Source organism: Gemmatimonadota bacterium, assembly GCA_041390125.1.
GTDB lineage: Bacteria > Gemmatimonadota > Gemmatimonadetes > Longimicrobiales > Gaopeijiaceae > JAGQIF01.
The window spans coordinates 115,344-173,014 of the sequence record JAWKQN010000007.1; the positions used below are offsets into that span (position 1 = coordinate 115,344).

General features: G+C 72.1%; 47 protein-coding genes (2 of these 47 cut by a window edge). 27 read left to right on the forward strand and 20 right to left on the reverse strand.

The features are described 5' to 3' along the window. Positions 1-360: the 3' end of a hypothetical protein gene (locus R3E98_08495; protein MEZ4423433.1), read on the forward strand. Its footprint begins 591 nt before the window's first position; only the last 360 of its 951 coding nucleotides appear in the window; its start codon lies beyond the left edge, outside the window; its stop codon occupies positions 358-360. 21 nt (positions 361-381) lie between these two features. Here the strand turns inward: R3E98_08495 and R3E98_08500 are convergent, their stop codons facing one another. After that, the gene (locus R3E98_08500) at positions 382-651 is read right to left on the reverse strand and encodes a hypothetical protein (protein ID MEZ4423434.1); all 270 of its coding nucleotides are present in this window, start codon (positions 649-651) and stop codon (positions 382-384) included. Between the two features lie 234 nt (positions 652-885). Between R3E98_08500 and R3E98_08505 the strand changes: the two genes are divergently transcribed. From R3E98_08505 to R3E98_08520, 4 genes are all read left to right on the forward strand, one after another. Further along, positions 886-1,857: a quinone oxidoreductase gene (locus R3E98_08505; protein ID MEZ4423435.1), complete on the forward strand. Its 972-nt coding sequence runs from the start codon at positions 886-888 to the stop codon at positions 1,855-1,857. Between the two features lie 102 nt (positions 1,858-1,959). Beyond that, complete coding sequence (locus R3E98_08510; protein ID MEZ4423436.1) at positions 1,960-3,102, forward strand: prolyl oligopeptidase family serine peptidase; 1,143 nt, start codon at positions 1,960-1,962, stop codon at positions 3,100-3,102. Between the two features lie 55 nt (positions 3,103-3,157). Continuing rightward, a complete protein-coding gene (locus R3E98_08515) occupies positions 3,158-3,682 on the forward strand; it encodes a DinB family protein (GenBank protein ID MEZ4423437.1) in 525 nt (174 codons plus the stop codon). A gap of 28 nt (positions 3,683-3,710) precedes the next feature. Next, a complete protein-coding gene (locus tag R3E98_08520) occupies positions 3,711-3,935 on the forward strand; it encodes a CPXCG motif-containing cysteine-rich protein (protein MEZ4423438.1) in 225 nt (74 codons plus the stop codon). 44 nt (positions 3,936-3,979) lie between these two features. Here R3E98_08520 and R3E98_08525 read toward each other — a convergent pair whose 3' ends face one another. Next, complete coding sequence (locus tag R3E98_08525; protein MEZ4423439.1) at positions 3,980-4,513, reverse strand: hypothetical protein; 534 nt, start codon at positions 4,511-4,513, stop codon at positions 3,980-3,982. 83 nt (positions 4,514-4,596) lie between these two features. On the opposite strand from R3E98_08525, the gene R3E98_08530 reads away from it, so the two are divergent. From R3E98_08530 to aac(3)-IV, 3 genes are read left to right on the forward strand one after another with little or no spacing between them, the layout of a single operon-like run. Next, positions 4,597-6,063 (forward strand): Nramp family divalent metal transporter, encoded by a 1,467-nt coding sequence (locus tag R3E98_08530; protein ID MEZ4423440.1) that lies wholly within the window; start codon positions 4,597-4,599, stop codon positions 6,061-6,063. Positions 6,064-6,069: 6 nt separating this feature from the next. After that, positions 6,070-7,602 carry a DUF4403 family protein gene (locus R3E98_08535; GenBank protein MEZ4423441.1) on the forward strand — a complete coding sequence of 511 codons (1,533 nt, stop codon included), beginning with the start codon at positions 6,070-6,072 and terminating at the stop codon, positions 7,600-7,602. Then, positions 7,599-8,405: an AAC(3)-IV family aminoglycoside N-acetyltransferase gene (gene aac(3)-IV / locus R3E98_08540; GenBank protein ID MEZ4423442.1), complete on the forward strand. Its 807-nt coding sequence runs from the start codon at positions 7,599-7,601 to the stop codon at positions 8,403-8,405. Before R3E98_08535 ends, aac(3)-IV begins: the two co-directional genes overlap by 4 nt. 46 nt (positions 8,406-8,451) lie before the next feature. On the opposite strand, the gene R3E98_08545 is transcribed toward aac(3)-IV, so the two are convergent. Beyond that, on the reverse strand, positions 8,452-8,877 hold the full coding sequence (locus tag R3E98_08545) for a VOC family protein (protein ID MEZ4423443.1): 426 nt from the start codon (positions 8,875-8,877) through the stop codon (positions 8,452-8,454). A gap of 178 nt (positions 8,878-9,055) precedes the next feature. Here R3E98_08545 and R3E98_08550 point away from each other — a divergent pair, with 178 nt between their 5' ends. After that, the gene (locus R3E98_08550) at positions 9,056-9,634 is read left to right on the forward strand and encodes a hypothetical protein (protein ID MEZ4423444.1); all 579 of its coding nucleotides are present in this window, start codon (positions 9,056-9,058) and stop codon (positions 9,632-9,634) included. A 14-nt stretch (positions 9,635-9,648) separates the two neighbouring features. Then, on the forward strand, positions 9,649-11,067 hold the full coding sequence (locus tag R3E98_08555) for an amidohydrolase family protein (GenBank protein ID MEZ4423445.1): 1,419 nt from the start codon (positions 9,649-9,651) through the stop codon (positions 11,065-11,067). Between the two features lie 210 nt (positions 11,068-11,277). On the opposite strand, the gene R3E98_08560 is transcribed toward R3E98_08555, so the two are convergent. Further along, the gene (locus R3E98_08560) at positions 11,278-12,279 is read right to left on the reverse strand and encodes a M55 family metallopeptidase (GenBank protein MEZ4423446.1); all 1,002 of its coding nucleotides are present in this window, start codon (positions 12,277-12,279) and stop codon (positions 11,278-11,280) included. 175 nt (positions 12,280-12,454) lie between these two features. Beyond that, complete coding sequence (locus R3E98_08565; protein MEZ4423447.1) at positions 12,455-12,889, reverse strand: hypothetical protein; 435 nt, start codon at positions 12,887-12,889, stop codon at positions 12,455-12,457. Positions 12,890-13,173: 284 nt separating this feature from the next. Between R3E98_08565 and ppc the strand changes: the two genes are divergently transcribed. Then, positions 13,174-16,002: a phosphoenolpyruvate carboxylase gene (ppc, locus tag R3E98_08570; protein MEZ4423448.1), complete on the forward strand. Its 2,829-nt coding sequence runs from the start codon at positions 13,174-13,176 to the stop codon at positions 16,000-16,002. 37 nt (positions 16,003-16,039) lie between these two features. Here the strand turns inward: ppc and R3E98_08575 are convergent, their stop codons facing one another. The 4 genes from R3E98_08575 to R3E98_08590 are packed head-to-tail and all read right to left on the reverse strand — an operon-like array spanning position 16,040 to position 20,665. After that, on the reverse strand, positions 16,040-16,456 hold the full coding sequence (locus tag R3E98_08575; protein ID MEZ4423449.1) for a hypothetical protein: 417 nt from the start codon (positions 16,454-16,456) through the stop codon (positions 16,040-16,042). Further along, entirely contained in the window at positions 16,453-17,970 is a 1,518-nt protein-coding gene (locus R3E98_08580; GenBank protein ID MEZ4423450.1) for a tripartite tricarboxylate transporter permease, read from the reverse strand. The genes R3E98_08575 and R3E98_08580 overlap by 4 nt, the downstream gene beginning before the upstream one ends. A gap of 2 nt (positions 17,971-17,972) precedes the next feature. Then, complete coding sequence (locus tag R3E98_08585; protein MEZ4423451.1) at positions 17,973-19,070, reverse strand: tripartite tricarboxylate transporter substrate-binding protein; 1,098 nt, start codon at positions 19,068-19,070, stop codon at positions 17,973-17,975. Further along, complete coding sequence (locus R3E98_08590) at positions 19,067-20,665, reverse strand: hypothetical protein (protein ID MEZ4423452.1); 1,599 nt, start codon at positions 20,663-20,665, stop codon at positions 19,067-19,069. The genes R3E98_08585 and R3E98_08590 overlap by 4 nt, the downstream gene beginning before the upstream one ends. A gap of 239 nt (positions 20,666-20,904) precedes the next feature. Here R3E98_08590 and murJ point away from each other — a divergent pair, with 239 nt between their 5' ends. Beyond that, on the forward strand, positions 20,905-22,470 hold the full coding sequence (gene murJ / locus R3E98_08595; GenBank protein MEZ4423453.1) for a murein biosynthesis integral membrane protein MurJ: 1,566 nt from the start codon (positions 20,905-20,907) through the stop codon (positions 22,468-22,470). On the opposite strand, the gene R3E98_08600 is transcribed toward murJ, so the two are convergent. Next, positions 22,448-23,974 carry a hypothetical protein gene (locus R3E98_08600; protein MEZ4423454.1) on the reverse strand — a complete coding sequence of 509 codons (1,527 nt, stop codon included), beginning with the start codon at positions 23,972-23,974 and terminating at the stop codon, positions 22,448-22,450. The two genes, murJ and R3E98_08600, sit on opposite strands and share 23 nt — an antisense overlap. Before the next feature lie 192 nt (positions 23,975-24,166). Here R3E98_08600 and R3E98_08605 point away from each other — a divergent pair, with 192 nt between their 5' ends. Together R3E98_08605 and R3E98_08610 are read left to right on the forward strand one after the other, a co-directional pair. Further along, positions 24,167-24,820: a hypothetical protein gene (locus R3E98_08605; protein ID MEZ4423455.1), complete on the forward strand. Its 654-nt coding sequence runs from the start codon at positions 24,167-24,169 to the stop codon at positions 24,818-24,820. A gap of 115 nt (positions 24,821-24,935) precedes the next feature. Continuing rightward, the gene (locus R3E98_08610) at positions 24,936-26,447 is read left to right on the forward strand and encodes a serine hydrolase domain-containing protein (protein ID MEZ4423456.1); all 1,512 of its coding nucleotides are present in this window, start codon (positions 24,936-24,938) and stop codon (positions 26,445-26,447) included. Positions 26,448-26,456: 9 nt separating this feature from the next. Here R3E98_08610 and R3E98_08615 read toward each other — a convergent pair whose 3' ends face one another. From R3E98_08615 to R3E98_08625, 3 genes are all read right to left on the reverse strand, one after another. After that, positions 26,457-26,843 (reverse strand): DUF3037 domain-containing protein, encoded by a 387-nt coding sequence (locus R3E98_08615; protein ID MEZ4423457.1) that lies wholly within the window; start codon positions 26,841-26,843, stop codon positions 26,457-26,459. Continuing rightward, complete coding sequence (locus tag R3E98_08620; protein ID MEZ4423458.1) at positions 26,840-27,691, reverse strand: HipA family kinase; 852 nt, start codon at positions 27,689-27,691, stop codon at positions 26,840-26,842. The genes R3E98_08615 and R3E98_08620 overlap by 4 nt, the downstream gene beginning before the upstream one ends. A 104-nt stretch (positions 27,692-27,795) precedes the next feature. Continuing rightward, on the reverse strand, positions 27,796-29,316 hold the full coding sequence (locus R3E98_08625) for an NAD(P)/FAD-dependent oxidoreductase (protein MEZ4423459.1): 1,521 nt from the start codon (positions 29,314-29,316) through the stop codon (positions 27,796-27,798). 154 nt (positions 29,317-29,470) lie between these two features. On the opposite strand from R3E98_08625, the gene apaG reads away from it, so the two are divergent. After that, entirely contained in the window at positions 29,471-29,875 is a 405-nt protein-coding gene (gene apaG / locus R3E98_08630; GenBank protein MEZ4423460.1) for a Co2+/Mg2+ efflux protein ApaG, read from the forward strand. Between the two features lie 75 nt (positions 29,876-29,950). Here apaG and R3E98_08635 read toward each other — a convergent pair whose 3' ends face one another. Beyond that, positions 29,951-30,946 carry a hypothetical protein gene (locus R3E98_08635; GenBank protein MEZ4423461.1) on the reverse strand — a complete coding sequence of 332 codons (996 nt, stop codon included), beginning with the start codon at positions 30,944-30,946 and terminating at the stop codon, positions 29,951-29,953. 203 nt (positions 30,947-31,149) lie between these two features. Here R3E98_08635 and R3E98_08640 point away from each other — a divergent pair, with 203 nt between their 5' ends. Continuing rightward, positions 31,150-31,386: a DUF2007 domain-containing protein gene (locus R3E98_08640; protein MEZ4423462.1), complete on the forward strand. Its 237-nt coding sequence runs from the start codon at positions 31,150-31,152 to the stop codon at positions 31,384-31,386. Next, entirely contained in the window at positions 31,383-32,144 is a 762-nt protein-coding gene (locus R3E98_08645; protein ID MEZ4423463.1) for a tryptophan-rich sensory protein, read from the forward strand. Before R3E98_08640 ends, R3E98_08645 begins: the two co-directional genes overlap by 4 nt. Positions 32,145-32,148: 4 nt before the next feature. Here the strand turns inward: R3E98_08645 and R3E98_08650 are convergent, their stop codons facing one another. Further along, complete coding sequence (locus R3E98_08650; GenBank protein ID MEZ4423464.1) at positions 32,149-33,639, reverse strand: aminotransferase class V-fold PLP-dependent enzyme; 1,491 nt, start codon at positions 33,637-33,639, stop codon at positions 32,149-32,151. A gap of 22 nt (positions 33,640-33,661) precedes the next feature. Further along, entirely contained in the window at positions 33,662-34,486 is an 825-nt protein-coding gene (locus R3E98_08655) for a PIG-L family deacetylase (protein MEZ4423465.1), read from the reverse strand. A 204-nt stretch (positions 34,487-34,690) separates the two neighbouring features. Here R3E98_08655 and R3E98_08660 point away from each other — a divergent pair, with 204 nt between their 5' ends. From R3E98_08660 to R3E98_08670, 3 genes are all read left to right on the forward strand, one after another. Continuing rightward, positions 34,691-36,871: a penicillin acylase family protein gene (locus R3E98_08660; GenBank protein ID MEZ4423466.1), complete on the forward strand. Its 2,181-nt coding sequence runs from the start codon at positions 34,691-34,693 to the stop codon at positions 36,869-36,871. Positions 36,872-36,934: 63 nt separating this feature from the next. After that, positions 36,935-37,486, forward strand: a complete 552-nt coding sequence (locus tag R3E98_08665) for a CYTH domain-containing protein (protein ID MEZ4423467.1) — start codon at positions 36,935-36,937, stop codon at positions 37,484-37,486. Next, entirely contained in the window at positions 37,483-40,767 is a 3,285-nt protein-coding gene (locus tag R3E98_08670; GenBank protein MEZ4423468.1) for a PD-(D/E)XK nuclease family protein, read from the forward strand. Before R3E98_08665 ends, R3E98_08670 begins: the two co-directional genes overlap by 4 nt. A gap of 7 nt (positions 40,768-40,774) precedes the next feature. On the opposite strand, the gene R3E98_08675 is transcribed toward R3E98_08670, so the two are convergent. From R3E98_08675 to R3E98_08690, 4 genes are all read right to left on the reverse strand, one after another. Further along, positions 40,775-43,309, reverse strand: coding sequence for a carboxypeptidase-like regulatory domain-containing protein (locus tag R3E98_08675; GenBank protein ID MEZ4423469.1), 2,535 nt, complete (start codon positions 43,307-43,309; stop codon positions 40,775-40,777). Beyond that, complete coding sequence (locus R3E98_08680) at positions 43,306-44,133, reverse strand: hypothetical protein (protein MEZ4423470.1); 828 nt, start codon at positions 44,131-44,133, stop codon at positions 43,306-43,308. The genes R3E98_08675 and R3E98_08680 overlap by 4 nt, the downstream gene beginning before the upstream one ends. After that, positions 44,133-44,594, reverse strand: coding sequence for a hypothetical protein (locus tag R3E98_08685; GenBank protein ID MEZ4423471.1), 462 nt, complete (start codon positions 44,592-44,594; stop codon positions 44,133-44,135). The genes R3E98_08680 and R3E98_08685 overlap by 1 nt, the downstream gene beginning before the upstream one ends. 98 nt (positions 44,595-44,692) lie before the next feature. After that, complete coding sequence (locus tag R3E98_08690) at positions 44,693-45,205, reverse strand: hypothetical protein (protein ID MEZ4423472.1); 513 nt, start codon at positions 45,203-45,205, stop codon at positions 44,693-44,695. A gap of 293 nt (positions 45,206-45,498) precedes the next feature. On the opposite strand from R3E98_08690, the gene R3E98_08695 reads away from it, so the two are divergent. The 7 genes from R3E98_08695 to R3E98_08725 all read left to right on the forward strand — a co-directional run. Further along, positions 45,499-45,822 carry a hypothetical protein gene (locus R3E98_08695; protein ID MEZ4423473.1) on the forward strand — a complete coding sequence of 108 codons (324 nt, stop codon included), beginning with the start codon at positions 45,499-45,501 and terminating at the stop codon, positions 45,820-45,822. Positions 45,823-46,038: 216 nt separating this feature from the next. Next, positions 46,039-49,317, forward strand: a complete 3,279-nt coding sequence (locus R3E98_08700; protein MEZ4423474.1) for a UvrD-helicase domain-containing protein — start codon at positions 46,039-46,041, stop codon at positions 49,315-49,317. A 297-nt stretch (positions 49,318-49,614) separates the two neighbouring features. Beyond that, entirely contained in the window at positions 49,615-51,519 is a 1,905-nt protein-coding gene (locus tag R3E98_08705; GenBank protein ID MEZ4423475.1) for a 2-oxoacid:acceptor oxidoreductase subunit alpha, read from the forward strand. Beyond that, positions 51,516-52,463, forward strand: a complete 948-nt coding sequence (locus R3E98_08710; protein MEZ4423476.1) for a thiamine pyrophosphate-dependent enzyme — start codon at positions 51,516-51,518, stop codon at positions 52,461-52,463. Before R3E98_08705 ends, R3E98_08710 begins: the two co-directional genes overlap by 4 nt. Continuing rightward, positions 52,453-53,484 carry a hypothetical protein gene (locus R3E98_08715; GenBank protein MEZ4423477.1) on the forward strand — a complete coding sequence of 344 codons (1,032 nt, stop codon included), beginning with the start codon at positions 52,453-52,455 and terminating at the stop codon, positions 53,482-53,484. The genes R3E98_08710 and R3E98_08715 overlap by 11 nt, the downstream gene beginning before the upstream one ends. Position 53,485: 1 nt before the next feature. Then, positions 53,486-54,340 carry a (Fe-S)-binding protein gene (locus R3E98_08720; GenBank protein MEZ4423478.1) on the forward strand — a complete coding sequence of 285 codons (855 nt, stop codon included), beginning with the start codon at positions 53,486-53,488 and terminating at the stop codon, positions 54,338-54,340. After that, on the forward strand, positions 54,337-57,671 hold the 5' portion of the coding sequence (locus tag R3E98_08725) for a 2-oxoacid:acceptor oxidoreductase family protein (GenBank protein ID MEZ4423479.1). 1,774 nt of this gene lie beyond the right edge of the window; the window shows 3,335 of its 5,109 coding nt (coding positions 1-3,335); its start codon is at positions 54,337-54,339; the stop codon falls past the right edge of the window. The genes R3E98_08720 and R3E98_08725 overlap by 4 nt, the downstream gene beginning before the upstream one ends.

Sequence of the window (57,671 nt, forward strand, 5' to 3'; positions counted from 1 at the left end):
CTCAGCCTTTTCGCGCCCGGCACCGTGCAGGTGTACGCGCAGGCGGACGCGCAGGCGGATACGCTGGCCCTGGAGGTGGAGGCCAATCCGGTCCGACGGCTGCGCGTCACCGTGCCGGACGGGCCGATCCGCGCGGGCGCGGAGATCGCGCTCGTGGCCGAGGCCCGGGACGCGCGGGGACGCCCGCTCGAGGATGCGGCGGTGCTGTGGGAGGTCCGGTCGGTCGGAGGCGAAGGCGCCGGCTCCGCCCGGATCACCGACGACGGGCGCTTCACGGCCGCGCGCGCGGGTCGCTACCGCGTCACGGCCGTGAGCGGCACCGTCCGGGAATCCGTCGAGATCGACGTGACCGCCGGCTGAGCCGGTGGCCGGCGGGCGGCGCTACTCGGCGCGCAGCTCCTCCACCTCGCGCTCCTTGCGGGCCACCTCCTCGGAGATGGCGGCCACCGCGTCGCACTTGGTCTCGAAGCCCGGGATGGGCTCACTGCGCTGGTAGAGGGCGAAGACCTCCTCCCCCATCTCACGGAAGAGATCGCGACGCTGCCCGTTGAGCCGGGCGATGTCCGCCTTCAGGCGGGTCACCTGCGCGAGCTCCTGCGCCTCCTCCTTGGCCTTGGCGATCCCCTTCTTGACGTTGTCCATCAGGCTCATGGCGGCGCGCTCCTGCTCGGGTGGGCGATGCTTCAATCTAGCGGATCGGCGCCGGCCCGGGGGCCGGATCGCCGCCGCTCCGCACCCCGACGAGGGCCGGGCGCCCGGGGTTTCCGGCGCCCGGCTCCGGGTTACCTTCAGGCTCGACGCCCGCTGCCGCCGCTCCGCGCCCCGCGCGGACCGACGCCCGACCGCGGACGTGCCTCTCCCGCCCGTCCGCCCACCGAGGTCCGCATGAACGTCATCCGCATCCACGAGACCGGCGGTCCCGAGGTCATGAAGCTCGAGTCCGGGACCGTCACCGAGCCCGGGCCGGGCGAGATCCGCCTGCGCCACACCGCGATCGGCCTCAACTACATCGACACCTACCACCGGTCCGGGCTCTACCCCGTGCCGCTCCCGTCCGGCCTCGGCCTGGAGGCCGCCGGGGTGGTGGAGGCCGTCGGGGAGGGCGTGGAGCACCTGAAGACCGGAGAGCGGGTCGCCTACGGGAACGGCCCGCTCGGCGCCTACGCGGAGGTGCGCGTCATGCCCGCCAACCGGGTGACGCGCATCCCGGAGACCGTGGCCGACGACACCGCGGCGGCCATGATGCTCAAGGGCATGACCGTGCGCTACCTGCTCAAGGAGACCTACGCGGTCCAACCCGGCGACACCGTGCTCATCCACGCGGCCGCCGGGGGTGTCGGATCGATCGCCGGCCAGTGGGCGAAGGCGCTCGGAGCCACGGTGATCGGAACCGCGGGCTCGCCCGAGAAGTGCGAGCTGGCGCGCGCGCACGGCTACGATCACTGCATCGACTACTCGCGCGAGGACGTGGCGGCGCGCGTCCGTGAGCTGACCGACGGCACCGGCGTGCCGGTGGTCTACGACGGCGTCGGGCGCGCCACGCTGGAGGCGTCGCTGGACTCGCTCCGTCCGCGGGGACTGCTCGTGAGCTTCGGCAACGCATCCGGGCCCGTCACCGGCTTCAGCCTGGGGACGCTCGCCAGCAAGGGATCGCTGTACGTGACGAGACCGACCCTCGGGACGCACGTCGCCACCGATGAAGCGCTCCAGGCCAACGCGCGCGACGTCATCGACATCGTCGCCTCGGGCAAGGTGCGCATCGACGTGGCGCAGCGCTTTCCGCTGGGGGAGGCCGCGGAGGCCCACCGCGCGCTCGAGGCACGCCGCACGACCGGATCGACGGTGCTGGTCCCCTGAAGGTGGGCGTCCGCTTCGCAGCGGACCATTGACAGCGACGAGCGGGCGCCGGATCGTGCGCGCTCGCCCCCTCGTCCTGACACCCAACTCCAGGAACCGGTCATGCACACCCGCGTCTCCGCCGCGCGTGTCCCGGGTGCGTTCGCCCTGGCGCTCGCCCTGCTGCCCGTCGCGCAACCGCTCCACGCCCAACAGAACGGCCGGCGGACCGGCATGGATCCCTCCCGGGCGGAGGAGCTCTACGTCTCCAACCGCTGGGAGGACCATCCCTCCCGCGACTACCAGGCCGACATCGAGTCCAAGGCCCGGATCGACAGCATCTACGCGGCCGTGACCGAGGGCGTCGTCGACTACCGCAAGATCACCTACCGCAGCCGCATCGACGGGATGGAGATCCCGGCGTACGTCTTCCAGCCGCTGCGGAAGCGGGGTACCCACGGGCATGCCGCCATGATCTGGGTGCATGGAGGCGTGCACGGGAACTGGGGTGCCAGCATGTGGCCGTTCGTCCGAGAGGCGGTCGAGCGGGGGTACGTGATCATCGCGCCCGAATACCGGGGCAGCACGGGGTACGGCGAGGAGCACCACCGCGCCATCGACTACGGGGGCTACGAGGTGGACGACGTCATCTCCGCCTACGATTGGCTGACGTCGGAGCTGCACCACGTGGACCCGGAGCGCGTGGGCATGATGGGCTGGAGCCACGGCGGGTACATCACCATCATGTCGATCACGCGCGCCCAGCATCCCTTCCAGGCGGGCGCCGCGCTCGTGCCGGTCACCAACCTGATCTTCCGGCTCTCCTTCAAGGGGCCGGGCTATCAACGCAGCTTCGCCACGCAGGAGCGCATCCAGGGCCTGCCCTTCGAGCAGCGCGAGATCTACAAGGAGCGCTCTCCCTACTACCGGGTGGACGACCTGCAGACGCCGCTGCTCGTGCACGTGGCCACCAACGACCAGGACGTCAACTTCGAGGAGGCGTCCATGCTCGTGTACAAGCTGCGGGCAACCAAGCCGGACCTGACGGAGACCAAGATCTACGTGGATCCGGCGCCCTGGGGCCGCAGCATCGGGCACGCCTTCAGCCGACGGGTGGATCCCGAGACGCTGGAGCGGGTGGATTCTCCCGCGCAGCGCGATTCGTGGAACCGTACGTGGACGTTCCTGGAGGAGCACCTGCGGCCCTACGAGGATCCCAACAACCAGATGCCGGTCCGCACCGGGCCCGGCACCGACCGGAACTGAGCCCGACGGCACGCGAACCGATCGCCATGCACCGGCTGCTCGAGGAGGTCCGACCATGAGAACCCGCGCGCTCCTTCCCCTGGCCCTGCTGGCCGTGGCCGCGCCGGTGGGCGCACAGACGGAGGCGGCGATCCGCGACGAGATGCTCGGCCACTTCGAGCAGTCGTCCGCGAAGTTCGTGATGCTGGCCGAGGCGATGCCGGGCTCCCTCTACGAATGGGCGCCGGCGGAGGGCGTCATGGAGGTGGGGCACGTCTACATGCACGTGGCGCGCTACAACTTCATGTATCTCGAGGACAATCTCGGCATCCCGGCTCCGCAGGACGTGGACCTGGACGCCCTCGAGGGCATCCGGGACAAGGCCCGGGTGCAGGCGCTCCTGCAGCGCTCCATCGAGCACGTCCGGAGCGCGGTGGGAGCGCTGCCCGCGGCGGACGTCGGCCGCACCACGGAGCTGTACGGGCGCGACGTCCCCGGCTGGGCTGTTCTCGTGCAGCTCGTGGCCCACATGAACGAGCACCTCGGGCAGTCCATCGCCTATGCGCGGATGAACGGGGTGGTGCCGCCGTGGTCGGGTTGAGCCCGACCGCGGCGCTCGCGTCCCGGGCGTGAGCGCCCGGGATCCGGAGGACGAGCTCGAGGCCTTCCTCGATCTCGAGGCCGACGCCACCTGCCCGTACTGCGGCGAACCCGCCGAAGTGGACCTCGACCCCTCCGGCGGTGCCGTCCAGGTCTACGTGGAGGACTGTGCGGTCTGCTGCCGGCCCTGGCAGGTCCGGGTGTGGTTCGGCCCGGATGGTCGCGCGCAGGTGAGCCTGGACGCGATGCCCTGACCGCCCGGTCCCCGCAGCGGGACCGGGCGGCTCATCGACGGCCATCAACGCCCGGGCAGGTACTCCGCCGGGATCGGATTGCCCTCGCGCTCCTGATCGAAGAACCAGGACAGGATCCACCAGCGCTGGCCGTCCCAGGTGAGCTGGATGGAGTTGATGCCGCGCGCGAACGGCTGTCCGTCCGGGGTGGTGGACGAGGCGTACGTGCTCCACACATGCGCGACGTTGCCGAAGCGCTGGACCACACGGTGGATCTCGCGCTCGTAGAAGCCCTCCGCGCGCGGACCGCCCGTCGCGTCATGGTACTCATCCAGGGTCATGGTGCGGAGGCGCACACCGCCCTGGCCGTCCGGGCCCGGCATCCCCATCAAGGCCGAGGGGTGGTGCAGGGTGCGGTCACGCTCGCGGTCGGGTGCCTCCCCGGCCGGACCGGAGACCACGTCGTAGTAGGCCGCCAGGATGCCATCCAACGTGGCCACGTCCGCCGGACGGGCAGGGCGCGCCTGGGCGGAGAGACCCGCGGGCAGGACGGCCGCCAGAACGAGGAGCGGGAGAAGGACGCGGTGGGCGCGGGCCATGGGAGAGCTCCGTGGTTGAGGAATCGCGGCGGACGTGCGCATTCTACTGCGGCACCCAGGCGTCCTTCGAGGAGACCGCTGCCATGCCCCCGTCCCCGACGTCGACCGGCTTGCCTCCGCTCGGGACCGCCGAGCTGCCCGAGCCCCCGCGGCCGCGGGGGCTGCAGTGGGTGGGCGTCGTGGGGCCCGGCGTCATCGTGCTGGGTGCCTCCATCGGCAGTGGCGAGTTCCTGCTCGGCCCCGCCGCCTTCGTCCAGTACGGTCTGACCCTGCTGTGGGTGACGCTGGTTGCCGCCTTCCTGCAGACGGTCTTCAACACCGAGCTGATGCGCTATACCCTGGCCACGGGTGAGCCCGTGTTCGCGGGCTTCATGCGCACGCGCCCCGGGGCCGCCTTCTGGGCCTGGGTCTACGCGTTGCTCTATTTCCTGCAGGTCGGCTGGCCGGGGTGGGCCGGTGCGGCGGCCGGTGCCGTCTTCTTCCTGTTCGCGCGGGACCTGGCCGGTCCGGAGCACGCCAGCCTCGTCTACTGGATCGGCGTGGGCACCTTCGTGGCGTGCATCGCCATCCTCCTCGTCGGCAAGCGGGTGGAGCGTACGCTGGAGTGGCTGAACTGGATCCTGGTCACGGCCATCCTGGCGGGCGGTGTGATCCTCGCCGTGCTCTTCGTGCCGGGAGAGGTGTGGGGACGCGGCGTCAGCGGCTTCGTGGGCTTCGATCCGATCGAAGGGGGCTTCCGCTTCTTTCCGCCCGGCGCGGACTTCTTCCTCATCGGCGCCTTCGCGGCGTATTCCGGCGCGGGCGGCGTGATCAACCTCTCCCTTTCCAGCTGGGCCCGCGACAAGGGCTACGGGATGGGGCAGGTCACCGGCTACATCCCCTCTGCGGTGGGAGGCGAGAAGGTGGACCTGGCGCACGTCGGCTCCACCTTCGCCACCACGCCGGAGGCGATGGAGCGCTGGCGGGGGTGGTGGCGGATCGTGCGTGCCGACCAGTGGCTGGTGTATTTCCTGGGCGCGCTGTTGGGGATGTTCCTCCCGGCGCTGCTGTACGTGACGTTCCTGGAGGCGGGCACCGACATCCGCGGGCTCGCCGTTGCGGCCGAGCTGGCCGGAGCCATGGCACGCCAGGTGGGACCCCTCGCGGGAGGGGCCGTCGCGCTCATGGCCGTCTGGGTGCTGTTCAAGGCACAGCTCGACATCGTGGAGGGCATGGCGCGCGCCATCACCGACATCCTGTGGACCGGGAGCGCGCGCGCGCGCGCCTGGCGTGGCGGGGACGTCCGGGTCCTCTACTACACGGTGCTGGTCTGCGTCGCCGTCTGGGGGATCATCGCCCTGCGTCTGGCCCAGCCGATCGTGCTGCTGCAGCTCGGCGCCAACATGGCGGGCATCGTCTTCGTGGTGTCCTCCCTCCACCTGCTCCGGGTGAACACCACCGTGCTGCCGCCGGCGCTCCGGCCTCCGGTCTGGCGTCGCGTCGCGCTGATCGCCACCGCGGTGTTCTACGGCGCGTTCGTGCTGCTCTGGCTGCGGGGTCTGTTCGGCTGAGCCGGCATGGACACGGCGCCTCCCCCGTCTTCGCAGCCCCGCTCGGGCTGGCGCCGTGTCGGCAGCGGTCTGCTCGTCGCGCTCGGGGTGCTCGTCCTCGCGGTGCTGTCGCTCCTGATGCGCGGCGGGCCGGGCTTCGGGGTGGGGGGCTTCTTCGCGCCGCGCCTGGACGCACCCGAGCCCGCTCTGGCCGCCTTCGAGGAGCGCGTCCCGCCTCTGCCGCCGTCCGTCCTCACCGTCCCCATCGCCTACGACCTGGCGCCGGTGATCCAGAAGCTCGAGGAGGTGGTGCCGCGCACGCAGGGGTCGCTGGCCCGCCGGATCCCGGTCGAGGGCAACGACCGGGCGGACGTGGCCTACGAGATCCGGCGCCAGCCCTTCCGGGCCGAGCTGGACGGCGACATCGCGCGCATCAGCACCGTGATCGCCTACAAGGCGCGGGCCTGGTACGATCCACCCCTGCTGCCGGAGATCCGGGCGTCGTGCGGCGACGAAAGCGACGAGCCGGAGCCGCGCGCGCGGGTGGCGCTGTCCGCTCGCGTCAGCATCGGGCCGGATTGGGCGCTGATCGGCAAGGCACAGGTGGACCGTCTGGCCGCGCTCTCGGAGGAGCAGCGGGACCGCTGTCGGATCACCCCGCTCAACATCGACGTGACCGATCGCGTGATCCGGGCCGCGGAGGAGGCGCTCACCGACCACCTGCCCGACGTGGAGGCCGCCCTCGCGGGCATCGATCTGCGCTCGCGCTTCGCGCGCTGGTGGGGCATCCTCCAGGAGCCGATCGAGCTCGACGACGACGTCTGGCTGGTGATCGATCCCAGCGCCGTCCACCGCGGGAGCGCCGAGGGCGAGGGGCAGGTGCTGCGCGCGGTGGTGAGCCTCACGGCCCAGCCCCGCGTGGTCTGGGGAAGCCGGCCCCTCCTCGCCGCGCGTCCCTTGCCGCCGCTCGACAGTGCGGACGTCGAGGAGGGTCTGCAGATCCAGGCGCAGGGGATCATCGACTACGCGACCGCGAGCGCGCGTCTCAACCAGGAGCTGATCGGACAGGAGCTGGTGCTTCCCGGTGGGACGCTACGGATCCAGAACCTGGCCGTCCGCGGGATCGGCGGTGGGCGCATCGCGCTGGAGCTGGCGTTCCGGGGAAGCGCGCGCGGGCGCCTGTTCCTGACGGGCACACCGGAGTTCGACGCGGCCAACGGAACGATCGGGGTCCCGGATCTGAGCTTCGATATCGCCAGTCAGAACCTGTTGGTGCAGGGACTCACCTGGATGGCGCACCCGACCGTGCTGGAGACGATGCGCGAGCGGGCCCGTTGGGAGGTGAGCGACATCCTGGGACTGGCGGAGCAGCAGATCAATCGCGGGCTCAACCGCAACCTGAGCGACGAGGTTCGCTTGATCGGCAGCGTGGAGAGCATCGACGTGACCGGGCTCTATCCCCAACGTGACCGGCTGGTGGTGCGGGCCCGGGCACGCGCGCGCGCGCGGCTGGTGATCGTGGAGGAGGAGAAGGTGGCGGCGGAGCCCGCGGCTCGATGACAGGGAAGGAGCCGCGCACGATCCGCGAGGTCGCCGGACAGCTCCGGGCTCTGGGCGTGGAGCGCGGTGGCGTGCTGCTCGTGCACACCTCGTTCCGGGCCGTCCGGCCGATCGAGGGTGGCCCCGACGGTCTGATCGCGGCGCTGGACGAGGCGCTCGGCCCCGAAGGCACGCTGGTCATGCCGTCGTGGGGAAGTTCCGACGACGAGCCGTTCGATCCTGCGATCACCCCCGCCTCGTCGAGCCTGGGCGTGGTCGCGGAGCGGTTCCGGCGCCAGCCGGGCGTGCGCCGCAGCGCGCATCAGCACGCCTTCGCCGCGCGCGGGCCTCGCGCGGAGGCCATCCTGGCGGATCCGCTCCCGCTCCCACCCCACATCCCCGCCAGCCCGGTGGGACGGGTGCACGACGCGGGAGGGCAGGTGCTGCTGCTCGGAGTCGATCACGACGCCGACACCACGGTGCACCTGGCGGAGCTGATCGCCGGCGTTCCCTACCGGGTGCCGAAGTACCTGACGGCGCGGGTCGATGGGGTGCCGACCCGGATCGACTACGGCGAGAACGACCACTGCTGCGCGCGTTTCCGCCTCGTGGACGGATGGGTTCGGGAGGCGGGGGTGCAGCGGGAAGGGACGGTGGGGCACGCGCACGCGCGGCTGGTGTGTGCTCGGGACGTGGTCGATGCGGTGGTCCCGCGCCTGGTGGCCGACCCGCTACTGTTCCTGCACGGTCCGGAGGCCGGTTGCGACGAGTGCGACGACGCGCGGTCGAGCGTGGGCCCCGATCGGGACGCCTCTCCGGTGTGACCGCGACCGACCGGCGTTGCGGAGCCGGTGGGGGCAGGACCCGCGGTCAGGTCGAGATGGCGATCTTGAAGCCGTCCGGGTCCACCAGACGGAAGATGCGTGCACCCCAAGGCATGTCGGTCGGCTCCAAGGCCAGGGTGCCGCCGCGAGCGCGGATGCCGGACGCGAGCGCGTCGACGTCCTGTGCGGTCCGCAGGAGGAACGAGAAGCCCTCCCCCTTCACCCGATCCCAGCCCCGGGCGCCATCGTCCTGACCCAACAGGATGCGGACCGATCCGGCCCTCAGCGTGACGGCCCGCAGCGCGCCGTCGCGCTCGTGGCGCTCCTCGACGTGGAATCCGACCACGTCGCGGTACCAAGCCAGACTGGCGTCCAGGTCGGCGACCGTGAGGGAGACGGACATCTCGCGAGCCCGGAACGACTGGGGCTCGGCGCGCGTGGGGGATTCGCCGGCGGTGGCTTCGTCGCTCATGGGAGACGCCTCGGATGCGTGGGGCGCGGGTGCGGGCACGACAATCGATGCGCCCGGGTGTCGTCCCGCAACCCGCACCGTCCTCGAGGGCTTCCACCGGCCGTGGAGCGGGTTTGACCGTGGGGCCGCGCCGTGCCAAGCTACCGCAGGCATCCCGCTTCATCTGGCCGCGTCTCCCATGACCGACACCACGGTGTTCTCGAGGACCGTCGCCGACCGCGTGCTCCGGCGCGCCGCCGAGATCGAAGGGTCCGACGATACGCGCATCTCGATCGAGGAGCTGCGCTCCCTGGCACGTGAAGCGGGGTTCGGATCCCGCGCGATCGAGCGGGCGCTCGGAGAGGCCCGCGGCGAGTCGTTGGGCCAGGACGGCGCCACGGCCCAGCGCCCGCCGGTGCAACGCTGGGGACTTCTCTTCACGCGCATGGCCACCATCCGCGAGGTCCCGGTGGAGATCAGCTCCGAGCAGCTGATGCGGGTCGTGCGCCTCTTCCAGCCCTACCGGGAGGGTCCGGCGCAGGTTCGGCTGGAGGAGCACGAGATCACGTGGCGCGACGAGCGCGGGCTGCATTTTGCCGTGACCTCGGTCGGTGGCAGTACGGTGATCCGCGTCCACCTGGGGCGTCTTCTGTTGCGACGCGGCCGCTGGATGGGCTGGGTGAAGGCGGCCGCCGACCGACTCGAGCTGTTGACCCTGCTCGTCGCGCGCCCGGACGGCGGCGGTGAGCGCACACCTGCGCTCCCTTCGGGGCGCTGAAGGAGAGGGACCGGATGGCCTTCCATGGGCGCGTACGCGGGGCGGTGCTGGTCCCGTCCCTGATGCTCGCCGCCTGCGCCAGCGAGGCGGACGCCCCCGACCTGGCCATCGAGAACGTGACGGTGATCGACGCCGCGGGTGGTGCGCGCGCCGGGCAGACCGTCGTCGTGGACGACGGGCGTATCGTGCAGGTGGCGGATGCGGGCGCGCCGAGCGGTGCCACCGAGGTGGTGGATGGGACCGGCCGCTTCCTGATCCCGGGGCTGTGGGACTTCCACGTCCACCTGACATACGACGATCGCTTCACCGACGCGATGCCGGGCCTGTTCCTGCGTCACGGCATCACCAGCATCCGCGACACCGGCGGCATGTTGGATCGCGTCCTGCCGGTGGTGCAACGGCTGCGGGCGGAAGGCGCCATCGCACCGCGGGTCTTCTTCGCCGGTCCCCTGCTGGACGGCGAGCACGTCGTCTACGACGGGGACAACCGCCCCGCGCTCGGCATCGCCAATCCGGACGTCGAGACGGCGCGGGCGAACATCGCGCGCTTGGCGGAGGCCGGCGTGGACTTCGTGAAGATCTACGAGATGGTGACGCCGGAGGTGTTCGACGCGTTGGTGGAGGAGGCGGAGGCGCGCGGATTGCCACGGGATGCGCACGTGCCCCTCTCCCTCCTGGCCCGGGACGTGGGCCCGCGCGTGAACTCGCTCGAGCATCTGCGCAACATCGAGATGGACTGCGCCACGAACGCGGACGAGCTGCTGGCGGCGCGACGCAGCATCCTGGCCGAGCCACCGCCGGGCCCCGGTGCGGATCTGCGGAGCCGTCTGCATGGGCTCCACCGCCTTCCCGCGGTGGAGGCGTACGACGCAGAGCGTTGCTCCGAGACGCTCGACGCGCTGGCGTCCACCATCCAGGTACCGACCCTTCGTCTGAACGCCATGGGACTGCGTTCTCCCTTCGAGCGGGACGACTGGGCGGATGCGTTGGCGCATGCGCCCGCGGATGTCGCGGCCGACTGGGGTGCGGCGGCGGAACGCGCGCGCAGCGGACCCCCCGCGCGCGACACCACCTACGGCGCGTTCAGTCTGCGTCTGGTCGGGGAGATGAACGACCGCGGGGTCCCGATCGGGGCCGGGACGGACACCCCCATCGGCTTCGCGCTTCCCGGCTACAGCCTGCACAGCGAGCTGGAGATGCTGGTGCGGGCCGGCCTCACTCCGCTCGAGGCCCTGCGCGCAGCCACCGTGCGACCCGCGGAGTTCTTCGGGCTCGACGGTGAGCTGGGCACGGTGCAGGTGGGACGACTGGCGGACCTGGTCCTGCTCTCGGCCGATCCCCTGGCCGACATCGCCAACACCCGTTCGGTGGACGCGGTGGTGACCAAAGGCCGGCTCCTCCGACGGGCGGACCTGGACGGGCTGACGCCGTAGGGCGGGGGGAGTCGAGCGGGGCTGCGGCCGGCTGCGCGCCTTCCGAGGCCACCCGGCAGGTGTGCTCGTTCCCGCTGAAGCGTCTGCACGGGTCGTAACCGGGTGGGTCGTGTGTCAGCGGCGTTTCCGCTGAGACGTGTCCGTCCGGTCGTTGCCGCGGGTGCGGCGATTCTACCGTTCATCCCGGAGCGCTGCCCCGGGCAGGTGCGTCTACGCGCGCACGTAACGGTACATCAAGCGGATCAGGGCGTACGCGCGCTCCATCGTCGGGGCGTCCGCTTCCACCGTGTAGCCGTCCACGCGGCGCATGCCCGGCACCGCCATCAGGATGTCGGCCTGCTGCGTGGAATCGAAGCGGAGGCGGAGCGTCACGGGGGCGCGTGGCGTCAGGACGTGAGCGCTGCCCAGTCCGGCAAGCCCCGCCCGGGTGGCCTCGGCCAGTCGGGCGCGGACCACCTCAGGATGGAGCAGGCGGGCCACCGAAGCGCCGATGGCCGTCTTGGTCTGTACGGCATGGACCGTGGGCACCAGCCCGCTGAACTCCGACACGAACGCCGAGTCGCCCGCCGCCACGATCACCGGCACACCCAGCGCTCCCGCCGCGTACGCGTTGAGGCCTCCCTCTCCCACCTCGGTGCCGTTGATCCACAGTCCTTCGACCGCCCCCGTTCCGGTATGGGCCAGGAATCCGCCCGTTGTACCCGCCCGCGCGTGATACCCGAGGAAGATCGCCGCATCGAAGGTCTCGTCGAGCCCCTGCACCATGCCCAGCGGCTTGATGCTGCCCTGGATGTACTCGACCCGCGGATCGAGCTCGGTGTGGAGGAGGTTCTGCATGTCCCCGTGCGAGTCGTTGACCAGGATCTCCGCGGGTCCGGCAGCGAGGATCGCCTCCACGACCGCGTTCACCTCGGCGGTCATCAGCGCGCGACCCGTTGCGTAGTCCTTCCCCCCATTGGAGCTGGTCATCGCTCCCGTCCCGATCCCGCCGATGCCCTCCATGTCCACCGAGATGAAGATGCGGAGGGGAGCCTGCTGCCCGGTCGCGAGGGCGGGCAGGAGAAGCAGGAAGAGAACGAGGCCCAGCCCAGCGCCGGAGAGGGACCGGAAGGAGCGGGACCCGACCGGAACGGGTCTCGACGCGCGGCTCCAGGGCCGGGAGTGACGTGCCGTGGCAACGGAGGATGCAGGGGACAGCGGCGCGCGCGACATGTGGGCTCCAGTCGGGGTTCTCGGGACCGACGATGGCACGTCCCGTGGGCGACCGCCAGCCGGCCGAGCGGCGTCCATCCCCCCATGGTGCCTGCCCCGTCGCCGGGGCGCCATCGCCCCACGTGCGCCTGCAGCTCCGTCAGGATGGCGCGCAGACGTCAGCGGCCGCCGACCGTCACCGGCATTCCACGCGTTGGACGAGACTTCCGTCGTCCTCTGCGCGAGGGGGGCCCACGAGCCGGCAGGATCGCGCGGTGGAGAGGCGCTCGGGGAAGTAGCCGACCCGGAGACGTTCGGTACGGCCCGCCGGCAGGATGTACTCCCACCGACCGTTCTGGTTGTACTGGCTCTCGCGCACGAACCAGGGAACGCAGCGTTCACGTCGGGGCCGCCGGTCCGTGCCCGCTTGCTGCGGAGCGACCGCCTCTCCATCCGCGCGACATGTGATGCGAAACCCCAGGACGGGCTCACTCGACAGATTGGCGAGCTCCACGATGCAGTGCTCGCACGGCGGATCCGAGTCCGGAGAAGGCGCCCGGGACGCCCCGACCGCGTTGCCGCCACAGCCCCACGTCATCAGCCCCACCACCCCGATCACCGCACTTCGCACCTGCGCCACCTCCGCTGGGGACCGCTCGCAAGCTACCCATCCCATCGCTGCCGAGGCAAAGTGACCTCGGCGCGCACGGCGACGCGCAGGCGCCGGGCCCTCCGGTCGCACGCGGCGAACGGTGGTGACCGAATCGGCGTCTACGGGGTTTCCGGAACGGACGAGCCGGGAGTGCCGGCGGAGGCGCCGGGACACGGGACGAAGCCGGGAAAGCCCGAGCCAGGCGTGACCGCGACCGGCTGGACGCAAAGAAGAACGCATCCGAGCGCGGGAGCGAGCGGCTCATGGACGATACCGACCGGACGGGCAGCGCGAGGACGGTTCCACCGGGCGCGGACCGGACCACGCACGGCGGGTGGGACCTCGAGAGCGAGGGGACCGGCATCTCCCGCCCGCTCAGCGAGCACGTCAACCTGTTGGGCTCGCTGCTCGGTGAGGCGATCGCCCACCAGAATGGTCCGGAGACCCTCGCACGGGTGGAGGCCCTGCGCCAGGATTGCCGCCAGTCGGAGCGGACGGGCGATCCAGCCGGACGCATCCGCGCCGCCGAACGCATCCGGGCTCTGCCCACCGCGGACCTGGGCCCGCTGGTGCGTGCTTTCACCACGTTCTTCCACCTGGTCAACCAGGCGGAGAAGCAGGAGATCGTCCGCATCAACCGCGCTCGCGCTCGGGCGGGAGGTGCGGAGGCGGCCCGTCCTGAATCCATCGGCGCGGTCCTCTGCGATCTCCGCGAAGCGGGCGTCCCGCTCGAACGGGTGCGCATGTGGCTCGACCGACTCGACATCCAGCCGACGCTGACGGCGCACCCGACCGAAGCCCGGCCGGGTCCGGTCCTGGAGACGCAGCGGCGCATCGCGGAGCAGCTCCGCACCATGCGCGAGCGCGAGCCCACACCGGAGGAGGCGGAGCGCACCCGCGCCGAGCTCGCCAACGACGTGAGCCTGCTGCTGGCCAGCGACGATGTGCGCGACTCCCGCCCCCGGGTCGAGGACGAGGTGCGGCAGGGCCTGCACTTCCTCACCGGCACGATCTGGGACACCGTTCCGCGCATCCATGACGACGTGCGGCGCGCGGTGCGTCGCTACTACGGCACCGACATCGAGCCGCCGCCCTTCCTGCGCTACCGCTCCTGGATCGGCAGCGATCGCGACGGCAATCCCAACGTGACCGCGGCCGTGACCGCGTGGACGCTGCGCGAGCAGGAGCGCTGTGTGCTCGAGCGCTATCGAGCCGAGCTGCGGGCCCTGGCGGAGGAGCTCTCCCTGTCCGACCGCCTCGTGCGCGTACCGCCGGACCTCGCGGCGGCCCTCGTTCGCGATCGCGCGGCCGGACGCCCGGCGGAGGAGGTCTGGCGCGAGAGCGCCCATGCGCCGTATCGCCTGCGGGTCCTGGCCATGGAGGCGCGCCTGCACGCCCGCGCGGAGGACCAGGAGCCCTACGACAGCGCGGCCTTCCTCGCGGACCTGCGCCTCCTCGAACGCGCGTTGCGCGCGACCGGCTTCGAGTCGATCGCCGCGCGGGGTCGGCTGGCGCGGATCATCACCCTGGTGCGGACCTTCGGCTTCCATCTCGCGGCGCTGGACGTCCGGCAACACAGCCGCGTGCACGAAGCGGCCGTCTCCGAGCTCCTGGAGCGCTCCGGGCTGGCCCCGGACTACGCGAACCTCCCCGAGCCGGACAAGGTGGTTCTTCTGGAGCAGGTGCTCGAAGGGCGCGCGGCGCTGTCGAGCGACCCGGACGGAATGACCGACGCGACCGCGGGCCTGCTGGACGCGTTCCGCGTGGTGCGCACCGCCGTGGAGCGGGAGCCCGCATCCGTGGGCAGCTGGATCGTCAGCATGGCCGGGACCGTGAGCGACCTCCTGGAGCCGATGGTGCTGGCGCAGGCCGTGGGGCTGTGGCGCGTGGACGGCGGCGTGGTGCACTCGCCGATCGACTTCGTGCCGCTCTTCGAGACCATCGAGGATCTCGATGCCGCGTCCGCGCGCATGACCGAGCTGTTCACGCATCCGCTCTACCGGCGGCACCTCGCCGCCCGTGGAGGCCTGCAGGAGGTGATGCTCGGGTACTCGGACAGCAACAAGGACGGCGGCTACTGGATGGCCAACTGGGCCCTCTACAAGGCCCAACGCGCGCTGGGGGAGGTGGCGCGCGAGGCCGGGGTGGACCTGCGGCTCTTCCATGGTCGCGGCGGCACCGTGGGACGCGGCGGCGGTCGGGCCAACCACGCGATCCTGGCGCTGCCCGCGTCCGTGCAGAACGGCCGTATCCGCTTCACCGAGCAGGGGGAGATCATCACGTTCCGCTACGCGATCCCCGATCTCGCCCGGCGACATCTGGAGCAGATCGTGGAAGCCATGCTGCGCGCCACGGCGGCCTCCGATCTCGGCGGCGGGGGGCCCAGGCCGCTCGCGGCCGCAGAGCCGCCCGCGTCGGCAACGGCGCTCGTGCAGCGGATCGCCGACGCGTCCATGGACGCCTACCGGAGCCTGGTTGGAGACGCCCGCTTCTGGGAGACCTATCGGCGGGTGACCCCGATCGACGTGGTGACACGGCTCCCGATCGGGTCCCGACCGGCGGCCCGGGGTGGGGCCATCGAGTTGTCCAGCCTGCGCGCCATCCCCTGGGTCTTCGCGTGGACGCAGATCCGCGCCATCGTGCCGGGCTGGTACGGGGTGGGTACGGCGCTGGGCTCGCTTCCCGCCTCCGCGCTCCAGGAGCTGGCGGACCTCTACGAGAGGTGGCCGTTCCTGCACGCGGTGATCGACAACGCCGAGCGCGAGCTGGCGCGGGCGCGGTTGGCCGTATCGCGCCTCTACGTGGAACGGCTGGGCACTCCCGAGGACGCCACGTGGTTCTCCCGTCTGGAGGACGACTTCGAGCGTGCGCGCGCTGCGGTGCTGCGCGTCCGCGGCGGCGGGGCCCTGCTCGATGGCCAGCCGGTGATCCAGAAGTCGATCCACCTGCGCAATCCCTACACGGACGTCCTCAACCTGCTCCAGGTGGAGCTGCTGGCGCGCAACCGGGCCGGTGAGGAGGGCGACGGCGTGGACGATGCGCTGTTCTCCAGCGTGAACGGGATCGCGGCCGCGATGCAGAGCACCGGCTGAAGCCGGCGCGCGGGTCGCGAGCCGACATGCGCGCCGATCAGCGCAGCAGCGCCCAGCCGATCAGCCCGGTCGGGATGGTCAGGCCCAGCAGCCGGCCGATCACACCGTACAGCGCGAGCCCGATCACCACCGCGCCCGCCACGCACACCGCCCACCGCTCCCTTCCCCCTACCCGCAGCCAGGCCGCCGTGTAGAGGGCCGGCCCGGCCACCATGCCCACCAGGGCGACGGCCAGCGGCAGCGCGCCCGTCCACAGCAGCGCGCGCGTGTCGCCCGTGCGGGACGGAGCGACGCCATCCGCGCGCAGGTCGCGCAGCAGTTGCGCCGCCAGCAGCACCAGCAGCGGCACGGCGACGACCAGGGGGACGCGGCGCGCGGGAGCGGACAGCGCCAGCGTCCCCGCGAGGAACGCGCCGCCGAGCAGCGTCAGGAACAGCGCGAAGGCGCGCTTCACGACGGCTTGCGGCGGGCGCCGCGCAGGAGGGGGAGGGCCGCGGTGGCCACGAGCAGGGCCGTCCCCACGAGGATGGTGGGGTCCGTCCACAGGTCGATCCGACCCAGCCGATGCAGGCTGAGCGAGAGGCTCAGGTTCTGCTCGAAGAGCGGACCCAGGATCAACGCGATCACGAAGGCGATCCGTGGCCAGCCGTGCCGCTTCATGAGAAAGCCCAGCGCGCCGAACCCGAACGCCACCCACACGTCCTCCAGCCGCCCGCGGTAGGTGAAGGCGCCCATCGCCGACAGCGCGAGGATCGGCGCCACCAGTCGGGGCGCCGACACCGTGGTCAGCCGGGACAAGGGCCCCGCCACCGACAGCCCCAGCAGGGACGTCAGCCAGTTCGAGAGGAACAGGGACCAGATCAGCACGAACACGAGCTCGAGCTGCTCGGTCATCAGCTCGACGCCGGGCGTGACGCCGTGGATGCGCAGCGCCGCCAGCAGCAGCGCCGTGCCCGTGCTCGCGGGGACACCGAACGCCAGCACCGGCAGCAGGGAGCCGCCGTCCTTGGCGTCGTTGGCGGCCTCGGGAGCCAGCACGCCGCGCACGTCGCCTTTGCCGAAACGGCTGTCGGGCCCGGCGCTGCGGGCGGCTTCCCCATACGCGACGAAGGCGGCCACCGTGCCCCCGAGCCCGGGCACGAACCCCACCAGCGTGCCGATCACCGAGCTCTTGAGGAACACGGTCGGATAGCGGAAGACGGTGGCCATGCCGGCGCGTATGCTGCCGCCCATGGTCAGGGGCACGTCGTCGGCCGCGATGGTGCGGCGACCGCTCGCCACCAGATCCATGACCTCCGCCACGGCGAAGATGCCGACGAACACCGGCACGAGCGGCAGACCGTCCTGCAGGTACAGCGTGCCCAGCGTGAAGCGCTCCTCCGCCGTCGTGGGGTCCAGACCCACGAACGAGAACATCAGTCCGAGCCCGGCCGTGGCCAGCCCGCGGGCGAGGGACGCCCGCACGACAGTCGCCACGCTCACGAGGCCCCACAGCGACAGCATGAGCAGCTCGGGCGGTCCCACCTCCCGAACGAGCCGCGCGACCAGGGGGATGCAGAGCACGAGCACGCCCACTCCGACGGTCGAGCCCAGCGCGGACGCCGTGGCCGAGCACGCCAACGCCGTGCGCGCCTCCCCGTTGCGGGCCATGGGGTGACCGTCCAGGAGCGTGGCCGCGTTGGGTGCGGTCCCGGGGATGTTGAGCAGGATCGCCGTGACCGACCCCATGAAGGTGGCGCCGCCGACGAGCGCGCCGAACAGCAGGAGCACGGGCAGAGGCTCCCACGAGAACGTGAGCGGGATGGCCAGCGCGAGCAGCGTGGCACCACTCACGCCGGGCAGCACCGCCACGCACATGGCCACCAACGTGCCCAGGATGGGGTACAGGACGTTGGGCCAGGCCAGCACCAGGCGGAGCCCCTCGAGCGCCGCCGCGACGATGGCCGCGAGACCCGGGTCCGTGGCCAAGCTCAGCGCGTGGCGCGTCCGATGGCGCGCTCGACCCGCGTCGCGAACCGGGGCAGCGCGACCTTCGCGGCCCGCACGTGTCGCAGCGCGATGCTGGAGGAGGCCGGTCGCACGGAACGCCCGGCGCGCCCGGCGGCGGCCGACAGCTCGGGGTCCGCGAGCGCGGAGACCACTGCGGCCTCCAGGCAGCTCGCCAGCGACCCGGGCAGCCGAGGCGCAGCGACCAGGCGTCCGACGGCCATCAGCTCGTCCAGCGCGGCCGCGTCGGCACGCGCGCGATCGGGGTCGGGGAAGAGCGCCGGCTGCGTCTCCAGCAGTCCGTCCGGACCCAGCAGTGGGGGCGCGCCCCCGGAGTCGCTCCCCTCCGCCGAGAAGCGGAGCAGCGGGCGGAGCGCGCGCATCAGCTCGGCGGACTCGTCCCCGATCACGGCTGCATCCAGGTCCCCGCGCTCGACCGAGGCCAGCAACTCCTGGCTGCCGGGGTAGCCCAGGACGATCTCCACCTGCACGCCGAACAGGTCCTCCAGCACCGCGGTCAACAGCACGTTGATGGTCGTGGGTCCCGTGGCCCCGAACACGAGGGCGCGCGAACGGCCGGCCGTCACCAGATCCGCGAGGGCGCCGAAGCCGGAATCCGTCCGGACCAGCAGCGTCTGGTCGTGGGGGAGGATGCGGCCGAGGACGCTGAAGTCGGCCTCCAGGTCCGGTGCGAAGCCCGGATTGGACCACGGCGCGAGCAGCAGCCCACCGCCGTTGAGGATACCGAGCGTCCGTCCGTCGGGGCGCGCGCGCGCGATGCGGCGCGCGGCGACGATGCCCGACGCGCCGGGCACGTTCTCCACGACCACCTCGGCCTCCAGGGTGCGCTCCAGGGGCCGCTCCAGCAGCCGGGAGTAGAGGTCGTAGCCCCCACCGGGGGACCACCCCACCAACCACGAGAGCCGGCGCCCCCGCAGCGTCGGGCACTGGCGTCCCGTCCGGTCGGACCCGTGCGCCTCCGCTGCGGCCTCCATGACCCGGGGCGCCAGCGCCAGCGCTCCCGATGCACCCGCCAGCAGCGCGAGCGCCTCGCGCCGCGTGTGGAGCGTGCGCGGGCTCATGCGGCCTGCCCTCCACGCACGACGCGCAACGGTGCCTGCTTCCCGCGCGCGGAGACGGTGGGCGCGCGCCGCACCACCCGGAAGGATCCAGCGGCCGCCCAGTACGCGCGCGCCATGTCGGCGGCCACGCTCGTACGCGCGAGCGCGTCCAGCACGACGTCGAGCACCTCGCCTTCCGAGCGGAGCGCGACCTGCGGATGCACATGCAGGGAGAGCCGTGTGAAGCCGCGGTCGTCCTCGTCCTCCACCAGTTGGTAGTCCAGGGGCGAGCCGCCGAAGCGGGCCGGCAGGATCTCCTCCAGGATGTGGACCATGTCGCTCCCGATCAGCGTCACGCCTTCGCCCACGAGCTTCCGGAACGAGCGCACGCTGCGCAGGTGCGTGCCGAGGCCCAGCTCGCCCAGGGCACAGCCGCAGGCGCGCTCCTCCATCTCGCCGAAGTCGTCCAGCTCCATGTTGAGGAGGAGCTTGGGCATCGTGGGCACCAGCGTCGTGATATGGATGGAGCGGACCGTCTCCTCCGATCCGGGCACCGTCCGCGGATGGAGCACCAGAGCGGCCGAATCCGTGGTGACGTGCATATCGGTCTCGTGCGCGGGCCGCGCGCAGCCGAGCGCGATACGACCGGTCTCGACGGCCCCGTAGTCGGAGACGACGGTGGCGCCGGAGGCGCGCATGCCGCGCACCTTGGCGGGCGTCGCCGGCTCCCCCGCCACCAGCAGGGTCGCGCCCGAGAGGTCGAGGCCCGCGTCGCGGGCCGCCACGGCGATGCGAAGCCCGCAGCTGACGGTCGTGCTGAGGCACGCCCCGCCGTGCTCGCGCACCGTTTCGGTCAGGTAGCGGGCGATGAGCAGGGCGCGGTCCAGCGGCACCGGCTCGGGTCGGACCAGGTCCACGCCCACGGCCCGTCCGGTGGCGATCGCGGCTTCCGTGGCGATGCGGTACTTGAGCGCGGGTGCGTACTCGCCTGGAACCAGCGGGGTGAACCACCGGTGCACGGGCCGTCCCAGGCGGGCCATGCGCAGGACGTTGTTGAGTCCGCTCCCCGACGGGAGCGCCGGACGCCACACCGAGAACGGGACGTCCAGCACGCCGTGCGCGTCCAGGAGCAGCATGCGCAGCTCGGACTGCACCTCCAGGTGGGCCAGGTCCGTCGAGGAGCGGGTGGCGCGGCCGGTGGAGCCGCTCGTCGAGTTGCGGTAGTAGTGGCGGAGGTCCGGGTTGTCGAAGAGGCCCTCGCTCACCGGGATCTCCCGCCCGTCGCGCACGAGCGGCTCGCGCCCCTTGTACTCCTCGAACGTGACGTACACGCCCGCCCGCCGAAGCTGCAGGAGCGCGCCTTCCACACCCTCGGTGCGGATCAGCGCCTCGAAGTCGGCCAGGGTGCAGCCGGCCAGCTCCAGCAGGGCACGGTAGGGGCTCTGCGGCAGACCGTAGAAATAGCGCTCCGCCATCGCCAGCAGGTGCTCGGGACGTCGGGCCAGCCGCGCCCGGACCGCGTCGCGGGCCTGCGGCAGCGTGATCCGACCCCGAAGGTAGTCCGGGAAGCCGCGCAGGAACCGCCCGTACGTCAGGGCCTGGGAGAGGGCGTTCAAAGGCTTGGCAGAGGGGGGGTGCGTGTCTCGTCCGGCGATACGGTAGCACGTCGGCGGAGCACACGCACAATGCCGCTCCCGGAGCGTCGCCCACCCGGGTGCAGGCCGGAGGGGTCCCGGAGGCCGCGGCGCTCCGGACGCGGGGGTACCCCCCTTCTCCGCCGAATCGCTAGGTTGCCGCCCGGCGGGACGGCCAGGGCTTCGGGAGAGGACGACAGCGCGCGTGACGGGGTGCATGGATGCGTAGGGGGGCGGCACACGTCGCGGCGGCCGTCTTCCTGAGTCGGCTCGCGGGATTGCTGCGCGAGCGCATCTTCGCCCACTACCTGGGCACGTCCGACGCGGCGGATGCCTACGGAGCCGCCTTCCGGATCCCTGCCGTGATGGAGAGCATGCTCGGGGAGCGGGTCGTCTCCTCCGCCTTCATCCCGCGCTACAGCCGGCTGCTCGCCGAGGAGCGGACCCGCGACGCGTCGCGGCTGGCCTGGACGGTCGGGGCGGTGCAGACCGCCATCGTGTTGCTGCTCGTCACGGCCGGGGTGGTGCTGGCTCCGGTGCTGGTCCCGCTGATCGCGCCGGGCTTCGATCCGGCCAAGACCGCGCTGACCATCCGGCTGGTGCGGGTCGTCTTCCCCGCGGTCGGCGTCCTGGCGCTGGGGGCCTGGTGTCTGGGCGTGCTGAACGGGCGCCGACGCTTCTTCCTGCCGTACTCCGTGCCCATCCTCTCCGCCCTGTCCATCAGCGCCGCGCTGTGGCTGGGCGGGCGCAACGGGTTGGACGCCGGCGGCCTGGCGTTGGCGGCCGCCACCGGAGCCCTGGTGGGGGCGCTCCTCCAGCTCGCAGTCCAGCTCCCCGTGGTGGCGGCGCTGTCCGGGCGTCCGCGCCTGGAGAAACCCCCGGACGCGGACCTGCGTGAGGTGGGCCGCAACGCGGTGCCCGCCACCGTGCGCGGCCTGATCGCGCGCTTCGCCGCCTGGGTGGAGGTGGCCATCGCCGGCTTCGTCTCCACGGGCGCGCTCGCCGCGCTCAACTACGCGCAACTGCTGTACTCCCTGCCGATGGGGCTCTTCAGCATCGCCATCTCCGCCGCGTTGCTGCCCGAGCTGGCGGCGGCGAGCGCCCATCCGGGCGAGGTGTCGCGCCGTCTGGAGACGCCGCTCCGGGCGTCGCTCCGCCACACGGCCTTTCTGCTGGTACCCTGCGCCGTCGCGTTCGTCCTGCTGGGCGACGTCATCGTGGCCGCCGTCTACCAGAGCGGGGAGTTCGGTCGGCAGGACGTTCTCTACGTCTGGGCCATCCTGGGCGCGTCCGCGGTCGGCATCGTGGGCACGTCGATGGGCGGGCTGTACGCCACCGCCTTCTACGCGATCGGGGACGCCGCCTCCCCGCTCCGGGCCGCGGTATGGCGGCTGCTCTGTCGCGCGGTGCTCGGCGCCGTGCTCGCCATCCCGGTGGTGCGGCTCCTGGGCCTCGAGCCCCGCTGGGGCGCCGTGGGGCTGGGGGCCGCGATCGGGGTGAGCGGCTGGATCGAGTTCGCGCTGCTGCGGCGCTGGTTGCGCCGGCGCCTGGGGTGGGAGCGCGACCGCGGGCTGACGCCCTTCCTGCTGCGCCTGTGGGGTGTGGCGCTCCTCGCGGCCGGGCTGGCCTGGGCGGTCAAGCAGGGAGTGGGGGGCTGGGGTCCGGTGCCCACCGCCGTGGCCGTGCTCGGCACGTACGGGGGGGTCTACCTCGGCGTGACCACCATGGCGCGCGTGCCGGAGGCCGGCACGCTGTGGACGCAGCTCAGGGAGTGGCTGGGACGTTGAGCGGAAGCTCGAGCGCGTAGATCCGCACCGGCCCCACGGTCCCCAGGGGTCGGAAGAGCTCGGGACGCTCGCGCATCCAGGCGTCCCAGCGAGCGAGCAGCTCGGGCTCGGTGCCCGCCTCGGTGATCACGGCGTGCGTGAGGTGCTGCCGCGTGGCCTCGGCCACGAAGACGTCCAGCTCACGGTCGAAGATGGGCATCGCGGGCAGACCCGTATACCACGCCACCTTGCGCGGGCGGTTGGAGGCCAGGCGCACGGGCGGCTCGGCCGGGAGCGCGCGCAACGTGTCGCGCACGGCGGCGAACGTGGCCTCCTCGCGGTCGATGCGCGGACGGGGCTCGCGCACGGTCTGGACGAGCGCCCCCACCATCAGGACGGCCACGACCAGCGCGGCGCGTGCGCCCGCCGTGTGCGGTGCCGGTGTGCCCACCCGACCGAGCAGGTCGCGCAGACCGCGCACGAGCCCCCAGGCGAGGAAGGGCGCGAGCACCCACAGGTAGCGGGACTGCCAGACCGGGAGGACCGCGAGCATCGCGAGGGTGCCGAGCAGGAAGGCGGCGCCGAACGACGCGCGCCGACGCCACAGCCACGGGGCCAGCCCGAGCGCGGTGAGCGGGATGGCCGCGACGTGCCAGGCGTGGTTGAGCAACGGCACGGGGAACGGATACAGCCACGTCTCGAAGGCCGCGAACCGGTAGCGCAGCAGCTTGGAGTCGAGCCGCCGGACCACCCATTCGAGCGTCGCCAGCAGGTCGCGGCCTCCGCCGCCGGACGAGCCCGCGGCCATCGTGTCGGCGGGAGCGCCCCCGGGCCCGAAGCGGGTGAGCACCACGAGCAGCGCGGCGGTCCAGAGCAGGAGCGGGAGCGTGGCCCGGAGACCGATCTCACGGCGCCGGGCCATCGCCACCCAGACCAACGCGGGGAGCAGTGGCGCGGCCGCGATGCGGTAGAGCAGGGCGCCCGCGCCGAGCGTGGCGAGCGCGAGGATGCGCCCGGTGCTCCACGCGCCCGGGCGGTCGGCCAGCAGGATCACCCCCCAGGCCAGCGCGCAGAACCCCAGGTCGGACCCCACCACCTGCGGCACGTCCTGGATCAGGAGGGAGAGCCCCGCCATGCCGGTGGCGGCCGCGGCCAGCAGAGGCTCGTCCTCGCGGGCCAGCCACGCCGCCGACGCGGCGAGGAAGCCCGCCAGGAAGGCGTGCATGAGCAGGCGGGGGGCCTCGCTGGCGGGCCCCAGCCACGCGAGCAGCGGGGCCAGCGTGAGCGGCAGCCCGGGGGGATAGCGCAGCGGACCCACGGTCCAGGCCAGGTCCGTGTAGAGGTAGCCCGTGTCGTCGTAGGGCCGGCCCTGCACGAGCGCCCAGGCGTGGCCCAGGTACTGGGCCCAGTCGCCGCCCGGGGGGGATCCGGCCGCGAACCAGCGCCAGAGCGCCACGCCGGCCAAGGCCAGGGCGAACCCCCAGGCGCCCCGGCGTCCCCAGCTCCGGTCCGGATCGGCGGTCATGGGCGCAGAAGGTAGGCGAGGGCGCCGCTCCCGGGCGAGCCGGAGGCTCGGTTTCGACCTGCCTCAACTGGCCCGGCCGGGGGCTCCCGTCGTATGATCGGCGGTCGTCCGCGGCGCCCGCCGCTCGGTTCATCCCGTCCGACTCCGGCCTCGACGCCCCCCGCGCGGGGTTCGACAGCGAAGGAGGCATCCATGGCACCCACTTGGTATCGACGTCTCACCGGTCTGGCCCTGGCAGGCGCGCTGCTGGCCTGGGCCGCCCCGGCCTCGGCGCAGGCCGCCCACCGCCACATGGGGCACGTCGCCGATCAATGGAACGACACGCCCGACGGCGTGGGTCTCCTGGCCGCCGCCCAGGCAGAGGCGGCGATCGCGAACCAGCACGCAGGCCTGGCCACCGCGCAGCCCGACAACCTCCAGTCCATCCAGCGCCACGTCGGTCACGTGATGCACGCGCTGGATCCGAGCACGGTCGAAGGCGGGCCGGGCAAGGGCTACGGGGTGGTCAAGGCCGCGCAGGGTGCGGCCCAGCACATCGGGTTGGCCGCGGCCGCCGACGACGCGTCGGACAACGTGAAGACGCACGCCGAGCACGTGAAGACCAGCGCGGAGAACGTCGTCACGTGGAGCCAGCAGGTGATCGAGAAGGGCCGTCAGGTGCAGGCGGCCACCGACGCGGCCACGGCGGCGCGTCTGGCCGAGGAGATCCACCACATGACCACGGCCATCGTGGAGGGAACGGACGCCAACGGGGACGGCCGCGTCTCCTGGGGCGAGGGCGAAGGTGGACTCGCGCAGGCGGAGCAGCACATGGGCCTCATGAAGCGCGGCGAGGGCATGCAGTAGCCCCGACCGCGTGCTGAAACCCGCGGCCCCGCCTCGCCGTCCGGCGGGCGGGGCCGCGCTGCATCCTGCCGCCGCTCCCCGCGCTGCTCTCGCTTCCGCCAAACGGAGGACACGCATGACCGTCACCGCCCCCGAGCGCCGCTCGCCGTTCCGCCGTGCACTCCTCGCGACGCTGCTGGCGATCCCGCTGCCTTCGTGTGGTGAAGCCGACGGAGCAGCCACCGGACGGGATGGTGATCCCGACGACCGGATCGCCCGCGTGGAGCAGGGCCTGCGCCTGGCCGTGGAGGCGGAAGGGACCGATCCGCTCCGCATGTCGATGGAGGAGCGCATGGAGCGCTGGAACGTGCCGGGCGTGGCGGTGGCCGTGGTCGAGGAGGGCCGGGTGGCGTGGGCGCGCGGGTGGGGGCTGGCGGACCTCGAGGCGGGCACGCCCGTGACGTCCGGGACGCTTTTCCAGGCCGCCAGCATCTCCAAGCCGGTGGCGGCGCTGGCCGCGATGCAACTCGTGCAGGAGGGCGCGCTGGACCTGGACGCCCCCGTCAACGAGGCGCTCACCTCCTGGTCGCTTCCCGACAACGAATTCACCGAGGACTCCAGCGCCACGCTGCGCGGCCTGCTGTCACACAGCGCCGGGCTCACGGTGTGGGGGTTTCCCGGCTACGCGCGCGGGGAGCCGGTGCCGTCGAACGCGGAGGTGCTCGAAGGCGAGGGCAATACCGACGCGGTCCGCGTCTACAAGGTGCCCGGCACGTCCTGGCAGTACTCGGGCGGCGGCTACACGGTGATGGAGCAGATGATGGAGGACGTCACCGGCCAGCCGTTCGACGCGCTGATGGCGACGCGCGTGCTGGCGCCCGCGGGGATGGAGCGCTCCACCTATGCGCAGCCCCTGCCGGACGCGCGTTGGGCCGACGCGGCGCGGGGCCACCGCGCCAACGGGGACGAGGTGAGCGGAGAGTGGCACACCTATCCCGAGCAGGCCGCCGCCGGGCTGTGGACGACGCCGGAGGAGCTGGCCCGACTGTCGGTGCATCTGCTGGGGATCCTGGACGGGAGCGTCGAAGACGGCGTGTTGGATCGCGCCACGCTGGAGGAGATGCTCACGCCCCACGGTGGGGGCGAGGAGCGCTACCGCCGGCACGGCCTGGGCTTCGGACTGCCGGACGCGGACGGTGTGCGCGTCTTCAGCCACGGCGGGTCCAACGAGGGGTTCAAAGCCATGTGGATCACCCTGCGTGATTCGCAGCAGGGCGTGGCGGTCATGACCAACGGCGACCAGGGGTCGGCCTTGGCCGGGGAGATCATCCGCGCGGTGGCGGACGTGTACGACTGGCCGGCGTACCGGAGTCGGAGCCGACCGCGCATGGTCGCGGACGACGCCCTGTTGTCGGAGCTCGCGGGCGAATACGAGATGGAGGACCAGCGCGGCCTGGTGCAGCTGCGCGCGCTGGACAACGCGTTGGCCGTGAGCGTGGCGGGCGTTCCGCGCGGAACGCTGTGGGCCGAGTCGGCCGACGTCTGGTACGATCCGGAGGACGGGAGCGAGGTGCGCGTGGAGCGGGATGCCTCGGGCCGCGTGACCGCCCTGGAGGCCTCCAGCGGCCTGCGGCTCACCCCGCGCTGAGCGGGATCGTCAGGGTCGCACGTAGTCCTGGAACAGATCGCGCAGCGTACGCGCAGGATCGTCCGTGCGGCCGGCGTGCACCGGCGAGCACTGGATCATGTCCGAGCGCGGAGCCGTGAGCCAGTGGAAGCGCTCGGACGGGGGCAGCAGACCCAGCCGACCCGCTTCGGCCTCGCCCCGCGCGATGCGTTGCCACGACGCGAGGTAGCGCGCCAGGCGCGGGCAGTGCTCCAGGCCCACCCGGTGCCGCAGCGCGTCGGGATCCGTCAGGACCTCCGCGTCGATGAACTCCGCGGTGCGCGCGTGCAGGATCACCCCCACGGCGGCGGCGCCGTACAGGTGCACGTGCGGGACCACCGTGACGACCGCGAAGTCGTAATCGATCGGGTCCGTCATCGCCGGGCGCGCAGAGGACGGGCCGGGGTGGCGAGCACCCGTTCGTGCGCGTCGGACGCTTCCCGCACCCACGGGCGCGGCGCTTCCAGGCGGACCCGCAGATACTCCAGGTAGCGAGCGCGGGCCGTGCCGGCGTCCGGGAAGTCACTGCCTCCGATCGGATCCAGCAACAGCGCGTCGGGCACCGTCGCCAGCACGGCGGCGAGCGTGGCTTCGTCCAGGCGGTCGGCCAGACGGGCGTCGGCGCCCTCCACGTCCGACGCCCGGTCCAGCAGCACATGCTGCTCGATGGGGCGGAACGGCGTGCGCGTGCGCTCCCGGTCCACCCCCGACCACTGGTGGTGTGCGTAGAGCGCGGCGCCGTGGTCGATCATCCACAGACGCTCCTCGTGCACCAGCAGGTTCGGGTTCTTGTGGCTGCGGTCCGGATTGGTGACCAGCGCGTCCAGCCACACCAGGTCGGACGCGAAGGTGTCCGTGACGAGGTCGCCGGCCGCACCGGCATCGAAGTTGAGCGCGCTGTCGAGGTAGCGGATGCCGAAGTTGACGCCGCGGCTGGCCTTCAGGATGTCCTGGATCTCCGGGTCGCGCTCGGTGCGGCCGAAGTCCTCCGGGAGGTCCACCAGGGCCACCTCCGGCACCGGCAGGTCCAGCACGCGCGCGAGCCCCGCCACGACGATCTCGGCGATCAGGGCCCGCGCGCCCTGGCCGGCACCGCGGAACTTGACCACGAAGAGGCCGCCGGCGCCGGTGTCCACGACGGCCGGCAGGGAGCCGCCCTCGCGCAGCGGCACCATGTAGCGGAGCGCCTCCCAGGTGGGCAGGGAGGGGACGGGTGTGGCGGTCACGGGCTTCCGGGCTCGAGGGACGGGGAGGCAATGTAGCGTGGGGAGGCGCGGCTCGGGCAGCCCGTGTGGGCCGCGCCCGTTCCGTCCCTCCGCTCCCTGCCGCTTCAGGACTCTGCGGCCGTGCCCTCCAGCGTGCGATAGCCGTGGCTCGGGACCCGGCGCGACTTGAGCCAGTAGCCCGTGGCGAACGCCGGCCACAGGACCGGATTCCGGCCGCGCGCATCGCGGTACCAGTTGTCGCACCCCGATACGAATACCGTACGCTGCATGCGCTCCTGCAGTGCGTCGTTGTACGCGCTCTGGGCCTCCGGTTCGACCTCGAGCACACGCGCGCCCCGCGCATCCATGTGGTCCAGGAGCCGCAGGATGTGGCCCACCTGCGCTTCGATCATGAACACGATCGAGTTGTTCGCCACGCGACTGTTCGGTCCGATGATGAAGAAGAGGTTGGGGTAGCCGGTCACGGCCACGCCGTAGTAGCCCTGGGGTCCTTCCTTCCAGCGCTCGTCCAGGGAGACACCGTCCACGCCCACGAAGCGCACGGGCGAGGTCATATCCATGGTCTGGAAGCCGGTGGCGAAGAGGATCGCGTCCACCTCCCGCTCGCGCCCGTCGGCGGTCACCACGCTGTGTTCGCGCACCTCGGTCAGGCGATCCGTGACCACTTCGACGTTCGGTCGGGCCAGCGCCGGCAGGTACTCGTTGGACAGCAGCGTTCGCTTGCAGCCCATCGTGTAGTCGGGGGTCACGCGTCTGCGCAGCTCGGGATCGGGGATGGTGCGCTCCAGATGGCGTCGGCCCCATTGTTCGATGGGCCGGAGCAGTTTCGGATGGACCGTGTAGCCGATCGCGACCGCCTCCTGACGCCAGTAGAGCCAGGCTCGGAAGAGACGCATCGTGCCCGGTAGCGCGCGAAAGAGCCGATGCTCCCACGGCCGGATGGGGCGGTCCAGCTTCGGAAGCACCCACGGCGGCGAGCGTTGGAACAGGTGGAGCTGTGCCACACGGGGCGCGATCTGCGGCACGAACTGGATGGCGCTCGCGCCCGTTCCGATCACGGCCACCCGCGTGCCGTTCAGGTCGACCGAGTGGTCCCACTCGGCGGAGTGGAACGTCGGGCCCTGGAATCGTGCGAGCCCGGGCAGGTCCGGGATCTTGGGCCGGCTGAGCCCGCCCATGCCTGACACGACCACGCGCGCGGCGATCTCGTCCCCGCCGGCCGTCCGGACCCGCCACATCCCGGCGGCGCGATCGAAGACGGCCTCGCGCACCTCGGTGTTGAAGCGGATGCGCCCGGGCGTGATGTCGTTGCGCTGCGCCACGTCCTTCAGGTACTGCCAGATCTCGGGCTGGGTCGGATACATGCGCGACCAGCCAGGATTGGGCTCGAAGGAGTAGGAGTAGAGGTGCGAGGGGATGTCGCAGGCGCAGCCCGGGTAGGTGTTGACCCGCCACGTGCCCCCGACGTCGGGACCTTTCTCCAGGATCAGGAAGTCTTCCCGTCCTGCCTTGCGCAGTTGGATGGCCATGCACAGGCCAGCGAAGCCGCTGCCGATGATGAGCACGTCCACGTCGGGCGGAAACCCGCTCGCGGGCTGCGCGTCCGGGGGGGTTCGGTCGCTCATGGGGGGGCCGACCTGTCTCGGGGGTCTCGGTCTCCCCCGAACACGCGCAGAATGGCGGGTGGCCGGATCAGCGGGCCGGGTCGACGGGCGTCCGCACACCTCCGGGCTGCCCTCCGGCTCCGCACCTGGCGGCCCGGCCGGGGTACCCTCCGGCATGGACCCCGAGCGCGTCACCCACGGCATCCGCGTCACCGTGCGTCCCACGTTCCTGCCCTCGCAATCGCGGCCGCGGGACGGACGCTTCCTGTTCCTCTACGACGTCGAGATCGAGAACGTCGGCGAGCGTACCGGCACCCTGCTCCGGCGTCACTGGCGCATCCACGAAGACGGCGGCGAGGACTCGGAGGTGCGCGGCGACGGCGTGATCGGCCAGCAACCCACCCTGGCCCCCGGGGACGTGCACCACTACCAGAGCTTCTGTGTCCTGGCCACGCCATCCGGCTTCATGGAAGGCACCTACACCTTCGAGCGTCCCGGCGGCGAGCTGTTCGACGTGGAGATCCCGCGCTTCCTGCTGCGGGCCGCGTGGCCGGGACCCGGCGCGGGTGTGATGCACTGAGACAGCGCGCCTGCGCGCCGGCGTTCGGACGGACAGGTCCCCCGGATCCGCCGGGGGACCCGCTCGACCTCCCGTTCAGGGATCGATGACGGTGAAGCGGAACTCCTGCGACTCCGGCCCCATGGCCGGGGCACCGCTACACTGCTCGAACCCGGCGGTGACCTTCCAGTCCACCACCGTTCCGGGCACGAGCGACAGAACGATCTCCTCGATGTTGCTGTTGGTGAACGTCCAGGCGCCGTTGTTCTCGCGCCAGTGCACGAGGTACTTCCCCGAGGAGGTCTGCGTCGCGCCGGGCACGGCCGACCAGCGCAGGAACACGGACACGGTCGAGGCGTTGGGCGGTGGCGGATTGCCGAAGAAGACGTCCGTTGCGTTGTCGAGCGGTTCCAGCAGGGTCGCCGTGGCGAGGGCGGGGATGACGCGCACCGGTGCTTCGTCGCTGCCCAGCGCCCCCGCGTTCGCGGTGAGCGTGCCCTCCCCCAACTGGGAGCCCGTCAGGTTGACCGAGTTCCCGCCGCCGGTCAGCGGGATGGTGGCGGGCACGGGCAGCGCCAGGCTCGCCGGCGTGACCGTCAGGGCCACGCTGGCGTTGGGAGCGCCGTTGGCCAGCGACAGCGCCACCGGCGCCTGACTGCCCTGCCGGACGCACGCGTTGCCGTCGATGGAGACCGCCGAGCCGATCGTGAAGCTCTGGGAGCGATTGCTCGTCTGGTTGGAGACGAAGGCGAAGTCGTAGTCGACGGTCCAGGTGAGGTTCACCTGCGTGCCGGCCGGCAGGGTCTCCGAGCCCGGAAGGACGGCCGTGTAGGCGTTGCCTCCGGACGGTGGCGTGGTGGGGATGGTGGCCGGCGCGCCCGGATAGGTTCCCGTCAGGGTCACGGAGTTCAGCGCGTTCAGGCCCTGCGTGATCGGCAGCGAGACGACCTTCTGCACCCCGGCCACCGTGGTGTCGACCGTGGGGGTGCCGGTCGAGACCCCACACCCGCCGCTCGCGAGCGAGGCCAGGAACAGGGGCGCGCGCATCCAGCGCGATCGGTGCCACGACCCCGGGAGACGGTCTCGCGTCATGGATTCCTCCTTGCTGGTTGGCCGGTTGGTGCAGCCCCGAGCGACTCCGTTCGAAGCGGCTTCCTGTGGTGGGGCGCAGAAGGGCCTCGTCTCCGGCCAGCGGCACCACGCCGGGCCGACGTCCCGAATCCTCCGTTCCCACGCCGGGTACATAGCCGAACACGCGCGCCGAGAGATCAACGGGCCTCCAGGAGAGCGAAGCCATGTCCGAACCCGTCACCATCGCCACCTTCGGCTACCGTCACGAGGCCGAGCTGGCCAAGGGCTTCCTGGACGACGCGGGCATCACCTCGCAGTTGCGGGTCGACGACGGGTCCGGCATCGAGGCCGGGATGGCGTTCATCAACACCGCCAAGATCCTCGTGATGCCCGAAGACGCCGACCGGGCAGCCGGCGTGCTCTCCGACGCCTTCCCGGACTACGAACGGCCCCAGCCGTGAGCCGTCGGGCGCTGTCCGTCCTGAACGTCTGCGCGTTCGTGGGCGTGGTGGTGCTGAACGGTCTGGCGGCCAGCGGCGCACTGAGCGGCCGCTCCATCGGCGAGCTGGCCAACCGCGACCCCACGTACGTCCTGCCCGCCGACTACGTGTTCGGGATCTGGAGCGTGATCTACGCGGCGCTGCTCGGCTTCGTGATCTATCAGGCGCTCCCGCGTCCAGCCGCAGGCGCGTTGGTGGAGCGGGTGGGATGGCTGTGGATCATCAACGCGGGGCTGAACGCCGCCTGGCTGACGGCCTTCTCGTTCGAGCGCTTCGCGCTCGCGTTGCTGTTGATGCTCGCGCTGCTGGTGGACCTCATCCTCCTCTACGGACGCGTGCACCAGGGCGGATTGCGCGTCCAGCGCGGGGACTGGTGGTTCGCCACGCTTCCGTTCGGGATCTACCTGGCGTGGATCGCGGTGGCCACGATCGCCAACACGTCCCAACTGCTGGAGGTGGTGGGCTGGGACGGCTTCGGCGTGGCCGGCCCCGTGTGGTCGGTGCTGCTCATGGCCGTGGCCGCCGGCCTGGCCGCCACCTTCGCGGTGCGTCGGCGTGACGTCACGTTCGGTCTGGTGGTGGGATGGGCCCTGATCGGCATCGCCGCGCGCTGGCCGGAGGCCCGCATGGTCGCCACGACCGCCTGGGCGCTCGGGCTCCTGAGCGTCGGGATGGCGCTGGTGGGGGCGCGGCCGGGGGTGGCGTCGCGGACGGCCTGACGCCCTACGCCTGCACCACGGGCGCCTCCGCCCATCGCTTCCGACCCACCCGCACGATCTCGTCCGCCAGCGCCTCGATGTCCTCCGGGCCGGTGCGGAAGTTCACCACGCACGCGCGCAGCAGGAATCGTCCCTGCACCACTGCGTTGGACAGGAACGCGTGCCCGGTGTGGTTCACCTCCGCCAGGATGCCTTCGTTGAGGTCGTCCAGCGTGCGCTCCGCCTCCGGCTCACCGACGCGCTCCCGGAGGTCGGGTGGCACGTACCGGAACGTGGCGATGCTGAGTCCCAGCGTCGCCGCCTCCAGCTCGGCGTCGCACGCGGCGCGGGTATGCAACAGCGCGGCCAGGGCGCAGTCGTCCGCCATGCTCTGCACGATCCCGCTCCGCCCCGTCTGTTGGAGCTGGAGCCAGACCTTGAGGGCGCGGAACCTCCGCGAGTTCTCCGGCCCCAGATCGACGTAGTTCGTGGTCTCGGGGTCGAAGCGGTAGTAGGGCGGGTGGTACGAGTACGTGTCGCGGAGCAGGGCCACGTCCCGGACCAGCAGGCATCCCGCATCCAGGGGGGCGTAGAGCCACTTGTGCGGATCCAGCGCGATCGAGTCCGCCTCTGCCATCCCGGCCAGGTCGGGATGAGCGTCCGGGAGGGCCGCAGCGAAGGCGCCATAGGCGCCGTCCACGTGGAACCAGAGGCCGTGCTCCCGCGCGAAGGCGGCCAGGCGGGGCAGCGGATCCACGGCGCCGGTGCTCACGGTGCCGGCCGTCCCGACGAGCAGGAAAGGACGATCCCCGGCGGCCCGGTCCGCCGCGACGGCGACCCGCAGGGCCTCGAGGTCCATGCGCTGCGCATCGTCCGTCGGGATCCAGCGCACGGCGTCCGTGCCCATCCCGGCGAGGTCCGCCGCCTTCTGCAGCCAGGTGTGGGTCTCGGCGGACGCGTAGACGCGCGCCCGGCCGGCGGCGGCGTCCAGGCCCTGCGTGCGGACATCGGCGCCGAGCCTCGCGGTGCGGGCGGCCCAGAACGCCGTCAGGTTGGCGGCGTTGCCGCCGCTGGTCAGGAGCCCGCTTCCCCCTTCGGGATAGCCGATGAGCTGGGCGATCCAGCGTACCGTCTCCACTTCGATCTCGCTCGCGACCGGCGAGAGCGCGTGTCCGCCACAGTTCGGGTTCACCGCGGCAGCCAACAGCTCCGCCAGCACGCCGGCGGGCGCCGACCCTGCCGTGATGTATCCGAAGAAGCGCGGGTGGGCGTTGTAGAGCGATCCGTGCAGGAGCGCCTCGGTCGCCTCGTCCAGCACCGGCCCGAGCGGGCGACCGTCCTCCGGAAGCGGGCGTGGTGCACCGATCGCGGCGCGAGCCTCCGGGGCGGAGAACCCGCGTGTGACGGGCCGCTCGCCCAGGGTCTCGAACAGGGCGGCGATGCGGTCCACGAGGGCATGGCCGGCGGCACGGAAGTCGGCGGCGGACAGGTCGACGGCGGAGGTACGGGCGCTCACGGGAGCTCCGGGTGTGGGTGGATCAGGCATGGGAGACCGAGGGCGGGATGCCCTCGAAGAGGTCGTGTTCGGTGGCGCGGCCCACGGGCCCGCTTCCCGACGCCCGGTAGAAGGACTGCGCGCCCCAGAGCTGTCGGTGGTCGGCGTCCGAGAGCCGCTCCAGCCCCGCGTAGGCGACCATCTGCGAGGCATGGCAGCGCACCGCGCGCCACACCGTCCGCCAGTGCTCGCGGGCGTCGAGCCGGGTGCTGATGGACCAGGCCGGCCAGGGCATGGCCGCACGGTCGACGCCGTCCACCCGGGAGATCAGGCGCTTGAAGGCCTTCTGGTAGGCCGCCCACGTCGGCTCGGGCCACACCATGTAGTATAGCTTCTCCACGGCGTGGGGCCGGCCCTCGCCGTAGCCCGGATCGGCGCACCGGACCACGGCGCTCGTGGCCAGGCGGCAGATGGCGATATGGTCCGGATGCCCGTAGGCCCCGAACGGATCGAACGTCACGACGACCTGGGGCCGGAGGCGCCGGAGGTGGGTGACGATCCGAGCGGTGGCCTCTCCCGGATCGGCCTGGTCCAGCCGGCCGTCGGCGTACCCGAGGAAGGAGACGCTCCGGACGCCCAGCACGTCCGCCGCCGCGCGCAGCTCGGCTTCCCGGATACCGCCCAGCGCCTCCGGACCGGGGTGACCGGTGCCATCCCGGTAGCGACCGGCCTCCCCGCGGGTGGCGCAGACCACGTGCGTCTCGACGCCACGAGAGGCGTAGTGGGCCAGGGTGCCGCCCATGCCCAGCGTCTCGTCGTCCGGGTGGGCGGTCAGGGCCAGAAGGCAACCGGTGGTGGGGCCTGGCACGATCTGTGACTCCTCGGGTGCAGGGATGCCTCGAACGCTCGGGGAGCGGGCTGCACCGCGCCACCGACTTCCGACGGGGTCCCGAGGCGCAGAAGGCGGGGGCGCGGGCTCACCCGCGACCGGCGCTGTCCTCGCTTCGACGGCGGGGATACCGTTGGCAGGGACGACCCCGTGGACGCCGCCACGCACACGATGTGGAGAGTCATGAACCTTCGGACCCTTGTGGCCCTCCTGGGCCTCCACGTTCTCGCGACGGGGACGGCGGCCGGCCAGGACTGGCAGACCGCCGACGCCGTGGAGATCCGCCGCACCCGCTACGGCGTGCCGCATGTGCGCGCCGCCGACCTGCGCGGCGTGGCGTTCGGGCTGGCCTACGCGGAGGCGGAGGACCACGGTGCCCGCATCTTCGAGGCCCTGCTGCGCGCCCGGGGCCGGATGGCCCTGCGCGACGGCACGCCCGAGAACGTGGAGTCGGACTTCCAGCGGCGTCGGCAGCACGCACGCGCAGGCGCCACCTGGGAGCAGCTACGACCCGACGTGCGCGAGATGATGGAGGGGTTCGCGGCGGGCGTCGAGCACTACCTGGCGCTCCATCCGGAAGAGGTCCTGCCCGAGCTCGAGCGGCCCATCACCGGCGTGGACGTGCACGCGCTCTACATCGGCTGGTACGATACCGGTGAGGCCCGCGACCTGGTCCGGACGCTGGAGGCGGGCGCCGGAGATCCGCCGCCCGACGCCGGGGACGCCGATCCGTCGACGCAGGCCCCCGCGGGCCCGCCACGGTGGCTGGACGACGGTGCCGGATCCAACGCCTGGGCCTTCGCCCCCGAACGCACCAAGACGCAGCGCGCCATCCTGCTCCGCAACCCGCATCTCTCGTGGGACGCAGGGTACTACGAGGCGCATCTCACCGTGCCCGGCGTCCTGGACTTCTACGGCGACTTCCGCGTCGGCAGCCTGTTCGGGATCATCGGGGGCTTCAATCGCGCCCTGGGCTGGACCACCACGAACAACGCCCCCGATCTGACCGAGACCTACCGGATCCGCAAGGATCCCGCGGCGCCGCGCCACTACCTGCTCGACGGCGTCTCGTATCCCATGCGTTCGGAGGACGTGAGCGTCGAGATCCGAGACGACGTGCGCTTCGCGAGCAGCGGTGGGATCGCCACCGAGCTGCGCACCTTCTGGACCACGCACGTGGGCCCGGTGATCCACGAGACGGCCGACGAGATCTACGTCATGCGCTCTGCCGACGACGGGGAGTTCCGCCGGGGTGAGCAGTTCCTGGACATGATGAAGGCCACGTCGCTGGACCAGTGGCTGGCCGCGATGCGGGAGCAGCGCATCTCGTCGTCCAACTACACGTACGCGGATCGCGACGGCAACATCTTCTACGTCTGGAACGCCAAGCTCCCGCGGCTGCCGCACCCGTGGACACGGGATGAACCCGTGCTCGCCACGCGCAGCGCCGACCTGTGGAGCGAAGTGGTCCGTTTCGATCGCCTGCCCCAGCTCAAGAACCCCGCGGGGGGCTACGTCCGCAACGAGAACGATCCGCCCTACTGGACCAACCTGGACGAGCCTCTGCCGCGGGAGCGGTTTCCGGAGAACATGCCCGATCCGCGGCTGCGCCTGCGCAGTCAGCTGAGCCTGCAGACCATCGCCCAGACGGATCTGCTGGACCTGGAGGACGTCGTCGCGCTCAAGCACACCCCGCGCATGCTGCTCGCCGACCGCGTGAAGGACGACCTGGTGGCGGCCGTGCGCTTGGGGGATGCGAGCGATGCGGCCCGCGCCGCCGCCAACCTGCTGCGCAGCTGGGACAACACCGCCTCTGTGGACAGCCGGGGCAGCGTGTTGTTCGCGCTCTGGTTCGAGCGCTACCTGGCCACCACGGATTCGGCGCACGTCTTCCGCGAGAGCTGGTCGGAGCGGGAGCCCACGGCCACGCCGCACGGCATCGGCGACGCCCGTGCCGCCGTCCGCGCCCTGGAATGGGCCGTGGAGGAGGCCGTCCGCCGGTGGGGTGACTGGGACGTGACCTGGGGAGACGTCCACCGCGTGCGTCACGGCGCCGTGGACGTGCCCGTGGCGGGATGCGGAGGGGAGCTGGGCTGTTTCCGCGTGCTCAACTTCCGCGAGGATCCGGACGGTCGCAGGGCCGTGCGGGGCGGGGACGGATGGGTCCTGGCCGTCGAGTTCGGACAGGAGCCGCGGGCCTACTCGGTGCTGGCGTACGGCCAGAGCAGCCGGGAAGGGCACCCCCATCACGACGACCAGGCGGCGCTGTTCGCGCGCGGGGAGCTCAAGCCCGTCGCCTTCAGCGAGCGGGACGTGGCCCAGCAGACCGTGGCGCGCTACGCGCCGGGGCGGGAGGCGCGGTAGCGGACCGAACCCCCGGGTGCGCGGTACTCGATCGGCGATGTCCCCCTCCCGGATCGGATCGCCATGCACGAGATCGAACGACGCTTCCTGTGCGGGCCCCTCGAAGGCGGCGCGCTCGCACGCGCCGACCGGGTCCAGCGCATCCGTCAGGGCTACCTCACGACGTCGGGGCCCGCCGTGCGCGTGCGCCAGAAGGACGACGCCTTCCTGATGACCGTGAAGGCGGGCGGTGGCCTGGTGCGGCGGGAAGTGGAATGGCCCATCCCGGCGGACGTGGCGGATGAGCTCTTCGAGATCGCCGGGGCGCGGGTCCTGTCCAAGACCCGTCACGTGCTGGGCCGCTGGGAGGTGGACGTCTTCGACGGCGCCCTCGCGGGTCTTGTCGTGGCGGAGGTGGAGCTGTCGGCCGCGGACGAGTCCCTGCCGTCGCCGCCCGCCGGAGTCCCGCTGCTGCGCGAGGTGACGGAGGAGCCGGGGCTGACCAACCAGTGGCTCGCCGCGCTCGAGCCGGAGGCCGCCCGGGCCTTCGTGGCGGCGGCCGCCGCGGGCCCCGATGCGGCGCTCGCCTGGGTACGCACCCGTCGCGCCCGGGCGTCCGGCGACCCAGCGGAATGAGCGGACGCCGCGGATCCCCGCCGCCCGATCAGCTGGGCTTCGGCTTCCTCGACGAGCCGCCGCCCCGCGCCACGGATTCCGCGGCGGTCGCGACCCCGGACGTCTTCGAGCCCGCAGGGAGCGGACCCGCGCGCCTCGTCGGGAGCCTCGCCCGGGCCACCCGGGCGGCTCCCCAGGCACGCAAGATCCTCGTGGCCGCCACCCGAGGCGAGGGGCGGGAGCTGCTGCGCGCGCTCGTGCGCGCGGGCACGCCCTGGATCGGGTGGGAGGTGACCACGCCGCGTCCGCTCGCCGTGGAGTGCGTCGGCGCCACGCTGGCGGAGCAGGGCGTGCGCCTCCTGGATGAGTTCGAGGAGCAGGCGCTGCTCGACGAGGCGATCGATGTGGCGCTGGAGCGCACCGGTGACACGGACCTGGGACCCGGTCCCGAAGCGCCCTCGTTCAACGATCTCTCCGAGGCGCTCGGGTTCCGGCGCGCCCTGGCCGGAGCCGTGCAGGCCATGCGCCTGGGAGGTCTGGGCGTGGGAGACGTGGCGCGGGCCGGCTTCGCCGATCCCCACAAGCAGGCCCTGTTGCGGGCCGCGCTCGCGTCCTACGAGCGGGCGCTGGCCCGGATGCGAGCGGCCGACAGCGCGCGCGTGCTCGCGGACGCCGCGGCCCGCGTGCGCACGGACGCCGCCGCCCTGCCGGACGCGCAGCTGCATCTGGTCCCTGGCCTCGGCGCGCGCGGACGCGCCGGCGAGTTCCTGGCCGCGCTCCGGGAGCGCGGAGCGCAGGTGCTCGCCACGGATCCGGTCGTGGGTCTCGACGCTCCCTCGGGATGGATCTGGAGCGCCGAGGGCGAGCCCGGGCCGCTGGGTCGGCTGCACGCGTCCGGATCGGTGTCCGCGCCGGTTCCGGGTCTCGATCTCTTCGCCGCCGCGAGCGTGGAGGAGGAGCTGCGCGAAGTGTTGCGGCGCGCGTTGGGCGCAGGTCTGCCCTGGGACGAGGTGGAGATCGTCACGCCCGATGCGCAGGTCTACGGCTCCGCGCTGCACGCCCTGGCCGAGCGCCTCGGGGTGCCGGTCACGTTCGGCGTTGGCCTCCAGGTGGCGCGCACGCGGCCGGGCCGCGCGCTGGCCACCTGGTTCCGGTGGATCGAAGGCGGCTTCCACGCCGCGGAGATCCGTCGCCTGCTGGAGGCGGGGGACCTGCGTCCACCGGCGGAGCACAGCCCCGACGGCATGACGCTGTCACGGCGCTTCCGCTCCTTGCGCATCGGATGGGGGCGCGAGCGCACGGCGGCACGTCTGCGCAGTCGACGGGCCGTCGTGGAGCGGGTGCGCGCGCGCGCGGACGCCCCGGACCCGCGCCAGGAACAGGCCGCACTCGAGCTGGACGCGCTGGCGGCGTTGCTGGAGCCCATCCTGGACGGCATTCCTCCCCTGCCGGACCATCCGCTCGATCGTTCGGGGCCGCGGGTGTCGCCCGCGGCGCTCGCGGTCGGGCTCCGTCGCTTCCTCACGTTCGTGCCCGCCGAGAACGCCGTGGACCAGACGGCGTGGGACCGCTTGGACCGGGTGCTGGCGCGCGTGGAGGCCACGCTCCGCCGGGAGACCCACTACGCGGCGGCTGCGGCCGCCCTGCGGGCGCACCTGCAGATCCGCGTGCCCGCACCCCGGGCCGAGGGGAAGGCGCCTTGGAGCTCGGACGGCGGGCACGTCTACCTGACCGACCTGGAGCACGGCGGCTACACCGGTCGGGCCGCCACCTTCGTGGTGGGCATGGACGCGGACCGCTTTCCCGGCGCGGATACCCAGGATCCACTGCTGCTGGACCGCGAGCGCATGCGTCTGGGGCGTTCCCACCTGCCCACGTCGGGGGATCGCATCCACGAACGCCGCTTCCTGTTCGCCGCCCTGCTCGCGCGTCTGCGGGGGCGGGTGACGGTGAGCTGGTGCGGATGGGAGCCGTCCGAGGCGCGGACCCGCTCGCCCGCGTCGGAGGTCCTGCTGGCCTGTCGGCTCCGCACCGGAGATCCCGAGGCGAGCTTCGAGACCGTGCGCGCGCTGGTGGGCGCCCCGGTGGCCACCATCCCGCGCGCAGCTGCCGAGGACCTGGACGCCCGCGACGTGTGGATGCGTGCCCTGGGCCACGGCGGCGTGCTCCGGGACGGCGTCGGCGTGGTGCGCCGCGGGTACGCTGCGCTGGAGCAGGGCTGGGCCCCCTTCGCGGCGCTGGAGTCGGAGGAGGCCTCGGCGTACCTCGGCAACGTCGCGCAGCGCGCCGGGTTCGATCTGCGTCGCACGCAGGACGTGGTGTCGGCCAGCCGCCTGGAGGCGCTGGGGCAGTGCCCCCGCCGCTTCCTCTATGCGTCCATCCTGCGCACCTCCCCGCCCGACGATCCCGAGTACGATCCCGATCGCTGGCTGGACGCCCGTTCCCAGGGGACGCTGCTCCATCGCGTATACGAGCGTCTGCTGCGCGAAGCGCGCGCGCGCGGCATCGGTCCGGACGCACCCGAGCTGCTGGACCGGGCGCGGCGCATCCTGGCCGAGGAAGCGGAGCGCACGCTGGAGGAGGTGCCCACGCCCAGCGAGGAGATCCGCCAGCGGGAGCTCGGCCGTCTGGAGGACGACCTGCGCGCCTTCACCGGTCTCCTGGCCGAGACCGGGCGCACCTGGTTGGACCTGGAGGTGAAGTTCGGCCTCGGGGGTCTCGACCCGCTGCCGCTGCCGGTGGACGGCGGGCGCGTCCTGGTGCGGGGTCAGATCGACCGGGTCGATGCGGCCGAAGAGGGTCTGTACGTCGTGGACTACAAGACCGGCGGCACCTACGCCTTCGAGAGCGAGCGCGGCGCGTTCCACGGTGCGCGCCGGCTCCAGCACTACGTCTACTGGGTGGCGGTCCGGCGCATCTACGGGCGGCCGGTCGCGGCCATGGAGTACCAGTTCCCCACGCACCGGGCCGCCAACGCGCGCATCCGCTACACGGAGGAGGAGCTGCGCGCCGCGCCCGAGATCCTGGGACGGTTGCTGGACACGGTGGCCGGAGGACACTTCCTGCCGACGGACGATCCCGGGGACTGCCGGTTCTGCGACTTCCGGCCCGTGTGTCGCGTCACGCTCAAGTGGACGGGGGAGGTGGAGGACTCACCCCCGGCGCGGTGGGCCCAGCGCTTCGGTGCCTCGTCGGAGGCCTACGCCGCGTTCCGCTACGCGCGCCGGCGCGAAGACGAGGGCCCGCCCGGTCTGCTACCGCCCCCCTCCCTGGAGACCCTCCTGGGGGGCGACGACGGATAGAGACGCGTCAGCGCAGCGTGACCACCAGGCCCGCCACGGACCCGCCGTCCGCGTCGGCCCGCATGGTGAAGCGCAGCGGAGTGGCGACGACCCCCAGGCGCTCGGCGCTGGCGGGCGCGACGCTGAGCTCGTACTCGCCGGACCGCACGCCCATCACGTAGAACTCCCCGTCGCTGAAGCTGGTGACCGTGCGCTCGTCGCCTGTCTCCAGGTGCCGGAGCACCAGCGTCACCCCGGGGGCTCCCGTGCCGTCCGCGCGGATCACCTCGCCGTCGATCACACCGCCCGGCACGACCGGGAGATCCACGATGCGGTAGCGGTTGGGACCCGGCTGCACGGCGATGGCGCCCGCGGGCACCCAGAGCGGCGACGCCAGCGTGGTCGAATCCACTGCGACGATCGCGGGTTGGTACGGCGCCGCGTTCCAGAAGCTGTACGCGCCGGTCGCGTCGGAGAGGCGCGTCTCCAGGCCCACCGACACCCGCACGTTGGGCAGGAGCTGCTCGCCTTCGTCGAAGCGCTGGTTCCCGTTCCCGTCCAGGAAGACGCGGCCGGTGACCCCCGCCCGCTCGAGCGCCGGCCCCGCCGAGGGCTGGAAGCGGCCGGAAACCGGGTTGTACAGCACCGACCCTTGTACGTACTGCGTCGTCGTGGTCGCGCCGCTACGGCGATCCACGCTGAACAGCCCGCGCACGCTGGAGAAGTTGGCGGCCAGGTTCAGGGACACCATCGGTCCCTGGAATCGGCGCCAGCCCCCACCCACCTCCATGCGCAGCGCGCGGTCGAGCATGCGGCCCACGCGCGCGTCCACCACGGAGACCCCGCGCTCCAGATCGACTTCGAGATAGGTGCGCGCGGTGACCTGGCCGAACCAGGGGCCGAGGCCCGCGAGCGGCAGGAGCGTCGCGGTGAGCTCGGCGGAGCGCTGCTCGAGGGTCAGCCCGTCGAGGCGTGTGGCCTGCCAGCGGACGGCGGGGAAGAGCTGCAGCTCGTCGAACTGCAGCGCGCCACCGAGCCGGCCGCCAGTGGTCTGCGAGCGCTCCGAGCGGTAGTGGTCCAGCGACCCTTCGACGTACCACCCGGCCAGCCGTCCATCGGGACGCCACAGGCCCGACACCGTCACCTGTTCGGTGCGGCCGGGGGGTGTGAGGAGGGGATCGACCACGCCCTGCGCGAAGCGCGTCCCTTCCGCTTGCAGGACCACGTCCGGGCTGGGCTCGAAGCGCAGCGTGGCCCGGGTGACCGCATCCGCCACCACCTCCGCCTCGACCCCGACGCTGTTGCCGAGCATGCCGGCGATCCCGGCGTACGGGTGGAACAACGAGGGAAGGGAATCGCCGCGCCAGAACTGATCCACCCCGGCGCGCGCCGTCCAGCGCGTGGAGAGCCCGTAGCGCAGGTCGGCGTTGGCGGTCGCGTCACACCGGTCCGTACGGCACGCGCCCACCGACACGCCGTACTCGAGCTGGCGGGCGGGGATGCGCGTGCCGTCCACGCGGTGGGTGCGGCTGAAGCGGCGGACCTCGCCGAAGGGGCCGTAGGCCACGAACTCCACCGGGTTCTCGCCGTAGGCGATCGGGGCATCGATCGAGTAGCGCCCGAGCGCGTCCGCCGAATCGAACGCGATCAGGCGGCCCCCGCGGTACGCCTCGACCTGCCAGCCCGGCCCCAGGCTGCCGGTGAAGGCCACCTCCCCGACGTCGTTGGGTCGCAGGTACGGCGCGTTGCCGAAGGAGAGCCCGCGCACCGTACGGGGCCGGGGACCGGTGCCGATCCCGTCCCCGAGGCGCGTATGCGTGATCCAGGACCGATCCGTCCAGATGGTGGACCAGGCCGCGTCCCAGCGCTCGGCCGTGTCCGAGCCGGAACGGTTCTGCCAGGCGGTCGTGAGCGAGCCGCCCAGCAGCTCGATCCCGGCCGCCAGCGAATAGGCGGCGTCCTCGAAGGAGGAGCCCGCCGGCGCGAACACGCCGTAGTCGACCACGAGTCCGTCGAGCGCCTGACGCTCGAGCGGCAGCAAGGGAACGCTGGGGTCGATCTCGAGCCCCTGGACCAGGCGGACGCGACGCTGCCATTCGCGCGCGACGCGTCGGCCGATCGGCAGATCGGAGGGGTCGACGACCGTCACCGCCAGGTCGCGCCAGCTGACGAGCCATTCCACGTCGAGGAGGCGGCCGAGGTCCTCGGTCGTCAGGTAGATCTCGCCCTGCGACAGCACGAAGGTCCCCGACGCGAGGGTCCACGAGTCCGTCTCGGTCGAGAGGCGGCCCGTGCGGGGATCCACGCGCAGCTCGGTCCCTTCGGGTTCACGGACGATGCGCAGCGCCGGCCCGTCCGGCTGGACCCGGAGCTCGGCCAGCTCGGCGATCTCCCCCACCGGGAGGAGGGCCCGCTCCCCGAGCCGGTAGCCCAGGAGCGTCCGGGAGACCAGGCGGCCCAGCGACACCTCGATCGCGGTGGCCTCGGCGATCTCCTGGGCCGCGAGGGGGACGGGAAGGGCGCCCGCGACCCACAGGGCGAGGACGACCCACGTGCGCTTCACGGCAGGTGGACGGTGACCGAGGCGTGGACGGGCTCGGCGGGCACCAATTGCTCGCGCGCGAGATCGGAGCGCTCGGCCAGCAGCTCGATGTCGAGCCGGAACGGACCCGAGCCCCGCACGGGCCCCAGCTCGAAGCGGGGATCGGCCTCGGTGTAGACGGCGAGCGGCGCTTCGTGCCGGAGCACCTGGGCGCCCGACGCATCGTAGAGGCGCAGGATGGCGGTCCCCACGAACGCGGCGCTGCCCTGACGGGTCAGCCGGGCGCGTGCGATCACGGAGGCGTCCGGTCCGCGCTCCGCGCGCAGGTCCTGCACATCCACGCCGGTGGTCACCGGTCCCTTGCGGTACTGCAGCGGGATGATCGTGCGCACCTCCAGGTCGAGGCCGACCTGGATGCCGGGAATGGTATCGGCCATCGCGACGGGAACGGTGCCTCCGCGCGCGGTGATCATCACGCGGCTCCAGTATTCTCCGTCGGCCAGCCCGCCCGGAGCCCGTGCCAGCAGGCGCACGGTCTGGCGTTCGAGCGGTCCGATCACCATGCGGCGTGGATACGCCTCGACCCACTCGGCGGCGGAGGGCAGCGCACCCGGCTCGGCCGGCGTAGCCAGTTCGAAGTCGCCGTCGGCGTCGGTGACGGGGTACCCGAAGAAGGAGGACAGCTCGACCTCGGCCGGCTCGTTCCCCGGATTGTAGAGCGTGATGGAGGCGCTACGCGTGCGATGGTCGATGACCACGACGTGCGGAGCCACGACGACGCCCTGGGCGCGCAACCCGGAGGCAGCGCACAGCACGAGCGACAAGAGGATCGGAAGCGTACGCATCAGAAGATGGTGACGGTCATGACGACCGTGTTCGTGTAGGTGCCGACGGGTTGGTTGGCCGCCGGAGTGACCCGACCGCCGAGCCAGACGTTGGCGTCGCGGCTGGTGGTCATCACGAACGACGAGGTCGCACGAGGATTGAAGAGCACGGCCGGACTGCTCGCGGCTGTGCCCTGGGCCATGGCGTCGTCGTTCGCGAACGAGATGTTCATGCGGGCCCCGCCGGGTCCGTTGAGCCGGTTGGGCAGATTGAAGCGGATGCGGATCCGCGTCCCGATGGAGGGCGTGCGGAAGTAGAACTGGCCGCTGCGGATGGGATCGGTGGGCAGCACGTCCCCCGCGATGCCCTGGAGGACGGGGCCGAACGCGAGATCGCGGACGCCCTGGACGACCAGCTGTCCACCGAGGGGCAGGACACCTGCCAGGAAGAGCGCGACGAGCAGCGCCGGGATGCGCTTCATCGAGAGGCTCCGGATGAGCGGACCCGCGTGGGCAGTCCCACCCCTCGCGCCGTGGAAGCAGACGTGCTGCGCCACGCGGGTCCGTTTCTCATCCGCGGCTAGAAGTACGTGAGCGTCAGGGTCGCCGTGTTGGTGTACGTCCCGACGGCCTGGGAGGCCCCGGGGCTCACCGTGGCGCCCACGAACACCCACAGACGGCCGGCACCGGCCACGTTGCCGAACGACGTGGCCGTGGTCCCGGCCATGTTGGCGATGGCCGTGCAGCCACTCGAGTTCACCGCCGCCGACTGGTTGTAGCAGCCCGTCCAGCTCCCGATGGGGAGATTGTTGGCGCCGTTGACCAGGTTGGTCGGCAGGGTGAAGTCGATGTTGACGTTCGCGTTCGCCGTCCCGGTGGCGTCGAAGCGGCCGGCCGCGGCGTCCGTGGACGCGATGGTGGCCGGGGTGCCTTGCAGCACGATCCCGAAGTCGAGATCCTGCCCGGGAGAGATGGTGATCGGCTGGCGCACGAGGGCCGTGGCGTTGATCGACCCGCTGGTCTGTGCGGCCACGGGGCCGGCGAGGCTCAAGCTCGCGAGCACGGCGGCCGATACTTTCAGTGACAAGCGCATTGCGTCCTGCTCCCTGTTCGGGTGGGTACCTGCAGAGTTTTGCCTTCTGGGGAGTGACAGCTCCCCGGTCCGAACGGGGGGCAGGCGCAACGCCTGTGCCAACGCAGTGCACGTGCGCGACACCGCCCGATCCGGCGTGGGTCGACGCGTGCCAACTGCTTGCTGCACAGGACGTTGTGTCATGCGGACCGGACCGCGTCCGGTCCCCGTCCCGGGAGGACGTGGTGGCGTCCGTTCACGCAGGCAGGACCAAAGAGTCCCGCGTGCATGTCGCTCCGTGCAGAGGCGCGCGCGTGTTCCATGCGCTCGCGTTCACAGCGGCGATGGTGGTCGTCGCGACACCTCCAGATCTCTCCGCGCAGACCAGCGCGCGTGTCTTCGCACGCGCCACGGTGCAGCGCGTGGAAGCCGACGCTGATCTGCTCGAGCAGGTTCGGCGTATCGCAGCATACGGTGCACCGCATACGATGCGCGTCGGCGTCGCCACGGTGCGTGCTGCGGAAAGCGAGCGCGTCTCTCCTGCGCGCCTTCCTCTGACCGGCACGAGCGCTGCGGACGCGTTGTGGATCGCCGAGCGTCGCCGCCGCGTGGTGACCGTGGACTTCGTGCGCAACTAGGCGGGCGAACGGAAGCCCGCTGAGCCCGCGCCGCCGGGATTCCGGCCGCGCTCCCCCGGAGGTGCCCCCGACGCCGCCGGGCTGATACCATCCTGCGGTGGACCGCCCTTTCCGGGCGGACGCATCCCGTCAGGAGAAGGCGTTGGGATCCGAATCGAGCCCGGACGGCGCGCCCGTTCCGTCCCTGCTGCGGGGGCCGGGTGGAGGGAGGGGCCGATGACCTCGGACCTCCGGTCCCCTGCCGCGCCCCCGGACCAGGCCGCCCGCGAGCGGATCCTCCGCGACCTGGAGACGAACTTCCTGGTCGAGGCCGGGGCGGGCTCGGGCAAGACCACGGCACTCTCGGGGCGGATGGTGGCCCTGGTGGCCTCCGGTGCCGCCCGCCCCGACCAGATCGCGGCCGTGACGTTCACCCGCAAGGCCGCCGCCGAGCTGCGGGAGCGCTTCCGGGAGGACCTGGAGAAGGCGATGCGCCGGAGCGAGGACGCGGAGCGCCGTGCGCGTCTTTCGCAGGCGCTCACCGAGGTGGACCGTACCTTCCTGGGCACCATCCACGCGTTCGCCGCGCGCCTCCTCCGGGAGCGACCGCTGGAGGCGGGCCTGGATCCGGGCTTCCAGGAGCTGCAGGAGAACGAGGAGATCCGCCTGCGGCGCCAGTTCTGGAACGATCACCTCGAACGTCTGGCGGCGGACGGGGATCCGGATCTCGTCGCCCTCTCGGGCCTGGGCATCCAGCCCGAGCGGCTGCGTGACGCCTTCCACGACATGGCCGAGAACCTGGACCTGGAGTTCCCGGCACCGGAGGTGGCGGCGCCCACGGAGGCGGATGTCGCCCTGGTGCGCGTCGAGCTCGACGGCCTGCTGGACCGTGCCCTCGAACACCTGCCGGACCGCGAGCCCAAGGCAGGCTGGGACGAAGTGCAGAAGAAGGTGCAACGCGCGGAGCATGCGCGCCGCCATCGGGACTGGTCGCGCACGGAGTCGTTCCTCAACCACCTGTACGGCTTCTCCACCGGGACCACGAAGCTCACCCTGAACCGATGGGAGCCGGATCGGCGCGCCCAGGACACCGTGCGCACGCTGCGGGACGACATCGTCGCCTTCACCCAGGAGGGCGGCCCGGCGCGCACGCTGCTCAACCGCTGGTGGGCCCACCGCTACCCGACCGCCGTGCGCTTCGTCCGCCGGGCCGCCGAGGCGTATGCCGCGGAGCGGCGTCGTCTGGGGCTGGTGAGCTTCCAGGACCTGCTGCTGCTGACCGCCGAGCTGCTCCGCACCCGACCCGCCACGCGCCGCGACCTCGCGCGCCGCTATCCACGTCTGCTCATCGACGAGTTCCAGGACACCGATCCGGTCCAGGCCGAGATCGCCTTCCTGCTCGCGTCCGATCCGGAGACCGACGCGCCGGCCTCCCCGCTGGCGTGGTGGTCGGCGATCCCGCGGCCGGGCGCGCTCTTCGTGGTGGGGGATCCCAAGCAGAGCATCTACCGCTTCCGGCGCGCGGACATCGCGGTCTACGAGCAGGTGCGACAGCGCTTCGCGGAGTTCGGCGAGGTGCTGGAGCTGAACGCGAACTTCCGCTCGCTGATCGAGATCGCGGCGATCGCCAACGAGGTATTCGAAGCCCGCTTCGCCACGGAAGAACCGCCCGTGCAGGCGCGCTTCCGACCGCTCCGACCCCAGCGTCCCTTCCCGGACGAGCCCGTGCCGGGGCGCGGTGTCTTCCGGGTCGGGGTGGATCTGAAGGGCGCCGAGGGAGAGACGCGCGAAGACCGCGTCCAGGACGAGGCCGAGCGGATCGCGGGCTGGATCCGGGACCGGGTGGACCGGGGCGAGCGCACGCCCGGCGACTTCCTCGTGCTCACACGCATCAAGCGCAACCTCCGCCACTTCGCGCGGGCGCTCGAGGCGCGGGGCCTACCCATCGAGGTGGCGGGTGCGGGCGTGGGCAGCGCCACCGAGCTGGACGAGCTGCGCGTCCTGCTGCGCGCGCTCGCCGATCCCAGCAACGAGGTGCTGCTGCTCGCGGCGCTGACGGGTCTGTTCGTCGGTCTCGATCACGACGCGCTGGTCGAGCACAGGCTCGCCGGCGGTGCCTTCGATCTGGAGACGCCCGGCGTGGAGGGGCCGGTGGCCGACGCGCTGGGCGAGCTCCGCGCGCTCTGGGAGCGGAGCCGCACCCAGCCCGCGGACGTGTTCATCCTGGGTCTGGTGGACGAGACGGGGCTGGTCCCCCACGCCGCGGCCGGCGAGCTCGGGTCCATCCGGACCGGGGTGATGGCCTACGCGCTCGACGCCGTGCGCGCGGCGGCCGTCGCGGGAGATACCTCCCTGATCGGCGCGCTGGAGGCGCTGGAGACCGCCCTGGCCTGGGACGAGGCGGAGGCGCCGCTCCGTCCGGGCGCGACGGACGCCGTGCGCCTGATGAACCTGCACAAGGCCAAGGGGCTGGAGGCCCCGGTCGTGATCCTGGCCGATCCCGGATCGGGCGGGTTCGGACGTCGGACGCTCCACGTGGAGCGGGACGAGGACGGCGTCGGTCGCGCGTGGTTCACGGTCAGCGAGCGCGGGGGCTGGAACGCCATCCCGCTCGCGCGGCCGGAGCGCTGGCCCGAGATGCAGGCGCTCGAGGAGCGCTTCGACAAGGCGGAGCAGGAACGGCTGCTGTACGTGGCTGCCACGCGGGCGCGGGACGAGCTGGTCATCGCCATCGGTGAGAACGGCCGGCGGCGCGATCAGGAAGCCTGGACGGTCTTCGACGAGTGGCTGAAGAAGCAGGACGGTGTGGACCTGGAGTTGCCGTGGGAGGCGGCCTCCGGCCGGGTCCCGCTCGAGCGCGGTGCAGGAGGCCTCGTGGAGGCGGCCGCGGCGACGGGAGAGCGCAGACGGGAGGCGGCCCGGCCGACGCTACGCTTCGTATCGGTGACGGAGCAGGCCAAAGCCGCAGGGGACAGGGCGCCGGTGTTGACGCGGGCGGAGGAGCGGGCGCGCGGTCCGCGCGGCTACGAGTGGGGAAGTGTGGTGCACGCCACCCTGGCGGCGGCGGCCCACGGCCGCCCGGCGGAGGAGCTCCGCATCGTGGGGAGAGACCTGCTGCGCGAATACGAACGGCCGGTCGACGATGCCGGGGAGCCCACGGAGCTCATGGAGCTGCTGGCGCTGGTGGAGCGCATCCGGGGATCGGATCTGTGGCGAAGGGCCGAGGCCGCGTCCGTGCGCCACGTGGAGGTTCCGATCGCGGTGCCCCTGGAGGACGGAGAGGAGGGGCCCGCAGTGCTGGAGGGCGTGCTCGACCTCGCGTTCCGCGAGGCGCAGGGATGGGTGGTCGTGGACTACAAGACGGATCCAGGGGACGATCCCGGCTTCCCGGCCCGTTCAGGCCGATACCGCGCACAGGTGGAGCTGTACGCGCGCGCCTGGGAGGAGGCGTCCGGCGAGCCGGTCGTCGAGCGTGCGGTGTTCTACACGACGCGGGGCGTGGTGGACCGGTTCTGAGGGCGCGGGCAGAGCCCGTCCGACCCACGCGGTCCGTCCGCCGACGGCGCAGGCAGAGCCCGTCCGACCCACGCGGTCCGCCCGCCGACGGCGCAGGCCGATGCGGCGCCACAAGAGACTGCCCGCAGCGCACTTCCCGTGCCATCCCGCAGCACCCCGATCCTTCCCCACGCGGGCGGGGAAAGTCCGTACACGGCCCCCCATAGGAAGGCTTACAGACGCCTTCCGCCCTGCCGGTTCGATTCAAGCTGCAACGATGGGTTGCCAGGTGGCTCCGAACGGGGTGGCGAGACCGCGATGGCCAGAAGACTCCCGACGCTGGGCGCGGTCCCGACCGCGGATCGTCCGGCGTCCGTGCTCGAGACCGACTCCTTCACCGTCGAGGTGGTCTCCGATTCCGGTGAGGGCGCCCAGAAGTGCGGGCAGATCTTCGGGACCGTCTCCGCCAAGATGGGCAACGGCGTCTGGACGGTGGAGATCATCCCGGCCGAGGTGCAGCCACCGCCCCGCAACGCCGCCGGCGCTTCCGGCAATCGCATCCGCATCGGGTCGGGCCCCATCACCAATTGGGGAGACCGCTCCAACCTGGTGGTGGCCTTCAACGAGCAGGTGCTGCTGGCGCGGCACCGCCTCGGGGCCCTGGAGCCGGACGCCATCCTGCTGCTCGAAGACCAGTGGGCGACGCACGACGACGCATCGATCCGGGCCGAGTGGGAGGCGGCGCTGGAGGAGTTGTCGAGCCACGACTACCGCATCGTGCGCGTCCCGATGCACGAGCGGTGCTTGACCCTGGTCGACAATCCCAAGCTCGGGAAGAACATGTTCGCGTTGGGTCTGCTGACGCAGATCTTCCGCCGGGACGTCGAGCGCGTGCGCGACCAGATCCGCTTCTCCTTCCGCAAGAAGGACAGCTCGGTCGCGGATCGCAACATCGCGCTGCTCGAGCTCGGGATGGCCTGGGCGGCCGAGCACCTGGACTTCACCGTCGACGTGCCGCCGCATCCGACCGACGAGGACATGGTCGTGATGAACGGCAACCAGGCCATCGCGCTGGGCGCCATCGCGGCCGGGATGGAGCTGGCCGCCATGTACCCCATCACACCCGCGACCTCCGTGTCGCACCAGCTCGGCGACGTCTTCGAGCGCTTCGGGGGTGTGGTGCACCAGGCCGAGGACGAGATCGCCGCCGCCGGGGTGGCGCTCGGCGCGTCCTACGCGGGCAAGGTGGCCTTCACCATCACGTCCGGCCCCGGCCTGGCGCTCAAGACCGAGTTCCTGGGCCTGGCCATCATGACGGAGACCCCGTTGGTGGTCGTCGACGTCCAGCGTGGAGGCCCCTCCACGGGTCTGCCCACCAAGGTGGAGCAGTCCGACCTGCTGGCCGCCCTGTTCGGGCAGCCCGGGGACGCCCCCCACGTGCTGATCGCGCCGGCCACCATCGAGGAATGCTTCCACGTGATGGTCACGGCGCGCCGACTGGCCGAGGCGCTGCGCACGGTCGTGATCGTCCTGTCGGATGCGAACCTCGCCACGGGCGTGCAGCCGTTCGTGCGGCCCCGGGTGGATCCGGCCTGGATGGCCGCGCCTCCCGACCAGAGCCCGATCCCCGAAGGCCTGCGTCCCTACGACTGGGACCCGAAGACCGGGCTGTCCCGTCGGTTCGTGCCTGGCCAACCGGGAGGAATGTTCACGGTCACCGGCCTGGCGCACGACGAGCGCAGCAAGGTGGCCTACAGCTCCGACATCAACCAACGCGCTTCCGAGATGCGTAGTCGGAAGATCGCCGTGCTGCAGAGCACGCTCGAGCCTCCGACGATCAACGGGGACGACTCCGGCGAGCTGCTGATCGTGGGTTGGGGGAGCACGAAGGGCGCGATCGAGGAAGCCGTGGACCGGGCCCGCGCGGAGGGCCGCTCGGTGTCGTCCCTGCATCTGACGTTCCTGTCTCCGCTCGAGCCCGGCCTCAAGGCCATCTTCGAGCGGTTCCGGCGGGTGATGACCGTCGAGATCAACTACAGCGATCCGACGGATGCGCCCTTCATCACCGAGGAGAACCGGCGCCGGGGTCAGTTGTCCTGGCTCCTGCGGGCGCAGACGCTGGTGGACGTGGACTGCTGGACCCGGGTGCTCGGCGAGCCGCTGCGCCCCGGCGCCATCCTGGACGTCATCCGCGCGCGCACCGCGCGAGGAGGCCGCGCATGAGCAGCTGCTCGCTGATCCACCTGTCCGATGGCGACGATCGCGACTACGCGATGTCGGACTACGAAGGGGCACAGGCCCGCTGGTGCCCCGGCTGCGGGGACCACTCTGTCCTGAGCGCGGTGCAACGTCTCCTGGCCCAGGAGGACCTGCCGCCCGAGCAGACCGTCTTCGTCTCGGGGATCGGCTGCTCCAGCCGCTTCCCGCACTACATCAACACGTACGGCTTCCATGGCATCCACGGCCGGGCGCTGCCCCTCGCCACCGGTGTGAAGCTGCACCGCCCCGAGCTCCACGTGTTCGTGGTGATGGGAGACGGAGACTGCGTCTCCATCGGCGCCGGCCACTGGATCCATGCCACGCGCTACAACGTGGACATGGTGGCGCTGCTGCTGGACAACGAGATCTACGGCCTGACCAAGATGCAGACGTCGCCCACCACGCCCCAGGGCTACAAGACGTCCACGCAACCGAGAGGCAGCTGGCTGCCGCCCATCAATCCGATCGAGGCGACGCTGGGCGTGACCAATGCGTCCTTCGTGGCGCAGACGGCCGAGTGGATCCCCGCGCACATGCAGGCGACGCTGGAGGCCGCCCACCGACACCGCGGCTTCTCCTTCGTGCGCATCCTGCAACGCTGCCCCCACTTCACGCCGGATATCTTCGGCGGCGACGTGAAGAGCCCGGAGCGCACGCAGATGCTCGTGCACGAGAAGGGCATCGACGTCCCGGCACTCGCCAACCGCTACAGCGACCGGATCACACACGATCCCGGTGACCTCGACGGGGCGCGCCGGCTCGCGGAGGACACGAGCAAGCTCAAGCTCGGGCTGTTCTTCCACGACCCGGACCGGCCGCGCTACGAGGAGACGCGGCATGTCGCCGCACACACCGCCGACGAGAAGATCGCGCTGCTCGATCGGGAGCTCGACCGCTATGCCGTCTGACAACACGCGGGTCCAGCAGGCGCTGGCGGCGCTCGCTCCGGCCATCGAGCCGTTCGAGACGGCGCTCGCTGCGACCATCGAAGAGCTCCGGGGCTTCCTGGACGCACACCGACAGGAGAACGCGGCGGGCGAGCGGGTCGGCGCCGAGCTGGGGCGGTTCGCTGCGGCCCGCATCGACCCCGAGCGCTTCTCCTCCCTGATCGCGCCGCCCACCACGACGGACGTGGAGACCCTGCACGTGGTCGAGCGGGCGCTGGACACCTTGCAGAGCCTGCGGCAACGCGGCACCGACCTGTTCTGGGCGCGGGTCACGCCCGGTGGGGATCTGCGCACCACCGTCACGGACGCGCTCGCGGACGCCGGTCGCGCCTTCGGCGTGGCGCGGGCGCTGCGGTTCGTCTGGAACGGAGTGCCCACCACCTCCCTGGACGATCCGCGCGACCCGTTCCCGCCCTCCCGGTGGAATCCGGCGGAGCGCGCGCTCGCGCCCCCGCTGGTGGTGGAGGTCGGCGGCCGGGACGTGAGCGCGGCCGGACTCGCCGACCTGCTCGAAGGGCGGCAGAAGGTGATCCTCGTGGTGGAAGGGCCGGCGCCGGTGGCGCCACTCGCCCGCCTGCTCACGCCGGACCTCCTCGTCGCGCAGGTGGGCAGAGCGGAGGCGCTCGCCGAGGTGGGGCGCTGGTCGGGTCCGGCGGTCGCGGCCTGGATGGAGCAGGGGGGCGCCCGCTTCGTGCACCGGCCGGGCGGGGCCTCGTTTCGGACGCGGGTGCAGGAGGAGGAGATCCCCGACGCACCGACCGGCCGCGTGCTGGGCCGCGTGGCGGCCGCGCGCGAGGCCAACGACCTGGAGCACCTGCGCGAGCTGCTCACGTCTGCTCCGGCCGCGGCGCAGGTCCCCGTGATCACCGATGCGTCGGCGACGGGGACGCCGGACGCTGCTGTTGCGGTACCGACCGCCGCGCCCGCCGATCGCCTGGCGGGCTGGCTGCTGGCCCAGGCCGGACTGGCGGGCGGAGCGTGACGTGGACGGCGCGCTCGTGCTCCAATCGGTCGCGATCCTGGGCGGCGTCGGACTGACGTTCGGCGCGCTGATCGCGCTGGCCCACAAGAAGCTGAGCGTCTGGGAGGATCCCCGGATCGACTCCCTGACGGAGCTGCTGCCGGGCGCGAACTGCGGCGCCTGCGGCTTCGCCGGGTGTCGCGCGTTCGCGGAGAGCCTGGTGGGCGGCGCCGCCGTGCCTGCGGGCTGCACCGTGATGGGATCCGCCGACGTGGACGAGGTGGCGTCCTTCCTGGGTGTGGCCGCGGGCGCCGCGGACCGGAGGATCGCCCGACTGCTCTGCGCCGGCGGCTCCGACGTGGCGCGGCGCAAGGCGGACTACTACGGGCTGGCGAGTTGCGCTGCGGCCCGCGCGGTCACCGGCGGCGGCAAGGCCTGCGCCTGGGGGTGCATCGGCCTCGGGGACTGCGCGGTCGCGTGCGACTTCGATGCCATCGGCATGACCGCGTTCGACCTTCCTGCGGTCGACCCGGACCGCTGCACGGCCTGCGGAGACTGTGTGGAGGCATGTCCGCTGGACCTGTTCGTGCTCCTCCCGCTGGACCGGCACCTGCTCGTCCAGTGCCGCAACCTCCTGGAAGGCGACGCGGCCACGTCGGTGTGCTCGGTCGCCTGCAACGCCTGCGGTCGCTGCGTCCAGGACGCCGCACCCGGTCTCATCGAGATCCGCTCCGGCCTGGCCGTGATCGACGAGACCGCCATCGCGCAGGAGAACCCCGATGCCACGGCCCGTTGCCCCACCGGTGCCATCACCTGGGTGATGGGACGGCAGGCCTTCCCCGGTAGCGAGCCCCGACTCGACGAGGCGGTTGCATGATGGACCTGTTCCGGAAGAAGCACCCCGAGGTCTCGCCCGCCGAGCCTGCGCCGTTCCCCGGCCATCTCGAGGCCACCGACGGCAGTGCCGCGGTCGTGGCGATGGAGACGGCGGCGAGCGAGGCGGCCGGTGCCTACCCGATCACGCCGTCCACGCAGATGGGCGAGGGATGGGCCCAGGCCGTGGCGGCCGGACAGACCAACGTCAACGGACGGCGCCTGCTGTTCTTCGAGCCGGAAGGGGAGCACGCGGCCGCGGCGGTGACCGCCGGCCTCAGCATGATGGGTCTGCGCGCGACCAACTTCTCGAGCGGGCAGGGGATCGCCTACATGCACGAGTCGTTGTACGCGGCGGCGGGGAAGCGGCTCACGTACGTGCTGAACGTGGCGGCCCGCGCCATGACCAAACAGGCGCTCAACGTCCACGCGGGGCACGACGACTATCACGCGGTCGACGACAGCGGGTTCTTCCAGCTCTTCGCCAAGAACGTGCAGGAAGCGGCCGACCTCACGCTGATCGCGCACCGGATCGCCGAGCTGTCGCTCACGCCGGGCATCTCCGCCCAGGACGGCTTCCTCACCAGCCATGTGATCGAATCCCTGCTGTTGCCCGAGCGGGAGCTGGTCAAGGCCTACCTGGGGGACCCGGCCGACCGGATCGACTCCCCCACGCCCGCGCAGCGGCTGGTGTACGGGCCCACCCGCAGGCGCATCCCGGAGCTCTTCGACTTCGACTATCCCGCCATGTTCGGCGTGGTGCAGAACCAGGAGAGCTACGCCCAGGGCGTGGCCGCCCAGCGGCCGTTCTACTTCGACCACGTGGCGGCCCTGGCCGACCGGGCGTTCGACGAGTACGCCGCCTTGAGCGGTCGTCGCTACGCCCGGGCCACCGGCTACCGCATGGAGGACGCCGAATACGTCCTGGCGGGACAGGGCTCCGTCGTGTGGAACGCCGAGGCGCTGGCGGATCATCTGCGGACCACGCGCGGCCTGAAGGTGGGCGTGCTCAACCTCACGATGTTCCGCCCGTTCCCCTGTGATCAGGTGAGCGCGTGGCTGCGGGGCCGGAGGGCGGTGACGGTGCTGGAGCGCGTGGATCAGCCGCTGGCGGCCGATCCTCCTCTGCTGCGCGAGATCCGCAGCGCGCTGGGCCAGGGCGTCGAGAACGGCCGGGCCCGCGGCGCCCAGCCGTACCCGGGGGTCGCGGCGCTCGCGCCGGACGAGGTCCCGGACTTCTACGCGGGCGGCTTCGGCTTCGGGAGCCGCGACCTGCAGCCCGGCGACCTGCTCGCCGCGGTGGAGAACATGCTGGAAGGCGGCGCCCAACGTCGGCACTTCTACCTGGGCATCGACTTCATCGACCGGGAGACGCGGGCGCCGAAGCTGCAGATCTGGCAGCAGGAGCTGCTGGACGCCTACCCGCACCTCGAGCAACTCGCGCTGCCCGCAGCCGCGGACCTGGATCTGCTCCCCCAGGACTCGATCGCGATCCGCATCCACTCGGTCGGCGGTTGGGGCGCGATCACGATGGGGAAGAACCTCGCGCTCACGGCGTTCGAGCTGGCCGGCCTGCACGTGAAGGCGAACCCGAAGTACGGGTCCGAGAAGAAGGGACAGCCCACGAACTTCTACGCCGTGCTGGCGCGCGAGCCCATCCGCATCAACGCCGAGCTCAAGCACGTCGACGTGGTGCTCTCTCCCGACCCGAACGTCTTCCGCTCCACCGATCCGCTGGCCGGGTTCAACCCGGGCGGTGCCTTCGTCATCCAGAGCGATCTGCCCACCGACCAGGTCTGGGCGTCCCTCCCGGTGGCTGCGCAGCGCACCATCGTGGACAAGGGGCTGCGCCTCTATGCGTTCGACGCGTTCCGCATCGCGGCAGAGGAGGCGACCGACGCGGAGCTGCGCTACCGCATGCAGGGCGTTGCGTTCATGGGGGCCTTCTTCCGGGTCTCCCCGCTCGCGGAGCGGGAAGGCTTGAGCGAAGAGGCGCTCTTCGACGGCATCCGCGGGCAGATCGAGAAGAAGTTCGGCAAGCTCGGCGCGCGCGTGGTCGAGGACAACCTGCGGGTGATCCGTCGTGGCTTCGACGAGGTGCGCCCGGTGCCCCATGGCCCGGTCGGACAGGACGAGCCCGGCGCCCACGTGCTGCCGGGCCTGCCGTCCCTGTTGGACGTGCCCGCGGCCAAGCCTGGGGTGGGCAATCCCGGACGGTTCTGGGAGCAGGTCTGCGCGTACTGCGCCACGACGGGCAAGGACGGCATCGCGGACCCGTTCGCCGCCCACGCCGTCATCCCGGCGGCGACGAGCACCGTGCGCGACATGACCAACATCCGCTTCGAAGTCCCGGACTTCGTGGCGGACAAGTGCACGGGCTGCAGTCAATGCTGGATGCAGTGCCCGGACGCGGCGATCCCGGGCCTGGTGACGTCCGTGGAGGACGCGCTGCAGGCGGCCATCCGCACCGCTGCCAACGGCACGCCGCTCAATCGCCTGAAGCCCCTGACCCCGCACCTGGCCAAGGAGTCGCGCAAGATCCTGCAGGGCGTCGGCATGCGGTCGTTCGCCGACGCGGTGGCGGCGGCCTACGACAACGTGGCCGGCAAGCTGAAGTGGGATCCGGAGCGCCGGAAGGCCCTGGACGAGGAGTGGGCCGCCGCCTACGGCGTGCTGGCGGACTTCCCCTTCGCGCGCACGGCGCCGTTCTTCGACGTGCCCGAGAAGAAGGAGAAGGGCAGCGGGGGCCTGCTCTCCATCACCGTGAACCCCGAAGCCTGCAAGGGCTGCAACATCTGCGTGGACGTCTGCCCGGAAGGCGCGCTCATCACGGTGCGTCAGGACGAGGCCATCGTGGAGCGCCTGCGCAGGAACTGGCAACTCTGGGAGAACCTGCCGGATACGGACGATCGCTACATCAACGTCCGCAATGTGGAACAGGGCATCGGCGTGCTGCCCACGCTCCTGCTCAAGAAGAAGAACTACCGCTCCATGGCGGGCGGCGACGGAGCCTGCATGGGCTGCGGCGAGAAGACCGCGGTCCATGTGCTGGTGTCGACGATCGAAGGGCTCATGCAGCCGCGCGCGGAAGCCTTCGTCAAGCGGCTGGACGGTCTGGTCGGTTCGCTGGAGGAGCGCGCCCGTGCCCTGGTGGCGGCGGACGCCGACCTGGACGCGCCCGGCGCCGCGGACGGCGCGCTGGCCGTGGAGGCGTCCCCCGCGCACCGCGAGCGCCTGGCCCTGCTGCTCCGCACCCGCGACCGGCTGAAGGACCTGCGCTGGCGGTACGTGGAGGGGCCTGGCGGGCGCGGCCGCGCCCACATGGGGATCAGCAA

Excerpts from the sequence above, each read along its gene's own strand:
- R3E98_08500 (MEZ4423434.1), bottom strand. The coding sequence starts at position 651 with ATGAGCCTGATGGACAACGTCAAGAAGGGGATCGCCAAGGCCAAGGAG.
- R3E98_08505 (MEZ4423435.1), top strand. The coding sequence starts at position 886 with ATGAACGTCATCCGCATCCACGAGACCGGCGGTCCCGAGGTCATGAAG.
- R3E98_08610 (MEZ4423456.1), top strand. The coding sequence starts at position 24,936 with ATGACCGTCACCGCCCCCGAGCGCCGCTCGCCGTTCCGCCGTGCACTC.
- R3E98_08635 (MEZ4423461.1), bottom strand. The coding sequence starts at position 30,946 with ATGACGCGAGACCGTCTCCCGGGGTCGTGGCACCGATCGCGCTGGATG.
- R3E98_08605 (MEZ4423455.1), top strand. The coding sequence starts at position 24,167 with ATGGCACCCACTTGGTATCGACGTCTCACCGGTCTGGCCCTGGCAGGC.
- R3E98_08690 (MEZ4423472.1), bottom strand. The coding sequence starts at position 45,205 with ATGCGCTTGTCACTGAAAGTATCGGCCGCCGTGCTCGCGAGCTTGAGC.
- R3E98_08670 (MEZ4423468.1), top strand. The coding sequence starts at position 37,483 with ATGAGCGGACGCCGCGGATCCCCGCCGCCCGATCAGCTGGGCTTCGGC.
- murJ (MEZ4423453.1), top strand. The coding sequence starts at position 20,905 with ATGCGTAGGGGGGCGGCACACGTCGCGGCGGCCGTCTTCCTGAGTCGG.
- R3E98_08625 (MEZ4423459.1), bottom strand. The coding sequence starts at position 29,316 with ATGAGCGACCGAACCCCCCCGGACGCGCAGCCCGCGAGCGGGTTTCCG.
- R3E98_08600 (MEZ4423454.1), bottom strand. The coding sequence starts at position 23,974 with ATGACCGCCGATCCGGACCGGAGCTGGGGACGCCGGGGCGCCTGGGGG.
- R3E98_08710 (MEZ4423476.1), top strand. The coding sequence starts at position 51,516 with ATGAGCAGCTGCTCGCTGATCCACCTGTCCGATGGCGACGATCGCGAC.
- R3E98_08640 (MEZ4423462.1), top strand. The coding sequence starts at position 31,150 with ATGTCCGAACCCGTCACCATCGCCACCTTCGGCTACCGTCACGAGGCC.
- R3E98_08560 (MEZ4423446.1), bottom strand. The coding sequence starts at position 12,279 with ATGTCGCGCGCGCCGCTGTCCCCTGCATCCTCCGTTGCCACGGCACGT.
- R3E98_08700 (MEZ4423474.1), top strand. The coding sequence starts at position 46,039 with ATGACCTCGGACCTCCGGTCCCCTGCCGCGCCCCCGGACCAGGCCGCC.
- R3E98_08535 (MEZ4423441.1), top strand. The coding sequence starts at position 6,070 with ATGGACACGGCGCCTCCCCCGTCTTCGCAGCCCCGCTCGGGCTGGCGC.
- R3E98_08515 (MEZ4423437.1), top strand. The coding sequence starts at position 3,158 with ATGAGAACCCGCGCGCTCCTTCCCCTGGCCCTGCTGGCCGTGGCCGCG.
- R3E98_08550 (MEZ4423444.1), top strand. The coding sequence starts at position 9,056 with ATGACCGACACCACGGTGTTCTCGAGGACCGTCGCCGACCGCGTGCTC.
- R3E98_08555 (MEZ4423445.1), top strand. The coding sequence starts at position 9,649 with ATGGCCTTCCATGGGCGCGTACGCGGGGCGGTGCTGGTCCCGTCCCTG.
- R3E98_08705 (MEZ4423475.1), top strand. The coding sequence starts at position 49,615 with ATGGCCAGAAGACTCCCGACGCTGGGCGCGGTCCCGACCGCGGATCGT.
- R3E98_08615 (MEZ4423457.1), bottom strand. The coding sequence starts at position 26,843 with ATGACGGACCCGATCGATTACGACTTCGCGGTCGTCACGGTGGTCCCG.
- R3E98_08545 (MEZ4423443.1), bottom strand. The coding sequence starts at position 8,877 with ATGAGCGACGAAGCCACCGCCGGCGAATCCCCCACGCGCGCCGAGCCC.
- R3E98_08660 (MEZ4423466.1), top strand. The coding sequence starts at position 34,691 with ATGAACCTTCGGACCCTTGTGGCCCTCCTGGGCCTCCACGTTCTCGCG.
- R3E98_08510 (MEZ4423436.1), top strand. The coding sequence starts at position 1,960 with ATGCACACCCGCGTCTCCGCCGCGCGTGTCCCGGGTGCGTTCGCCCTG.
- R3E98_08530 (MEZ4423440.1), top strand. The coding sequence starts at position 4,597 with ATGCCCCCGTCCCCGACGTCGACCGGCTTGCCTCCGCTCGGGACCGCC.
- R3E98_08665 (MEZ4423467.1), top strand. The coding sequence starts at position 36,935 with ATGCACGAGATCGAACGACGCTTCCTGTGCGGGCCCCTCGAAGGCGGC.
- R3E98_08715 (MEZ4423477.1), top strand. The coding sequence starts at position 52,453 with ATGCCGTCTGACAACACGCGGGTCCAGCAGGCGCTGGCGGCGCTCGCT.
- R3E98_08585 (MEZ4423451.1), bottom strand. The coding sequence starts at position 19,070 with ATGAGCCCGCGCACGCTCCACACGCGGCGCGAGGCGCTCGCGCTGCTG.
- R3E98_08680 (MEZ4423470.1), bottom strand. The coding sequence starts at position 44,133 with ATGCGTACGCTTCCGATCCTCTTGTCGCTCGTGCTGTGCGCTGCCTCC.
- R3E98_08685 (MEZ4423471.1), bottom strand. The coding sequence starts at position 44,594 with ATGAAGCGCATCCCGGCGCTGCTCGTCGCGCTCTTCCTGGCAGGTGTC.
- ppc (MEZ4423448.1), top strand. The coding sequence starts at position 13,174 with ATGGACGATACCGACCGGACGGGCAGCGCGAGGACGGTTCCACCGGGC.
- R3E98_08525 (MEZ4423439.1), bottom strand. The coding sequence starts at position 4,513 with ATGGCCCGCGCCCACCGCGTCCTTCTCCCGCTCCTCGTTCTGGCGGCC.
- apaG (MEZ4423460.1), top strand. The coding sequence starts at position 29,471 with ATGGACCCCGAGCGCGTCACCCACGGCATCCGCGTCACCGTGCGTCCC.